Here is a 57,671-nt window from a genome sequence, read left to right as displayed (position 1 = left end):
AGCCGCCGGCTGCCGGCAGACCGCCGACGGCGCGCGCAACGACGACGCGCTGGCGTTGCTGGCCGACAGCGGCATCAGCCTGCCCTATGCGCAGGTCAATCCGCTGGCCCTGCTGGCGGCGACCTCGCCCCACCTTGCCTGTAGGGATGAGGGCCGCACCCTTGATCCGGCCGTCATGTCGCAGGGATTGGACCGACTGGCGCGCCAGGCGCAGTGGGTGTTTGTCGAGGGCGCGGGGGGATGGTACACCCCGCTTGGCGACACCCTGACCTTTGACCAATGGGTGGCGGCCGAGCGTCTGCCGGTGATCCTGGTGGTCGGGCTGAAGCTCGGATGCATTAACCATGCGCTGTTGACGGCGCTGGCGATACGCCAGTGCGGACTGCCCCTGGCGGGGTGGATCGCCAACGATCTCTCGCCAGCGCCGCACCGGCGGGCCGACTACCTGGCGACGCTGCGCCAGCGGCTCGATGCGCCGCTGTTGGGTGAAATACCCTGGCTGGCGGATCCGGGCACGGCTGCGCTTGCGGACTATATCGATCTTGGGCCATTGCTGGCGCGGCACGGCGCGCAGGGGGACGTTAGCGGTACGGACGGGAACGGGGAAGGCAGGAGATGACAAGCACCGCCGGGACGTTAATGGCGCTGAATGTCCCGGCCGTGGGGAAAAACCGCATGATAGCTTGCTGTGAAATGAGGCATAAACCGGCGTCTTATATTCGTCATTGATCTTTTATACGGCAAGATAGGTCTGGATAAGGCTTTCATCCAGCTGATCCAGCGTACCCTGCGCGACGTTACATCCGCCTTCCAGTAAACAAAACCGATCGCCGATGGCCGGCGTAAAGGGCAACTGCTGTTCCACCACCAGCAGCGTCAGGCCGAAATCGCGCTGCAGCCGCCGGATATTAACGCCTATCTCCTCCACGACCGACGGCTGGAAACCCCCGGTAGGCTCATCCAGGATCAGCAGTTCCGGTTCCAGCACCAGCGCGCGGGCAATGGCCAGCTGCTGTTGCCCGCTTTCCGTTAAATCCCCGGCGCGCTGATGGCGCATATTGTGCAGTCCCGGAAACAATTCGTACACCATCGGGGGAACCTGGCGGGTTTTATTGCGGCCCGCCAAGAGGGCGACGCGCAGGTTCTCATCCACGCTCAGCTGCGAAAAGACCTGGCGGCCCTGGGGCACATAACCGATCCCCAGCGCCGCGCGCCGCTCCACCGGATGCTGAAGTAAGTTCAGTTCCGCCTCTCCGGCCTGTTGCCAGGTTACGGTGCCGCTTGAGACCGGCAGATGACCCATGATACAGTTGATTAAAGTGGTCTTGCCGACGCCGTTGCGTCCCAAGACATAGGTACAGTGGCCGGCGGGCAGTTCCATGCTGATGTCCCGCAAGATCTGCTTTGACCCAAAAAACTGATTCACCGCGTGCAAACGTAACATAAGAATCCTTCCTCCCTCTTTTCACTGTTATTTCACATTCATGATGGACGGTATCCTGTCGCTTGCGACTCACGGCTATCCGCCAGGCTTTAGCTCTTGCCAAATTTAGCAAGCAACTATCAGGCCAATCTTGGCGCAGCCGCGCACGAGAGGGGGAGGGGGAGCATCGGGGCGGGGCGGGGGTACGCCGGCACAGCGAATCCGGGTAGGGCCCGTTGCAACCACGGCCTTTTGCCCGCTCACGGTGCCGGGAAAGTTTTCCATGGTGCAATTCAATAATCCGCGGCTAAACAAGCACTATACCGGTGCGTTAGCGGCTATTTTTGGCTAAAGACATTGACGCATTTGCTGGCAGGCATTAGTCCTTTTTGGCATAAGAAAAGTCTTATTGCAGATGAAAAATAGCTAAAAAAAGCCTCATTTGTCATTTGCCTGTCATCAATGTCGGCATTGCGGAACTCACGCCGCCAGCGGGGCGGTAAGACTTATCCACTATTCCTGTGGATAACCGTGTGCATTAGGTTTAGAAAAGCCCGGCTAGACGAGAGCGGGCGCGGCCTCGTGGAGATTTGCCTGTATTCTCCACGTTTTTTTTAAATGTTATAAATACAAACGCTTAATTAAAATCAAGCGAATTTATAGGAGGCGCATCACCGATGTGTCAAATTGCATCATTAGGTGCCTCTTTATTAATTTCATAACGATTTGTAATAAAATCACCCCTGGTACGATCCTGTCGGATCGAACCGTACCGGCCGATGGGTCAATACTCTTGCACCCTTGAGCGGATAGCGTATTATAATACTGGTTTTGTATCCAGTGCTATCGCGCTGGTAAAATCGCCGCTCTGTTTCCATACTCAAACATGTTCCTCAGCAGGTAGCCCACGAGATATGAGTAAAGCGTTTAAACTGCAGTCAAGTTTCAAGCCGTCCGGCGATCAGCCGGAGGCTATACGTCGTCTGGAGGAAGGCTTGCTGGACGGCCTGGCCCATCAAACGCTGCTGGGGGTAACCGGTTCAGGCAAAACCTTTACCGTGGCCAATGTGATTGCCGATCTGAACCGGCCCACCATGGTGCTGGCGCCCAACAAGACGCTGGCCGCCCAGCTGTATGGGGAAATGAAGGCGTTTTTCCCGGATAACGCGGTGGAATACTTTGTTTCCTATTACGACTATTACCAGCCGGAAGCCTACGTGCCCAGTTCGGATACCTTTATCGAGAAAGACGCCTCGGTGAACGAGCATATCGAGCAGATGCGCTTATCCGCCACCAAGGCCCTGCTGGAGCGGCGCGATGTGATTGTGGTGGCGTCGGTTTCCGCCATCTACGGCCTCGGCGATCCGGACGCCTATCTGAAGATGATGCTGCATCTGACGCGCGGCATGATTATCGATCAGCGCTCTATCCTGCGCCGTTTGTCGGAACTGCAATACACCCGCAACGATCAGGCGTTTCAGCGCGGCACGTTCCGCGTGCGCGGCGAAGTCATCGATATCTTCCCGGCGGAATCCGATGAAGTAGCGCTGCGGGTGGAGCTGTTTGACGACGAAGTCGAGCGCCTGTCGCTGTTTGATCCGCTGACCGGCCAGGTGGATCAGGTGGTTCCGCGCTACACCATCTATCCGAAGACCCACTATGTCACGCCGCGCGAACGCTTGCTGCAGGCGATGGAAGATATCAAGGTCGAACTGGCGGATCGCCGTAAGAACCTGCTGGAAAATAATAAGCTGCTCGAAGAGCAGCGCCTGTCGCAGCGCACGCAGTTTGATTTGGAAATGATGAACGAGCTGGGTTATTGCTCCGGGATTGAAAACTACTCACGCTTTCTTTCCGGACGCGGGCCGGGCGAGCCGCCGCCCACGCTGTTCGATTACCTGCCCGCCGACGGGCTTTTGATCGTTGATGAATCCCATGTCACGATACCGCAAATCGGCGGCATGTACCGCGGCGACCGCGCCCGTAAGGAAACCCTGGTGGAGTATGGCTTTCGGCTGCCCTCCGCCCTGGATAACCGGCCGATGAAATTTGAGGAATTCGCCGCGCTGGCGCCCCAGACCATTTATGTCTCGGCGACGCCGGGCAAATATGAACTGGAAATGTGCGGGGGCGACGTGGTCGATCAGCTGGTGCGGCCGACCGGCCTGCTCGATCCGCTGATCGAAGTGCGCCCTGTCACCACCCAGGTGGACGATCTGCTCTCCGAGATCCGTAAACGGGTCTTGATTAACGAGCGGGTACTGGTCACCACCCTGACGAAACGCATGGCGGAAGATTTAACCGAATATCTTGAGGAGCACGGCGAGCGCGTGCGTTATCTGCATTCGGATATCGAAACCGTGGAGCGCGTCGAGATTATCCGCGACTTACGCCTGGGCGAATTTGACGTGCTGGTGGGCATCAACCTGCTGCGCGAAGGGCTCGATATGCCGGAAGTCTCCCTGGTGGCCATCCTGGACGCCGACAAAGAGGGATTCCTGCGCTCCGAGCGCTCGCTTATCCAGACCATTGGCCGCGCCGCGCGCAACCTTAACGGCAAAGCGATCCTGTACGGCGATAAAATTACCCCGTCCATGGCCCGCGCCATTGATGAAACCGAGCGCAGGCGCGTCAAGCAGCACGCCTATAACCAGGAACACGGCATTATTCCCCAGGCGCTCAATAAATCGGTGGCGGATATTATGGAGTTGGGCCAGTCGCCGGCCCACGCCAAGCAGAAAAAACGCAAGGCAATGGAAGCGGCGGCCCATTACGGCGACATGACGCCCAAGGCGCTGGATAAAAAAATCACCGAGCTGGAAGCAAAAATGCAGGCGCACGCGCAAAATCTGGAGTTCGAGGAAGCGGCCAGCGTGCGCGACGAAATCCACGCGCTGCGCGAGCATTTTATCGCCATATCCTGATCGGCCGCGCCGGCTCAGCCCAGCGCCTGCAGGGCGTGGTCCAGCGCCGCGCGCAGCAGAAGACGGTCGTGATGATGGGGCACGTCCGCGGCGGCCAGGGGCTGGCGGATCAGGAGACGATCGCGGATGCCGCCGGTATCGGCGGACGGGCCCGTGACCAGGGCGGCGATGATCGGTTGCCGGCCGATGGCCTGCTCCATCATGGCCAGTTTCTGCTGCAGGCTCATGTTCGCCGCGGCCAGGCTCAGTTCCCGCCCCAGGTTATCGATAAAGACCATGGGCGCCTGGGTCCGGCGCAGCGCCTGGGCTAAATCGGGCAGCAGCAGCAGCGGCATCAGGCTGGTCAGAAAGCTGCCCGGACCTATCAGGATAAGATCCGCCGCCGCAATAGCCTGCAACGCCTCGCGGGTAGCGCTGACCTGCGGGGTAAGCCGCAGGCTGGCGGGGAGTTCGGCCAGCCTGTCCACCGCCATTTCGCCATGGATGGTTTCCCCCGCGCCGGTGATCGCCAGCAGGTCCACCGCCTGCTCCGACATGGGGATTAGCAGGGCGTCCACCTTGAGCATATTGCGGATCAGGTTGATGGCTTCCAGCGGGCGCACGCTCAGGTTATCCAGCGCTTTAAGCATCAGGTTGCCCAGGTTATGGCCGGCCAGTTCACCCTGGCCGTTAAAACGGTATTCAAACATAGCCGCCGCGATGCTGGGTTCTGAAATCAATTGATTGAGGCAATTGCGGGTGTCGCCCCAGGCGATGCCGCCCTCTGACTGGCGTATCCGCCCGGTGGAACCGCCATTGTCGGTGGTGGTGACAATGCCGGTCAGGCGCGACCCCAGCGGGGAAAGGGCGGACATCACCCTGCCGAGGCCATGTCCGCCGCCCAGTGCCACCACCCGATCGAGATCCGCCAGGGTGCGATTACGCATACCTCTCCTTGCAACCACGTGATAAAACCCCCGGCGCCCGCAGGCCAGGTACGCCGCACGCCATGGCCGGTGGTAAGCGCGCCGGCGCCGAGCGGGGTTCTTGTTATGCTAAACATAGCCGATGGCGCGGCAAAAGCGAAATGCCGGCGCCAGATACGGGTTGCGGCTCGCACTATCATGATATTGCCAGGGTAACGACGGAGAGAAAGTCGCATGATTTCAACGCTATATATTTGTTTATATAGCGAAATTTCTCCTTGCGGCCATAGCGTCCAGTAACAATTAGGGCTAGAATAATTTTCAACCAGGTTTTACCGCGCTGATGACGGCGTCGGGAAGGCCAACTCCTAGCCTTTACGCCTAAGTGGCTCCTGCGAGCGATATGGCGTTCAGGCCGTGGCGACAGCCACCAGGGTGCAGGATAGAAATGTCCGCATCTCCCGTATTTGGAAAGGTGTTTAACGGTGCCAGAACTTATCGATGCGTTTGCGCGCAAGTTTTACTATTTGCGCCTGTCCGTCACGGACGTCTGCAACTTTCGTTGTACCTATTGTTTGCCCGACGGCTACCGTCCCAACGGCAATACCAATAAAAGTTTCCTGTCGCTGGATGAAATCCGGCGCGTCACCCAGGCCTTCGCCGAACTGGGCACGGAAAAAGTGCGCCTGACCGGCGGCGAGCCGTCGCTGCGGCGAGATTTCCGCGATATCATCGCCGCCGTGCGTTCCCATCCGCAAATCCATACCCTGGCGGTTACCACTAATGGCTATCGGCTCGAGCGCGATATCGCCGGCTGGCGCGACGCCGGACTGACGGCGCTGAACGTTAGCGTCGACAGCCTGGACCCGCGCCAGTTCAGGCTTATCACCGGCCAGGACAAGTTCCGCCAGGTGATGGCCGGCATCGATGCCGCCTTTGCCGCCGGCTTCAGTAAGGTCAAGGTCAATACCGTGCTGATGCGCAACGTCAACGATATCCATCTTGACAGTTTTCTCGCCTGGATAAAAACCCGGCCCATCCAATTACGGTTTATTGAACTGATGGAAACCGGCGACGGCGGCGAGTTGTTCCGCACCCGCCATGTTTCCGGCGACACAATTCGCCGGCGGCTGGAGCCGATGGGCTGGGAACTTCAGCCGCGCGGACGCAGCGACGGCCCGGCGCTGGTGTTCCGCCATCCGGATTACGAGGGCGAGATCGGCCTTATCATGCCTTATGCCAAGGATTTCTGCGCCAGCTGCAACCGCCTGCGGGTATCCGCCGTCGGCGATCTCCATCTTTGCCTGTTCGGCGAGGACGGCATTCCGCTGCGCGACCTGCTGGGGGACGATCGGGGGCTAGACAGGCTCAAAGATCGTATTTCGGGCGGCCTGCGGCTGAAGAAGCAGACCCATTTCCTGCATGAGGGCAATACCGGCGGTACCCGCAATTTGTCATTTATCGGCGGTTAAGGAAGAGTATGTCATCATTTACCCATATTAACGCCAGCGGCGAAGCCCACATGGTGGATGTCTCCGCCAAGGCCGAGACGCTGCGCGAAGCCCGCGCCGAGGCGTTTGTCACCATGTCCGCGGAGACGCTGGCCATGATCGTCGATGGTCAGCATCATAAAGGCGATGTCTTCGCCACCGCGCGTATCGCCGGCATCCAGGCCGCCAAACGCACCTGGGAACTGATTCCGCTTTGCCATCCGCTGGCGCTCAGCAAGGTCGAGGTCCACCTGACGGCGGAAACCGCCCGCCACCGGGTGCGCATCGAAACCCTCTGTCGCCTGACCGGCAAGACCGGCGTGGAGATGGAAGCATTGACCGCCGCCTCGGTGGCGGCGCTGACTATTTACGATATGTGCAAAGCGGCGCAGAAGGATATGGTTATCGGGCCGGTCAGGCTGCTGGCGAAAAGCGGCGGCAAATCCGGCGTTTTCACGGCGGAGGCATTATGATAACCGTGCTGTTTTTCGCCCAGGTGCGGGAGCGGGTGGGGGTCGAAAGCCTGCGGCTTGATGATGACTACGGAAGCGTTGAGGCGCTGCGCCTGTCGCTTATGGCGCGCGGCGACCGTTGGGCGCAGGCCCTGGACGCCGACCAATTGCTGACGGCGGTAAACCAGGCGCTGGTCCCGCGTGAGCATCCGCTGGCCAGTGGCGATGAAGTGGCGTTCTTCCCGCCGGTGACCGGGGGCTGAGCCGCTATGGATGAGATGACAGACACACGTATCAGCGTCGGCCCGCAGTCCTTTGATATGGCGCGGGAATACGCCTGGCTGGCGGACTGCGCTGACGACGGCGCGGTGGTGACCTTTACCGGCAAGGTACGCAACCGCAACCTGGGCGACGAGGTCAGCACCCTGACCCTCGAACACTACCCCGGTATGACTGAAAAGGCCTTGGCGGAAATCGTGGCGGAGGCCCGGCAACGCTTTGCGCTGCGGCGCGTCACGGTCATCCACCGGGTCGGCGCGCTGGCCACCGGCGAGCAGATCGTGCTGGTCGGCGTCAGCGGCGCCCATCGCGGGGCGGCGTTCGCCGCCGCCGAATTTATCATGGATTACCTGAAAACCCGCGCGCCGTTCTGGAAACGTGAAACCACCGACCAGGGCAGCCGCTGGGTGGATGCGCGCGACAGCGATCGCCAGGCCGCTGACCGGTGGCAGGCCTCCTGAAGAGAACCTCGCACCGGTGATTTTGCGCCGGGCCTTTGATTCGGCCCCCGGTTTTTGTGGTATGCTGTTTTCAGGTGGGTCGCCTTCGCGGCCTGTGTTTTCCGTTTACGTTAAAGGTGACAGTCATGGACCGATTTCCCCGTTCCCAGGGTTCGATAGTTGAACGCGCTGATGCCGGCATCCAGCCTTTTATGGCCCAGGTTTATGGCTGGATGACGTGCGGATTATTATTAACCGCCTTTGTTTCCTGGTACGCCGCCCGCACGCCGGCGGTGCTGAACCTGGTGTTTTCCAGCCAGATCACCTTCTTTGGCCTGATTATCGCCCAGCTGGCGCTGGTGTTCGTGATCTCCGGCATGGTCAACCGCCTCAGCGGCACGGTGGCCACCGGGCTGTTTATGCTCTACTCCGCCCTGACCGGGCTGACGCTGGCGAGTATCTTTATCGTTTATACCGCCTCGTCCATCGCCGGCACCTTTGTGGTGGCGGGGGGCATGTTCGGCGTGATGTCTATCTATGGTTACACCACTAAGCGTGATTTAAGCGGTTTCGGCAGCATGCTGTTTATGGCGCTGATCGGCATCGTGCTGGCGTCGGTGGTCAATATCTGGCTGAAGAGCACCGCGCTGATGTGGGCGGTGACCTATATCGGCGTGCTGGTGTTTGTCGGTTTGACCGCCTACGACACCCAGAAGCTGAAAAACATGGGCGCCCAGCTTTCCATCGACGACAAGGATCAGTACCGTAAATATTCCATTGTCGGCGCGCTGACCCTGTATCTGGATTTCATCAACCTGTTCCTGATGCTGCTGCGTATTTTTGGCAACCGCCGGTAAGACTGGCCGACCGGGCGCCCCATGGCGCGCCAGGCACGGATCACCGATGCTGCATAAGGCATGTTAAAGGGAGAACATGCCAATGGGGTTGAATCGGGCGTGGTTTTCCCGCCCGACCGAGCGCCCCATGGCACGGCATGCCCGCCAACGCCGCGCTTAAAGCAGACGTGTTAAGGGAGAGCGTGCCAATGGGGTCGAATCGGGCGTGGTTTTCCCGCCCGACCGAGCGCCCCATGGCGCGGTATGCCCGCCAGCACCGCGCTTAAAGCAGACGTGTTAAAGGGAGAGCACCCCATGGCACGGCATGCCCGCCGCCACCGACTTAAAAACGATCCTGTTAAAGGAAGCCGAAAATGGATCTATCCCTGCAGCTTGCCAACTTTCACCGCCTCGATCTCATCGGTCCGCCCACCCCCCTTGAATTCCTCCCGCGCTTATCCGAGCACCTGGGACAGGAAATCTATGTTAAGCGTGATGACGTCACGCCCCTGGCCATGGGCGGCAATAAACTGCGCAAGCTGGAATTTCTCGCCGCCGACGCCCTGCGCCAGGGGGCCGATACGCTGTTGACCGCCGGGGCCATTCAATCCAACCACGTACGGCAAACGGCGGCGGTGGCGGCTAAGCTCGGCCTGCACTGCGTCGCGCTGCTGGAGAACCCGATCGGCACCCAGGCGGAAAATTATCTTACCAACGGCAACCGCCTGCTGCTGGATCTGTTCGACGTCGAGGTGATAATGTGCGACGCCCTGGACGAACCGGATCGGCAACTGGCCGACACCGCCGAACGCCTGGAAGCGCAAGGGTTCCGCCCCTATGTGGTGCCGGTGGGCGGCTCCAATGTACTGGGCGCGCTCGGCTATGTCGGCTGCGCGCTGGAAATAGCCCATCAGTGCGCCGGCCAGCTCGCCCCCGGTTATGTCGTCACCGCCTCGGGCAGCGGCGGCACCCATGCCGGACTGGCGCTGGGCCTGCAGGCGCTGATGCCGGAAACCCGGCTTATCGGCGTAACGGTTTCCAGGACCGACGCGCAGCAGCGTCCGAAAGTGGCCGCCTTGCAGCGGCAATTGGCCGACGCGCTGGAATTCACCGCGCCGCTGGCGCCCATCCATTTTTGGGATGACTATTTCGCGCCCGGATACGGGGCGCCGAACGATGAAGGGCTGGCGGCCGTCAAGCTGCTGGCCAGGCTGGAAGGGATGTTGCTCGACCCGGTTTATACCGGCAAAGCCATGGCCGGGCTTATCGACGCCATCGACCAAAAACGCATCGGCCCGGAGCCGGTGATATTTATCCATACCGGCGGCGCGCCGGCGCTGTTTGCCTATCATCCCGGCGTATAAATGCCGTTGCCGCGCCCGCGGCGGCGTTTGCCTGATGCGGCCGGCGCGCGCTCATGATAATCTGCGCCCTGGGTTTTAAACAGTCGCCCCGCGGGGATAGTGACACGCGCTGATACGATCGGGAGTCGTAATGAGTACTATTGAAGTCAAGCAGCTGGTCAAGACCTTCAACGGCCAACGGGTGCTGAACGGCATCGACCTGTCAGTGAATACCGGCGACGTGCTGGCCATTGTCGGCCCCAGCGGCTCCGGCAAGACCACCCTGCTGCGCAGCATCAATTTACTCGAGGAGCCGGACAGCGGCACCATCCAGGTCGGGTCGATCGTCATTGACGGCGCCAGGCCGCTCAGCGCGCAAAAACGGCAAATCCGCGCCTTGCGCCAGCAGGTGGGCTTTGTCTTCCAAAGCTTTAATCTGTTTCCCCACCGTACGGTGCTGGAGAACATTATCGAAGGACCGGTGGTCGTCAAGGGCGAGCCGCGCGCCGAGGCTATCGAACGCGCCCGGGAACTGCTGGCCAAGGTGGGTCTGAGCGGCAAGGAAGACGCTTATCCCAAGCGCCTCTCCGGCGGCCAGCAGCAGCGGGTGGCCATTGCGCGCGCGCTGGCCATGCGCCCCGAGGTGATCCTGTTTGACGAACCCACCTCGGCGCTGGATCCCGAACTGGTGGGCGAAGTGCTGAACACCATCCGCGCGCTGGCGGAAGAAAAACGCACCATGATTATCGTTACCCATGAAATGAGCTTTGCCCGCGATGTGGCCGACCGGGCGATATTCATGGACCACGGCGTTATCACCGAACAGGGGTCGGCCAAGGCGATTTTTACCCATCCCGAGCACGAGCGAACCAAACAATTCCTGGATAAGTTTATTAATGCCCATTAATGTTTAGAGCATTTTTCTCTGGTTTTTCAGCAACAAAAGCCATGCGGGACGCCGGCTGGGCGGGGTAGATTACAGTTATTTACCTGATACCCATCCCATTTTGCCGGTAATTTTGCTACAATCCGTTCAATAGTTTTTGTCCGTTCACCATGGTAAGGCTTTGCCTCCCATCTGATTATCCCCCTGAGCGCAGACTGGACAGGCGACGTCGGGGCGGATCTGGAGTTTTTCATTATTATGTCATTTGAATCACTTGGCCTAAGTGCCGAGATTTTGCGTGCGTTATCCGAGAAGGGCTATGACAAGCCGACTCCGGTACAATCCCAGGCTATCCCGTTTGTGCTGCAAGGCCGCGATATCATGGCCAGCGCACAGACCGGCACCGGTAAAACCGCCGCGTTTACCCTGCCTATTCTGCAACTGCTGACCCAGCAGAGCCCGGCGGTGAAAGGTCGCCGTCCGGTACGGGCGTTGATCCTGACCCCGACTCGCGAGCTGGCCGCGCAGATTGGCGAAAATGTCGTGGAATACAGCGCCCATCTTTCCATCCGTTCGCTGGTGGTTTTCGGCGGCGTGAGCATTAACCCGCAGATGATGAAGCTGCGCGGCGGCGTCGATGTGCTGGTCGCCACCCCCGGCCGTCTGCTGGATCTGGCGCAGCAGCGTGCCGTCGATCTGTCCAGCGTGGAAATTCTGGTGCTGGACGAAGCCGACCGTATGCTGGACATGGGCTTTATCCACGATATTCGCCGCGTCATGAAACTGCTGCCGGCGAAAAAACAGAGCCTGATGTTCTCGGCCACTTTCTCCGATGACATCAAGGTGCTGGCCAATACCCTGCTCAGCAATCCGGCCGCGGTTGCCGTCGCACGCGACAATATCACCGCCGACCAGATTGAACAGCGTGTCCACCTGGTGGACAAAAAGCGCAAACACGAGCTGCTGTCTTATATGATTGGCAAGCACGACTGGCGTCAGGTGCTGGTATTTACCAAGACCAAGCATGGCGCCAATAAACTGGCGGAAGCGCTGAATAAAGACGGCATCACTTCGGCGGCGATCCATGGCAATAAAAGCCAGGGCGCACGTACCCGCGCCCTGGCCGACTTCAAAGCCGGCCAGGTGCGCGTGCTGGTGGCCACCGATATCGCCGCGCGCGGCCTGGATATCGATCTGCTGCCCCATGTCGTCAACTATGAGCTGCCGCTGATTGCCGAAGACTATGTGCACCGCATCGGCCGTACCGGCCGCGCCGCCGCCACCGGCGAGGCGCTGTCGCTGGTCTGCGTTGATGAACTCGGCCTGCTGCGCGATATCGAACGCCTGCTGAAAAAACCGATCCAGCGCATCGCGGTGCCCGGCTATGAGCCGGATCCGACCATTAAGGCCGAGCCGCTGCAAACCGGCCGCGGCAGCCGTTCCGGCGGACCGTCCCGTGGCGGCGCTTCCCGCGGTGGCCCGTCGTCCGGTAACGGCGGCGGCGCCCGCGACAGCGGCAACAGCGCGCGCGAAGGCGGAGCCCGCGAGGGTCGTCCGCCCCAGCGCCGCCGTACAGGCGAAGGCGCCTCGCAGCCGGGACGTGGCGCCGCGCCGCGCCGCCCGGCCGGCGGTTCCTCCGCTTACGCGGGTTCAGGCGCACGCGACAGCCGCGGCAAGAAATAAGCCGCGCCCCCTGGCCTGAAGCCCTGGTTTGACCCAGGGTTGCAGGCGGATCCTGGCGCCGCTTACCCGCGTTGGGCATCCGGTCATGCGACCGGCGGTATCCGCCCCGTATTTACCCCTGACACCCGATCAGCAGACCGCCCGCGCAAGCGCGGCGGTTTTTTTATAGGCGCCATTTGCCGCCGGGCAGGGCGGTAAAAGCGTTGATTTTGCCACCCCTCATCACCTACTATGGCGCTTCTTTCCGGCCGGGTACTTTATGCGCGTATTATTGGCACCGATGGAAGGCGTTCTCGATTCGCTGGTGCGGGAACTGCTTTGCGAGGTTAACGATTACGATCTCTGCATCACCGAATTTTTGCGGGTGGTGGACAGCCTGCTGCCGGTCAAATCCTTTTATCGCCTCTGTCCGGAACTGCATCATGCCAGCCGGACGCCCGACGGTACCCCGGTGCGGGTTCAGCTGTTGGGTCAATATCCCGAATGGCTGGCGGAAAACGCCTGGCGCGCGGTGCAGCTCGGCTCGCTGGGCGTGGATCTCAACTGCGGCTGTCCCTCCAAGACCGTAAACGGCAGCGGCGGCGGGGCCTCGCTGCTGAAAGATCCCGAGCTTATCTACCGGGGCGCCAAGGCCATGCGCGCCGCCGTACCGGCCCATCTGCCGGTGACGGTAAAAATCCGCCTGGGGTGGGATACCCCGCACCGCAGCATGGAAATTGCCGACGCGGTCCAGCAGGCGGGCGCCACTGAACTGGTGGTCCACGGCCGGACCAAGGAAGACGGTTACAAAGCGGAATGCATCGACTGGCCGGCGATTGCGGCAATCCGCCGGCGTTTAACCATCCCGGTGATCGCCAACGGTGAAATCCGCGACGGGAAAAGCGCCAGCGACTGCCTGGCGGTAACCGGCTGCGACGCGGTGATGTTGGGGCGCGGCGCGCTAAGCCTGCCGAACCTGAGCCGGGTAATAAAATATCGTGAACCCAGGATGCCGTGGCCGGACGTGGTTGATCTGCTGCAAAAATATGTGCGCCAGGAAAAGCAGGGCGACACCGGCCTGTACCATGTGGCGCGCATCAAGCAATGGCTGGGTTTCCTGCGCCAGGAGTATGACGAGGCCGCCACGCTGTTTGGCGACATCAGGGTTTTAAAAACCTCCGCGGACATCGCCCGGGTGATTGGCCGCCAGACGCAAGCCGGGAGCCGCTGCGCGTAACCATGCCGCCGCCATAGGCATTTTTTCCCTTCAAAAAGCCAACGTTTTGCTATGGTTATACAGGGTGTTAATCGGGGTTAAACCGGCTTTGCCGCCGGCATGGCGCGCGGGTCCGTTTGGCGGCGCCAGGCCCACCGCGCAAGACCATAAACCTGATGGCCGTAACCCTCAAGGCCGCTATGGCCCATCGACACACTCTCCCTTTAACCTGTGGTGCATCAGGAGTATCTATGCTGCGTCGTCTGCTGTCCTTTCCCGGTATTACCGGTGTGGTTATCGCTCTTTTCGGCCTGGCGTTTATCGGGCTGGGAACCTGGCTGGCGACGCTTGGCGGCACGTTTTATTATCCGCTGGCTGGTGTGGCGCTCACCGCCTCGGGGATTATGATTGCCCGTCGGCAGGCGGCCGGCTGGTGGCTGTATCTGCTGGCCTTTATCGCCACCCTGGCCTGGGCGGTCTATGAAGTCGGCTTTGACGGCTGGCAATTGCTGCCCCGCCTGCTGGTGCCGGCGCTGCTCGGCTTGTGGTGCAGCATGCCGTTTATCACCCGGCCGGTATTCCCGTTGCGTTCCGACAGACGCCGGGCCACGGCGGCCGGGGTGATCTACCTGGCCGCTATCCTCGGCATTTTTGGGGCCGGCTTCCACGTCACCGAGACCCGGTTTGTCCATAACGCGGCGGTTGCGGCGCCATTGCCGCAAACGGCGACGTTCCCGGACGCGCAGCGTAACCAATGGCTCTATTACGGGCGCAATGCCGCCGGCGAGCGCTTTTCCCCCCTGGCGCAATTGACCCCCGCTAACGTCGGCCAATTGCAGCCCGCCTGGCGTTATGATACCGGCGATCTGCCGCGCGAGGGCGAGGATAAGGACGGCCGGGAATTTAATTTCGAGGTAACGCCGATTAAGATCCGCGATCGTCTGTATCTGTGTACCCCGCATCGTCGCGTTATCGCGCTGAACGCCACCACCGGCAAGCCCATCTGGAGCTATGACCCGCATACGGATACCGCCGCCAACGAATATCTCGCCTGCCGCGGCGTGGCGTATTATGCCGCGCCGGCCGATACGGGACAGGCCTGCGCCCGCCGCATAATCACCACCGCCGGCAATGCGCAAATGATGGCGCTGGACGCGGATACCGGCCGCCCTTGTGACGATTTCGGCGATCGCGGATTTGTCAGCCTGACCGACCAGATGGGCGATGTGCCGCCCGGCTTTCATTTTATTACCTCGCAGCCGCTGGTGGTGAAGGACCGGGTGGTGCTGGGAGGGTGGATTTACGACAACCAGGCGCGCGGCGAGCCGTCGGGCGTAGTGCGCGCCTATGATCCGGTAACGGGCAAACTGGCCTGGGCCTGGGATATGGGCCGGCCGGATCCCACCGCGCCGCTCAAGCCGGGCGAGACCTACACGCGCGGCACGCCGAACGGATGGGGCACCTATACCGCCGATACCGATCTCGGGCTGGTGTATATCCCGCTGGGCAACGCCACGCCTGATTACTACGGCGCCGCCCGCCGTCCGTTCGATAATAAATACTCGAGCGCGCTGGTCGCGCTGGATATCGAGACAGGCAAGGAGCGCTGGCATTTCCAGACCGTGCATCACGACGTCTGGGACTTTGATTTGCCCATCGGCCCTTCGCTGGTCGATTTGCCGTCGCCCGACGGCGTCGGCAGCGTGCATGCGCTGGTGCAAACCACCAAAATGGGCCAGCTGTTTTTGCTGGACCGCGCCACCGGCAAACCGCTGGCGCAGGTCATTGAAAAACCGGTGCCGACGCAGCCCTTGCTGCCGGGCGATACGCTGTCCCCCACCCAGCCGGACTCGGTGGGTATGCCGAACCTCTCGCCCGCCGATTTGAAAGAGCAGGATATGTGGGGCGCCACGCCGCTCGATCAGCTGTGGTGCCGCATCCAGTTTAAACGCGCCATCTATCATGGCCAGTACACGCCGCCCACGCTTGGCACCACTATCGCGTATCCCGCCTTTGACGGCGTGATGGACTGGTACGGCGCCTCCATCGACCCGGCGCGGCACCTGCTTATCGCCAATACCAGCTACATCCCCTTTACGGTGGAGACCATGCCCGCCGCCGAGGCGATCAACAAGGGGCTGATGAAACCCTGGGCGGGCTGGGGCAGCAAACAGCCCTATCCCAAACCCAAAGATTTTTCCGTCGGCCCGCAGTACGGCACCCCGTACGCGGCGGTGGTCAAACCCTGGCTGACCCCGCTCGGCGCTCCTTGCAGCGCGCCGCCCTGGGGGAAACTGGTGGCGATTGACCTGCAGACCCGGAAAATCGCCTGGGAGCGGCCGGTGGGCACCACGCGGGATATGAATATCTTTAATACCCATACCAATGCGCCGTTGCCGACCGGTATCTTCAGCATCGGCGGCAATATCATCACCGCCGGCGGCCTGGTCTTTATGGGCGCCACGGCCGATAACTATCTGCGCGCCTTTGACGAGGCTTCCGGCAAACAGCTTTGGCAGGCACGCCTGCCGGCGGGCGGCCAGGCGACGCCGATGACCTACCTGGGCGGGAACGGTCGCCAATATGTAGTGATTGCCGCCGGCGGCCATGGCGGCCTGCGTACCGAGCCGGGAGACGCCATCGTCGCTTATGCCCTGCCCAAGGATGCGGCGCGCTAGGCTATCCCGCGCCGGACCGATTTCTATCCGGACGCGGGACGCTAACGGCATGACGTCGGCCGCACCCTCCTTCGCACGGCCCTATCCGGCGTTAAAGGAACTATATTACCGGCGGTTCCTTGTCTTTTTCACCGGCAGGCTCTATTTTACGCTCATCCCCGCCGTGCCGGGTGCCCGGGGCCCTTGCCGCGGGCCAGCCGGTTATCGCCACGTTTACTAAGGTCCGGCCAGACACATGCGTTTTCTCCATCCCGTTAAGCACTATTTTACCGCGCGGCCCCGGCTGCTGATCGCCATCGCCGCCGGCGTGATCTGCTACTGGTGCCTGCCCGCGCAGTTTTCCACGCTGCTGCGCCTGATGATAAGCTGGAACGCCCTCGCCTGGCTGTATTTAGTATTCCTGTGGTGGGAGATGATGCGCGCCGGGCCGGAGGATATGCACGCCATCGCCTTGCGCCAGGACGAAAGCGCCAGCACGGTGCTGGCGTTGGTGACCTTGACCTGTATGGTCAGCGTACTGGTGATCCTGCTGGAGCTGAGCACGGTGAAACAGCTTTCCGGTTCGGTGAAAGCCTGGCATTTGATCCTGACCGGCGTGACGCTGGTGGTCTCCTGGGCGCTGCTGCCCACGGCGTTTGCCATGCACTATGCCCATCTGTTCTACCGCGATCGGGATGTTGCTGAAGTGCCGTTGCTGTTTCCCAAAGACCCGGAAAAACCGCTGTACTGGGATTTTCTCTATTTCTCGTTCACCATCGCCGTCGCCTCGCAGACCGCGGACATCGCCACCGGCACCACCGAGGCGCGCAAGGCAGCGCTGCTGCAATCGGTCATCTCTTTTATCTTCAACCTCGCCATCCTCGGCCTGTCGATAAACGTCGGCGCCGGCCTGCTGGGATAGCCTTGCGTCCATCTCCTGGCGCCTGCGGCGCCGCCCCGGCATCGTAGCGCGGTAGCTTCCGCGGCCGGGGATCTTGATTCCGTCATCTCATTGTCTTAAAACTGTCAAGCATGGCCCTTAGCATAGGGGCCACTTGCTGAAGCTGTGCAGAAGTCTATTTATGTTAAAACGCCTGTTTCCCTATTTGCTGCTCGCGCCCACCCTGATATTTTTAGCCGGCTTCACCTATTTTCCCCTGTTGCGCTCGCTGGTGGATAGCCTGTATGACTCGCGGCTTGCCACCGATAACCCGCCCTTTGTCGGCCTGGATAATTTTGTCCGCCTGTTCCAGGACCGGGTGTTCTGGCTCTCGGTCGGCAATAATCTGCTCTATATCCTGGTGACGGTGGTGCCCGGCGTGATCCTGGCGCTGTCGCTGGCGGTCTGGCTGGCGCGCAATACCCGGTTCAACCGGCTGCTGCGCGCGGCGTTTTTTTTCCCCACCATTATCCCGCTGGTCAGCGCCGCTACGCTTTGGACCTTTATCTTTATTCCCAACCTGGGCCTGCTGGACTATTACCTGGCTAAGGTTGCCGGCCCCATGGGCATTAATTACCTCGGCATGGGCAATAGCGCGCTGTTTGCCCTGGCGCTGGTCGGCATCTGGAAATTTGCCGGCTATTATATGCTGTTTTTCCTGGCCGCCCTGCAAGGCCTGCCCGCGTCGCCGCGCGAGGCGGCGCTGATGGAAGGGGCGTCGGAACGCCAGATATTCTGGTACATCCAGCTGCCGCTGCTCAGGCCGACGCTTAACTTTGTCATCATTATCGCCCTGGTGTATTCCATTACCCAAATCGATCATGTGGCCATCATGACCCAGGGCGGGCCCAATCACGCCAGCTCGGTGCTGTTGTATTACATCCAGGATCTGGCCAATAACAGCCATGATTTCGGCAAAGCCTCGGCCGCTACCTTTTTTACCGTGGTGGCGCTGTTTGTGATTTCCATCCTGAATCTGCGCACCCTGGAAAAAGGGGTGCACTATGAGCGCTAACCCGTCGTTTCCGCTGCGAACCTTATCCCTGCTGCTGGCGTGCGCCGCTTTCCTGTGGCTGTCGCCCCTGCTGTGGATGTTTTCCGCCGCCATCAGCCCGGACAGTTTTTCATCCGCGATGGCCTCGCTGGTGCCGCGCCGGCCGCTGACGCTGGCCACGCTTGCCGGGGCCTGGGACAGCGCCGACTGGCTGCGGCTGTATGCCAATACGCTGATTTTCGCGCTGGGGACCTTCCTGGTACAGCTGGTCACCATCACCACCGCCGGATATGTGTTCGCCTACCATGAATTCCGCGGTAAAACCCTGCTGTTTTACCTGCTGTTGATCCAGCTGATGATCATGCCGGTGATGCTGATGGTGCCCAATATGATGACCCTGCACCAGCTTGGCCTGCTCAACACCCTGACCGGCGCCATGATGCCGTACTTCGCGTCGGCCTTCGGCGTCTTCCTGATGCGCCAGGCCTTTCTGAATATTCCGCGCGAACTGGAGGATGCGGCCCTGATGGAAGGCAGCCGCTGGTGGCAGGTGGTGCTGTATGTGCTGCTGCCCATGACCCGTCCCGCGCTGATGGCGTTTGCCGCCGTGACCATTACCTATCATTGGAACGAATTTCTCTGGCCGCTGATGGTGCTTAACGATCCCGATAAGCAGGTGCTTACCGTGGGGCTGGCGTCCTTTGCCATGGGGGCGGAATCCGGCGGGCAGTGGGGCATGATCAGCGCCGGTTCGCTGATGGTCTGCCTGCCGCTGATGGTGGCGTTTATCTTATGCCAAAAGCACTTTCTCAGTGGTTTTGGTTTTTCCGGTATTAAATAAGGGGATAGCGATGTATCTCGCCCAATTGTCCGACATGCATTTCCGCAGCCGGGGCGCCCGGCTGTATGATTTTATCGATGTTAACGCCATGAACGCGGAAATCATCAACCGGGTCAACGCCCTCGCGGAACGTCCCGACGCGGTCATCATTACCGGCGATATGGTCAACTGCGGCGAACCCGCTGAATATCGCCTGGCGCGCCATATTCTCGGCCAGCTTGACTATCCGCTGTATCTGATCCCCGGCAACCATGACAATAAGGCCTTGTTTCTGGATGCCTTCAGCGGACTGTGCCCGCGGCTGGGCCACGATCCGGACAATATGGCCTATGAAGTCGATGAGTTCCCGGTGCGTCTGCTGTTTATCGATACATCGGTGGCCGGGGCGTCCTGGGGGCACCTGAGCGATTTTACCCTCGACTGGCTGGAAAAGAGCCTTTCCCGCGACGATAAGGAAAGCTACGTGTTTATGCACCACCCGCCGGTGGCGTTCGGCTCGGCGCAGATGGATCCCATCGCCTGCCGCAACGGCGAGGCGCTGCTGGCCCTGATAGAACGGTTTCCGCAGCTGACCCGGGTATTCTGCGGCCATGTCCACCGGATGATCGCCACCCAATTTCGCCAGGCGCTGATTTGTTCCGCGCCCGCCACCGTGCACCAGGTGCCCTATATGCATACCGACCCGCGTCCGCTTTACAGCCTGGAGCCGGGAGCCATGATGATGCATAACCTGGTGCCGGGCGTCGGCCTGGTGACCAGCTACCATTCCCTGGCCAATTACGCCGGTCCCTGGCTCTACGACTCGCGCATCAGTTGTCCGGGCGAGGGCTGCTGATGTCGGCCATTGTCGTCCAAGGCTTAGGAAAAAAATTTGGCGGGACCGATGTTCTGCGGGATATCGATCTGGAGATCAGGGACGGGGAGTTTCTGGTGCTGGTGGGACCGTCCGGCTGCGGCAAAAGCACGCTGCTGCGCCTGCTGGCCGGGCTGGATAGCGCCACCAGCGGGCAGATTCTGCTCGATGGCGTGGATATCAGCGCGCGTCCGCCCCGGGAGCGTAACTTTTCGCTGATCTTCCAGAATTACGCCCTGTTTCCCCATCTGACCGTCCGGGACAATATTCTGTTCGGCATGAAAATGCGCGGCGAGCCGAAGGCGCAGTTCCCGCAGCGGGTCGAGAAGGTCGCCGGGCTGCTGCAACTGCAGGCGTTGCTGGATCGCAAGCCGGCGCAGCTGTCGGGCGGCCAGCGCCAGCGGGTGGCCATGGCCCGGGCCATCGTGCGCGAGCCGGCGCTGTTCCTGATGGACGAGCCGTTGTCCAATCTTGACGCCAAGCTGCGCGGCGAAGTGCGCGACGGCATCATGGCGCTGCACCATACCCTGAAAACCAGCACCGTCTACGTGACCCACGACCAGATCGAGGCCATGACCATGGCCGACCGGATCGCGGTGCTCAACGACGGGCGACTGCAGCAGACGGGCACGCCCGAGGCGCTCTACCGGCGGCCGGCCAATATGTTCGTGGCCGGATTTATCGGTACGCCGGCGATGAACATCCTGCGCCTTCCTGTGCATGACCAGCAGGTCTGGCTGATGGGGCAATCGATTGCCCGGCTGCCGGACTATGGTGAAGACGCGGTGTTTTTCGGTATCCGGCCGGAGCATTTGACGGAACACCCGCAGGAACCGGGTGCGGCGCTGCGGGGCCGGGTGCTGCGGCGCGAACTGCACGGCGCGGAATACCTTATCACGCTGGATACCCCGGCGGGGCGGGTGCAGTACCGTCGGGAAAACCGCGGCGCGGTTGCCGCCGTAGGCCAGGACCTGAACCTCTCTTTTTCGTCCCGCGACAGCTATCTGTTCGCGGTGTCGAGCCAACGCAATTTATTACAGGAGCAGTAAATGAAAAGATATGGCTGGCTAGTGATGCTGACCGGCATGGCGTTAAGCCATGGAGCGCTGGCGAAAGACACCATTGATTTTATGTTCCCGGCGCCGGTGGACGGCAAGCTGACCACCGAGATGACCCGCGTCATCAGGGAATACAATCAGTCGCAGGATCAGGTGGAGGTACGCGGTATTTTTACCGGCAACTACGACACCACCAAAATGAAGGCCGAATCGGCGGCCAAGGCCGGTTCGCCGCCGGCGCTGGTGATTATGTCGGCCAATTTTACCGTCGATCTGGCGCTGAAAAATGAAATCCTGCCGATGGACGAATTGTTTAAATTTGCGCCGCAAAAGCAGTCGGCCACCGACTTCCTGCAAAAAAACTTCTTCCCGGCGGTACAACAAAACGCCCAGGTGATGGGCCAGACTTACGCCATTCCCTTCCACAACTCCACGCCGATTCTGTATTACAACAAGGACATGTTTGCCAAGGCTGGCATCAGCCATCCGCCGCGCGACTGGGAGGAACTGGTGGCGGATGCCAAAAAGCTGACCGATAAAAATACCGGGCAGTGGGGCATCATGATCCCTTCCACCAACGATGATTACGGCGGCTGGATGCTCTCGGCGCTGACCCACGCCAACGGCGGTAATTTTAATAATGCCGCCTATCCGGGCGAAGTGTATTACAACAGCGCCAGCACGCGCGGGGCGTTGCAGTTCTGGCAGAACCTGGTGTATCGCGATGAGGTGATGCCGGCGGGAGTATTGAATTCCAAACAGATAGGCGCCGCGTTTTTCTCCGGCAAGCTGGGCATGGCGCTGCTCAGCACCGGGGCGCTGGGGTATATGCGGGAAAACAGCCGCGATTTCACCCTGGAGGTCGCGATGCTGCCGGCCAAGGAGCGGCAGGCGGTAATTATCGGCGGCGCCAGCCTGGTCAGTTTCAAAGGTATCAGTGAAGCGCAGAAAGAGGCGGCCTACCGGTTTATGACCTACCTGGTCAGCCCGGAGGTCAACGGCGCCTGGAGCCGTTTTACCGGTTATTTCGCCCCGCGCATGGCGGCCTACGACACGCCGGAAATGAAAGCGTACCTGGCCCAGGACCCGCGCGCGGCGGTGGCGTTGCAGCAGCTGCAATACGCACATCCCTGGTATGCCACCTATGAGACCGTGGCGGTGCGCCAGGCCATCGAAAACCAGCTGGCATCGCTGGTGACCGACAAATCGCGCAAGGTGGACGACGCGGCGCGCGATGCCCAGCAGGAGGCGGACGGGCTGATGAAACCCTATGTGGATCAAACGGCGCTGAAACTGCCGTAAGCACTTTATATTTCAGCGCGCGCCGCTTACGGCATCCCGTTGCGGCCATGGGCCAGATAGCCCGGACGCTGGCTGAGCCGTTCATAATAAGCGTTGACGGCGGGCAGTTCCGGATGGGTGATGGGGGTGGAGAACCAGCGGTTCACCGACAGGCCGATGGGAATATCCGCCAGCGTAAAGGCGTCTCCCGCCACGTAAGCGCCGGTGGCGGCCAACTGCCGGTCGAGGATGGTCATCGTCCCCGACCAGGCGGCGATCGACCCGGCAATGCGCTGCGCGTCGTTATGCGTGGCGAAGCGTTTTACCAGGGCGGTGAAGGCGTAGCTCCAGGACGGGTTGAGTTCGGCGGCCTGCCAGTCGATCCACTGATCCACCCGCGCCCGGCTTTTCGGCGGCGCCGGATATAACGCCTCGCCCCGGTAGGCCCGGGCCAGATAGCGGATAATGGTATTGGACTCCCACAACACAAAATCCCCGTCCAGGATGACCGGCACCATGGCATTGGGATTTAACGCCAGAAAAGCCGGGTCATGGGGATCTTTAAATCCGCTCCCCCAGTCTTCCCGTTCAAAATCGATACCCAGTTCCACGCAGGTCCATAAGACCTTGCGCACGTTAATGGAAGTTGACTTGCCCAGAATTTTCAGCATAGATGTCCTTCTAGTCGCCACGGTGCCGGTGAGATCGATATGGCATAATGGCATTGTTTTTCGCCAGATTAAATAGCCCGCGCGCGCCATGCCTATCCCGTCGTCCGGCGGGTTGGCGCATTTCCCCGCCGTGCGCGGCGCCTGAACTTGCAGCATAAGAGGGTAATATGACCACGGCATTACTGATTATTGATATGCAAAACCATATTCTCCACGGGCTGGCCGATGCGGCTCGCCAGCCGCTGCTCGATCGGCGGTTAGGCGAGGTGGCGCAGCGGCTGGCGGCATTGCAGCTGCGGGCGCGCGCCGCCGGGGCGCCGGTTATCCTGGTGCAGCACGACGGCGACGGCGATCACCGGCTGGCGCGGGGCGGGGAAGGGTGGCGCATCCGTGCGGACCTGGGGCCTGCGCCCGGGGATATCGTGGTGCATAAGCGCAGCTGCGATTCCTTTTATGCCACCGATCTGGCCGATTGTTTGCAGCGCCTGGGCGTCACGCGCCTGGTGGCGGGGGGATGCATGACGCAGTTTTGCGTCGATACCACCGTACGCCGCGCGGTTTCCCTGGGGTATGACGTGGTCCTGGCCGGCGACGGCCATACCACCGCGGACAGCGGCGCCCTCGGCTTTGCACAGATCATCGCCCATCATAATGCCCTGCTGGATGGATTTAACGCCGGGCCGCATAGCGTAAGCGTACGCCCGGCCGGCGAAATTGAGTTTTAAGGCGGTAATCGTCCCGCGCCAGGCCTATTGATAACAGGTTACCGTCATGAGGAAAGAATGATGCAGCAGTCCTTGATTATCGTCATGCCGCTTTACCCCGGCGTTACCCAGCTGGATTTCACCGGCCCGCACCAGTTCTTTTCCCGTCTGCCGGATACCCGGGTGATTGCCGCCTCGACGGCCGGCCGGCCGGTAAGCGCCGACGGCCTGGTATTTTCCGGCCTGGCCGATCTGGCGGCTATCGCGCGGTGCGATATCCTCTGCGTGCCGGGCGGCGCCGGCAGTACCGAGATGATAGCGGACCCGGTGTTTATGGCCGATATCCGCCGGCTGGCCGGCGGCGCCCGCTATATCACCTCGGTGTGTACCGGGTCGCTGATCCTGGGCGCTGCGGGGCTGCTGGTGGGTAAACGCGCCGCCTGCCACTGGGCCTGGCGTGATCTGTTAACGCTGTTCGGCGCCATACCCGACGCGGGCCGCGTGGTGCAGGACGGTAATATCATCACCGGCGGCGGCGTAACCGCGGGCATGGATTTTGCGCTGGCGGTAATTAACCATGTCTTCGACCAGGCGACCGCCGAGGCTATCCAGCTGGGACTGGAATACGCGCCGGCGCCGCCGTTTAACGCCGGCCGGCCGGAAACCGCCCCCGGATCGGTGCGGGAACCGGTGGCGGCGCGTATCGCCGCCACTGTGGCGACGCGTCAACCCGTGGTTGCAGCAGCGGCCCGCGCCATGTTCGCCGCCCGGGACGGAAAATAACCGCCCGCAGGCGGCCACGCCGCGCGGCGGACAGGTCCGATCCGCCGTGCCGGCACGCAAGACGGCATCAAGGATGGTGGAGGGGTATGGCGAGCATAAGCCGCGCCCGCAGCCGCCGCGTGCCACGGATAAACAGATCGGTGTCATTCATGGCTCGCGCCAGCGTTAACGCGCCCTGGATACCGGCGACGGTGTCCTCGGCCAGTTCGCCCGCCGCCGGAACTGCGACGCCGGCCCGTTGCAACGCCTGTTGCAGCGCGCTTATCCAGTGGTGGAAATACACGCCGATAGCATGGCCAAATCGATCGCGCGTGCCGTCCAGGGCAAAGGCCCCCATCAGGCAGATGCGCTGTCCGGACAGGAAATACGCATCCACCGCCCGCCACATGCCGTCAAGCGCGTCCGGCGCGTTATCCCGCGCCAGCGGCTGGAAAATGTGGCGGTGAAACCACGCCTCGACCTGGGTGAGCACCGCCGCCGCCATGGCGTCTTTGCCGCCGGGAAAAAAGTGGTACAGGCTGCCTTTGCCCAGGCCGGTGCGTTCGGTGATACGGCTCAGGGACGCGCCCTCGAAGCCGCATTCACGGAAAACGTCGGCTATTTGCGCTACCAGCGCCGCGCTATCCGCGTTGTGGTCGGTCATCTAGAGGCCAAAGTCGGACAGACCGGGGTGATCATCCGGGCGCCGTCCCAGCGGCCAGTGAAACTTGCGGTCGCCGTCGGCGATGGGCAGATCGTTGATACAGGCAAAACGGCGGGCCATTAACCCCGCGGCATCGAACTCCCAGTTTTCGTTGCCATAGGAGCGAAACCAGTTGCCGCTGTCGTCATGCCATTCATAGGCAAAACGCACCGCAATGCGCGCGCCGGTAAACGCCCACAGTTCCTTGATCAGCCGATAATCCAGTTCCTTAGCCCATTTCCGGGTCAGGAACGCCACTACCTCGTCGCGGCCGGTGACGATTTCCGCGCGATTGCGCCATTGCGTATCAAGGGTATACACCTGCGATACGCGCTGCGGATCGCGGCTGTTCCAGCCGTCCTCCGCCATACGGACTTTAGCGGCGGCGGTGTCAGGGGTAAAGGGAGGGACCAGGTTTGCCATGATGGATGCCTTGTCAGGAGAACGGGAATCCTGACTGTACCAATCGGTACAGCGCCGGGCAAGCTATTTTTGTGGCGCGGGCAGGCAGCGGTCAGCGCTACTACCCCGCCCGGGGACGGCCGGCGGAGACGGTCAGTTTACCTGCCATTCCGGCGGCGTATGGGAAACCACATACGTGGCGATATCTTTCAGGTTATCCCAGGCTTCGCGCCAGGAGACCATTTCAACCGACAGCGTGATACCCAGCAGTCCGGTGACAAACCAGCAGGCCATGCTGATGCCGACGCCGCTGAAAATAAACGCCAGCGCATTGTGGCTGCTTTTACGGCAAAAGACATTTAACGTGCTGGCGAAAAACATCATCACCGCGCTGAGCAATTCCCAGCGCATCATCACGAAGCCTGCGGCAAGAGTACCCATGACAACCCACCCCCCATTTGTAAGATGGTGTAATTTTCTCCTGTTTGGTTGCATTGCGCTACAAAAATATGTGATCCAAGACACATTTTTAGGCCGATTTGTGCTTGCGCCTAAGATTGTGGCGATTTATTAGTCAATTGCACCGGCGCGTTTCCCGACTCCGCCGGACCAAAAACCGGGTAGTCGGGCAGCGTCATATTCTGATACGGCTCCCAGCCGCCGCCGAGCGCTTTATATAACGCCACCAGATCTGTGCCGGTCTGCACCCGCGCGCTGGCCGCCTGCTGCCGGGCCTGCGCCAGCTGCCGCTGGGCGTCCAGCACGTTGATAAAAGTGCTGATGCCCTGGCGATAGCTGGCGCTGGCGAGATCGAAGGCATTCTGCAACGAGGCGGCAGTTTGCTCCAGCCCCTCGACCCGCTGCCGATCGGTGCGGTAGCTGACCAGGGCATTTTCCACATCCTGCAGGGCGGTCAACACTGCCTGGCGATAGGCAAGCGCTTCATTGGCCTGCTGTACGCGCGACAGTTTCACGCTGGCCACCAGCCGGCCGCCCTGGAATATCGGCAGGGAAACCTGGGGACCAAAGCTGTAAAAATGGCTGCTCCAGTGGGTGAGGTAGTCCGCATCGGTATTGCGCATCCCGAACTGCCCGGTCAATGACAGATCGGGAAACAACTGCGCCACCGAAACCCCGATATTGGCGGTGGCCGCATGCAGGTTGGCTTCCGCCTGGCGGATATCCGGCCGCCGGCGCGCCAGCGTCGATGGCACGCCCACCGGCACCGCCGCGGGAACCGCCGGCAGGGGTTTGACGGGCGCCAGCTCGTGATCCAGGGTGCCGGGAGGCTGGCCCAGCAGCACCGCCAGGCCGTTCATGGCCTGGCGCTGCTGCGCTTCATACTGGGGCAGTTGCGCCCGCAGCGAACCAAGCTGGGCGTTGGCGTTTTCCACGTCATACTGCGGGGCCAGGCCGTGCTGCTGCTGGCTGCGCGTCAGTTCCGCCGATTGCTGGGCCACCGCAATTTGTGTTTCCAGGGTAGCGGCCACGCTCTGCGCGCCGCGCAACTGCAGGTAAGTCCGCGCCACCTCCGCCTCCAGCGAGACCAGCGCGTCGTTGCGTCCTTCGACCGCGGCCTGGGTTTGGGCGTTCGCCGCCTCCACCGAGCGACGTACCCGGCCCCACAGATCAATTTCCCAGCTGGCGTCGAAACTGCCCTGGTAAAGATTGACCGGCTTGAACAGGCTATCCAGCCCTGAGGCAATCTCCGGGCTGGTATTTTCATCGCTGAGGTTGACGCCGGAGGATTCAAGTTCACCCTTCAGGCCCAGCTGCTGCCGGGTAGCCTTGGCGCTGGCGTTTACCGCGGGCAAACCGGCTGCCCCCGCCTGCACGCTTTGTTCACGCGCGCCGGCGATGCGCAGCACCGCCTGTTGCAGCGAAAGGTTGCCGGCGATGGCGCGCGCGATCAGGCTGTCGAGCTGCGGATCGTTGGAACTGCGCCACCAGGACGGGTCCGGCGGCGACGCCAGCGTGACCGCGGCGCCGGATTTATCGGCGGCCGGCGCAAAGGCGGCGGGGGTGACGGGATGGGGCGGCTGATAGTCCGGTCCTACCGCGCAGGCGGCCAGGACGAACGGCGCCACGCCGAGGCTGAAACGCCGTATCAATGAGCGATGCCGCCGCCGGGCGGCCAGGAAACAAACCGGCATATCAATGTGCTCCCGCATTGCCTTCGCTCTTGACGGGCGAAAGCAACAGACAAAAAGGTATAAGGATAAACGCCACCACCGCGCACAGGGAAAAGACGTCGATATACGCCAGGATCCGTGATTGGGATATCATCTGCTGATACATCTGGCCGGTCGCCAGCTGCATCGGATCGCCTATCTGGTGGGAAAAATCGCGGATTGCCGCCGCGGTGCGGTTCAGCGTCTGTTGAAATTGTTCGTTAAGCGGCGACATATTATGCACCATGGCGGCGCTATGGGCCTGGGATCGCTCGGTGATGGCCGCGGTGGACAGCGAAATGCCCACCGACCCCGCCACGTTGCGGAACATGGTAAACAGCGCCGAGGCGTCTGCATTCAGCCGCGGTGCCAGCGTGACGAAGGCGACGGTGGTCAACGGCACAAACAGGAAACCCAGCCCGATGGACTGCGCGCTGCGCATCATCACCAGGGTATTGAAGTCTACGTTGGGCACCAGATGGCGCGAATAGATAAACGACAGCGCCAGCAGCAGGAAGCCAAAGGCCACCAGCCAGCGGGTTTGCACGATAGGCATCAGCTTTAATACCAGCGGGATCGACAGGACAATCAGAATAGCCCCCGGCGACAGCACCAGCCCGGACAGGGTGGCGGTATAACCCAGTTCCTGTTGCGCCAGTTGCGGCATCACCACCGAGCTGCCGTAGAGGATCATGGCCATGCCGGCCATCAGCAGGCAGGCCACGGCGAAATTACGATCCTTCAGGCAGCGCAAATCCACCACCGGCTTTTTGGCATACAACAGCCAATAGACGGCGCCGACGATGCCGATGACGGTAAGCAGCGCGAACAGCCGGATAAAACCGGAGGTGAACCAGTCGTCGTCCTCGCCGCGGTCCAGCATTACCTGCAGGCAGCCCAGGCCCAATGCAATCAGGCCGATGCCGGTAAAGTCGATGCTGAGTTTTTTACCTTTCACCTTACGCTCCCAGGGGGGATCCTCCAGCAACTGGTAAATGGCCAGCAGGGTCAGCACGCCCACCGGGATATTGATCAGGAACACCCAACGCCAGCTGTAGTTATCGGTGATCCAGCCGCCGAGCGTCGGACCGACCACCGGCGCCACGATGATGGCGATAGACGACAGGCCGAACGCCTTGCCGCGATCTTCCGGCTTGAAATAATCCAGCAGTACCGATTGCTGGATCGGCTGCAGCCCGCCGCCGAAAAATCCCTGCAATACGCGAAACAGGATCATTTGCCACAGCTCGGTGGCGATACCGCACAGAAACGAGCACAGGGTAAACATGGCAATGCACAACAGGAAATACTGTTTACGGCCGAACACCCGGCTGAGGAAAGCCGAAATAGGCAATACGATGCCGTTGGCCACCAGATAGGAGGTCAGCACCCAGGTGGATTCATCGTAACTGGACGACAGCGTGCCGGCGACGTGGGGCAGGGCCACGTTGACAATGGTGGTGTCGAGGATTTCCATAAACACCGCCAGCGTCACCACCATCGCCACCAGCCAGGGATTGCTGGCCGGCTGCCAGTTGCGTTCACCGCTCATTCCAGCAATACCTTCGGCGCCACCGACAGGCCCAGGGGCAGGGGGGTATTGGCGTCCAGTCCGCTGTCGATAACGATTTTCACCGGCACGCGCTGAACGATCTTGACGAAGTTGCCGGTGGCGTTTTCCGCCGGGAACGCCGAGAAGCGGGAGCCGGTGCCCTGCTGCACGCTGTCCACATGGCCCTGCAGCTTCATATCGGGAAAGGCGTCGACGGTAATCTCCACCTTATTGCCGGGGCGCATGCGTTCGAGCTGCGACTCTTTGAAGTTCGCCATTACCCAAATGTCGGGCGAGACCACTGAAAACAAGGCGCTGCCCGCCTGCACCAGCATGCCGGGCTGGACATTACGCCGGGTCACATAGCCGTCGAACGGCGCGCGGACATCGGTATAGGCAAGGTTCAGATCGGCGGTTTCCAACTGGGCCTTCGCCTGGCGTACCTGCTGCTGCCGGGCTTCAACCGTGGCCTCGGCCTGGTTGATCTGCAGGGCGACCTGCGCGGCCACCTCGACCTGGGCGCGGGCGCTGGCGGCATCCGCGCGCGCGGCGCGCACCTGGGCGCTGGCGGTATCGATATTTTGCTGGGTGGTGGCGCGGGGATCCACGCCGCGCTGGCGGCGGAATTCCGCTTCGGCATTTTGCAGATTGGCGTCGGCCCGCGCCTGTTGGGCCTGGGCCAGTTGCGCCGGGTACTGCACCCTGGACAGCGCCAATTGCGCCTCGGCCTGGTGAAGCTGCGCCTCGGCCAGCCCCAACTGGGCCAGGGCCTGATCGTGCTGGGCACGATAATCCCGCGCATCGATTTGCAGCAGCAGGTCGCCTTTATGCACCCGCTGGTTATCCCTGACCGCCAGGTTAACCACGTAACCGCCGACTTTCGGCGCCACGGTCACCGCGTCGCTTTCGGTAAACGCATCATCGGTGGTTTCCTGGTTGCGGGTCGTCAGCCAAAAATAGAGGCCGACCACAATCAGGATCAGCACCACCACCCCAAGGATAATCAACGGTTTTTTACCGGGGCGCTTGCGCTGCGTTTCTTGCGCGCCGTCGCCGTCATCCCCGTGTGCCTCGTTGTCGCCGCCGGCGCTATCCCGTCCTGTGTCGTTATTCCTGCGGGTGTTCTGGTCGGCCCGATCCTGACTTTTTGGCGGCAGGTCGCCGCTGTCTTGTGATTGCCGGCCCGCCTGGCCGGCGTTTCCCTGTTGGTCATCGCCTTGGCCGGCGGCGCGCCTGGGCAATGCGTTATTGGATTCGCTATTGTTATTGCTGTCCATAGGCCTCATCAAAATATCGGCAGCGGAGTGCTGCGCCGGTGTTAAACAAGGGGTTAAGGGGGTAGTGAAACGAATTATAGCAAAGGGAAAAAAAGTCGCGGTTTTCCTGTGCTTGCCGTGGGGGCGTCAACAGGTGATTTATAACCTTATAAAAAACAATTAATTATCCTATTTGGTTTAAAAAGAAAGCCCGCGCGCGGGCAAAAAATGGGAAAAGCGTTAAAATTTATGTCAGGGCGTCAGGGTGCCGCTGGCGAAGAGCTATATGCCGGCCATGACGCGCTGCGATTCTCATGTCGCCGCCGTGGCAAAGGCAGGCGTAAACCGGGGTGTTTTAGGATTTTACTCATCCTGAAAATAAACACGATTAAAAAATATCATTTCTACGACGTTTAGAGTCAATAATGCTTTTCTGGTCTGTTTTATATCATAAATTAATTGCATTCAGAGCCTGAACGGCACATATTAATTTCCGGATTTAAGCCAAATAACCCTGCGTCAGTGCGCCATATAAACGCGGGTTGGCGATGGTTTTATTTTTTTTCTGGCGGCTGTTTTATCCTGAAACGGCGCTGTGCTTTACTTTTATGGCATTAATAAAAGCGCCCAGTCAATCTTTTAAGCTGATTTAAACAGGGTTTGTTACGCTATTTTTTCTGCCATGCTTCCGGGTAACAAGGATTATTTACGTTAACAGGAAGTTCACCGTCCGGGTATTGACGAACTGCTCCGTCTGTCAATTGTTACCGTGGCAAACCGTTAATGACACCCCCTGCGGGATACCGTTAATCATGACCAAGACCGCCATGCCCGCTATTGCCGCCGCCTTCCCCCTGCGTGATGATGACCCCGCGGGCGCGTTGCTGGCCCTGCCCGGGCGCAGCCGGGTGCGCCGGGTGATTATCCTCACCTATCCCGGCTGCTTTCTCGGCGAAATGGTCAAGCTGCTGGAAATGCTGGCGGGCTTAAACGATTTTGCCGTACGGCACGGCGGACAAAAAATACACTTCGTTACGCAGATCTACTCGGCGGTCGGCGGACGTATATCTTCGCCGGCCAGCCGGTTAATCCACGCGGAAACGCTGACGGTGCGCGGGCCGGTTCCGCTCAGTCCCGATCTGCTGATCATCGCCCACGGTACCCGGGCGGCCGCGGCCGCGCCCAATGAATTGTTATCCCGCTGGCTGCAGGCGGCTTGTCCCGGCGCCGGACAGATCGTCGCGCTTGGATCCGGCGTGCTGCGCCTGGCGGCGGCCGGGCTGCTGGACCATCGCCAGGCGACCACCCATTCCGCGCTGGCGCCGTATCTTGCCGAGCATTATCCGCTGGTCAATGTCAATATGCCGGCGGCGCTGCAAATTGACGGCAATATCCTGACCACCAGCGAACATATCAATTTGCGTGAACTGGCGTTGCTGCTGCTGAAAGGGCCGTTGCCGTTGGCTCGTCCCACCCAGGACGGCGAACGAATGCTGCGACTCGGCGATAATACCCCGGTCACGGCGCAGATATTCACCCGTCATGACACGATAGCCCATCGGGTGACGCTCTGGTGGCTGAAGCATATTGACGAGGATTTAAGCATGGAGCGATCGGCGCGGTTCATGACCATGAGCGAGCGCAGTTTTCGCCGCCATTTCACGCTCGAGGTGGGCTATTCGCCGTATCTTTTTTTGCTGCTGCTCCGGTTGGAATTAGCGCGTCAGGCACTGCTCGACAGCGCTTTGCCCATCGACAAGATCGCCCGGCGCGGCGGATTGCACGATGGCCAGCAACTGGCGCGCATGTTCCGCAAGTTTTTTAACGTCAGCCCGCACCAATACCGCACGCAGCCCGGCACGCTTACGCCCACGCTTGATTACCCCTTGTATGCGGCCCTGTTTGACGGCCGCGCCATTCCCTCCTGGCTGCGGGAATTACAGGAAAACGCCGTTGTTGAGTAACCGCATTGGTTAATACCGGCAAAATCAAAATATAAACTGTAATTCATTCTATATAAGCTAGCGTATAATAATGGTCAATCCAGCCGCTATTATTCCATTCGGCCATTATCCCGCGCAATGGTTAATATTTTCCGCAGACAAAATGATTATTAATGGTTTTGGCCGTTAAAGCAGGTGTTCCGTCCGGATTTGCGATGGTTAACATTACCGCGCCTTCTTTTTAACGGTTAAAATAACCGCGAGAAATGGCCGGTTTAACGCGCCAAATCCATTCATATCGCCTATCGCTTCTTTCAAGGAAATATCATGTCCAGCCAACGTCTTTTTAAAGTCGGTGCTTTGTCTCTGTTGTGCCTCGGCGCCACCGTGGCGTCTTCCGCTTTCGCGGCCGGTACGGCCACCACCAATATCGCGGTTACCGCCGAGGTGCAGTCAGCCTGTACTATCGCCACTACCGCCATGGCATTCCCGGCCTATACCGGTACCGACGCGGTAGATACCACCGCCACCTTATCGCTGACCTGTTCTAACGCGGCGCCGTATACGGTTGCGCTGGGCGCGGGCACCGGCACCGACGCCACCACCGCGGTGCGCGTCATGACCGGTTCAGTGGCCGGCTCGACGCTGAACTACGGCTTATACCAGAATATCGAACATACCACCAACTGGGGTGAAGCCACCGGCGACGATACCGTCGCGGGCGTCGGCACCGGCGGTGAGCAGAATATTACCGTGTACGGTGAAATCGCCGCCAACCAGCTCACCTCGGCGGTCGGTGACTATACCGATACAGTCGCCGTAACCGTTACCTATTAATACAAGATCAGCCACTATGCCCCGTAACAATCATTTTATCCGGGCGCTTATGCTGGCAAGCCTGTGGGCCATCGTGCCCCAGGTTTCTGCGCAGGCATTGGCTATCGTTCCCATCCGTCAGGATCTGTCGTCCGCGCACCGATCCGCCAGTTTTACCCTGACCAATAATGCCGATACCCCAAGCGTTATCCAGATCCGGGGATACAGCTGGGTGCAAAAGGGTAATAACGACAGCTTCGTCAGCACCAACAAACTGTCGGTAAGCCCGCCGTTCGCCACTATTCCCGCCGGAAAATCACAAACCGTCAGGCTGCTGCTGCGCGAGCCGGCAAGCAAAGGCGAGGAATCCTATCGTATTATTTTTGATCAGATCCCCGATCGCGCCAACGCGAAAGTGCAACTGGCGATACGCTTTACCGTGCCGGTATTTTCCCTGAGCGCGGAGCCGGCGGCGGCGGATGTGCAGTGGCGGATTGAGCGCCAGGGCGACGGCATGATGCTGGTGGCGAATAACCTGGGCCTTAAACACAGTATGCTCTATAACGTGAGCGCCACCACCGTCGGCGGCGAACGCTTGAAGCTGACCGGCCCCGGCATGCCCTATATCCTGGCGGGCAATCAACAGCACTGGCTTATCAGCGATCCCAAACATGTCTTGACCACCGGGACCCGGATACATGTGCAAAACCCCGGTCCCCAGGATAAATCGGATCAATGGGTCAATGTCGGCCCGACGCATTGACAGCCGCCGGGCGGCGTCGCCAGCCAGGCCGCATGCTGGCCCTGGCGCTGCTATGGCCGATATTGGTGTGGGGCGCTGAAACGGCGCCCGCGGCAGATGCCGGCCAAAGCCTGTTGCTCAATGTCGTGGTTAACGGGCGCATCCACGATAATATCCAGGAAGTCGCCGGCAAGCCGGGCGCCCTGCTGCTGACCCGCGCGCAGATTACCGCCTCCGGGCTGAAACTCACCGGCGCCTATACCGACACCGGCGGCGGCCTGATTGCGCTAAACAGCATCCAGGGCTGGACCTGGCGGCTGGATGAAAACGCCCAGATGCTGTTTTTACAGGTGCCGTCCGGCGACCAGATTGCCCAGCAGTTTTCGTCGGATAGCCTTTCCCCGGACGACAGCGCGCCCCACAGCGATCGGGGCGCGGTGCTGAACTACGATGGGCAGGTGACCGAGTATCATGGCGAAGAGAGCCATAGCCTGCTGGGCGATCTGCGGCTGTTCGGCGATAGCGGCGTGCTGGCCAACAGCGCCATTCAAACCCATAGTCCTTATCTCGATCGCACGGTTCGGCTGGAAAGCACCTACAGCTATTCCGATGTCGCCACCCTGCGTACCTGGAACGCCGGCGATTATATCAGCGGCGGCCTGGACTGGACCCGTCCCGTGCGCATGGGCGGCATGCAGATGACCACCAATTTCGGCCTGCGCCCCGATCTCGTGACGTTCCCCCGTCCGGGCATCAGCGGCGAGGTGGCGGTCCCGTCGTCGGTGGATATCTACGTCAACGGCCTGCATCAGATGACCCGCCAGGTGGATGCCGGGCCGTTTGACATCACCTCGCTGCCGGTAACCACCGGCGGCGGCGACGTCTCCATGGTGGTGAAGGACGCCAACGGCCGGCAGACCACGCAAACCCTGCCTTTTTACGCCAGCAACGCCATGCTGAGACAGGGACTGGAGTCCTTGTCGGTGGAAGCCGGCACGGTGCGGCGTGAGTATGCCAGCCGGTCCGCCGATTATACCGGCGGCGCGGCCTCGGTGAGCTACCGGCGGGGTGTATGGCCGGCGGTGACGCTGGAGACCCATCTGGAAGCCACGCAAAAACTGGTGATGGGCGGCGGCGGCGCCAATTTGCTGATCGGCGATGCGGGGGTATTGTCCGGTTCCCTGGCCGCCAGTCGTTATGGCGAAAAACAGGGGCAGCAGTACGGCATCGGTTTTTCCCATATGATGCACAGCTTCAGCTACGGCTTTAGCGCGCTCAGGGCGAATGCCGGCTTTTATGATATCGCCGCGGCCTATGGCGACAATACCGCCGGCACCACCCTGCGCGCCAGCCTTGGTTTCCCGGTCTATCCCGGCAACGGTTCGTTCGGCCTGGTCTATGCGCGCAAATTAGTTAATTACTACAACAGTTATAATTATGAGTCCCAACGGATAAGCACCTCGACCCTCTCGGCCACGTATTCGGCCCCGCTGCCGGTGTTGGCGGCGTTTGGCTATATCACGCTATTACATGATTTTGATTACGATAAGGGCAATAGCCTGTTTGCCGGCATCTCCATCCCTTTCGGCGCGCGGGCGAATATCAGTACCAGCGTAAGCGTCGGCCAGGGCGACAGCACGCAAACCTTGCAGGCGCAGCAATCAGCGGTACGGCACGGCGATATTGGCTGGAACCTGGCTGAGCAGCACGGCGCGGTGTCGCGGCAAAATGCCGGGCTGGAATATAAAGCCGACTGGGGGCTTATCGGCGCCGACGCCGAGCAGGGCAATGACGGCCACGCGGTCCGGGCTTCCGCCCGCGGCTCCCTGGCGGCCATCGGCGGTCATGTTTTTGCCGCCAATACCATTCAGGACAGCTTCGCGCTGGTGGATACCGACGGCTTACCCGGCATAACCGTCCTGCAGGAAAACCGCCCGGTGGGCAAGACCGACGGCCATGGACTGATGTTTATCGAGGATATCCGCGCCTACGAAAGCAACCGCCTGTCCGTCGACCCCAATGATGTGCCGATGGATGTCGCCCTCACCAATGACGTGCTGATGGTCAGGCCGGGCGATCGCGCCGGCGTGATCGCCCGCTTTCCCATCCGCCGCAGCCGCGGCGCCACCCTGCTGCTGGTGGACACGCAGCGGCATCCCCTGCCGCTCGGCAGCGTGGCGACCCTGGTGGACAGCGGCGCCCAGGCCATGGTCGGCTACGACGGCCAGACGTTTTTCGAGAATCTGGCGGAACACAACCGGCTTAAGGTCGAAACGTCGGGCAGGCCCGATTGTACCCTGAGCTTTGATTATCATCCCCAGGCCAATGTGCTGCCGCAAATCGGCCCCCTGACCTGTAATACGGGAGCCTGAATATGTTTTTAACACGCGTAAGGGGTGCCTGGTTCGTTATGCTTTGCGCCCTGTTCTCCGGTCCGGCGCTGGCCTACGATTGTTCCATCGCCGCCACGCCGCTGAGTTTCGGCGCGCTGGCGGGGGTCGACGGCGCCACGCGGCAGACCACCGCCACCCTGACCGTGGTCTGCCGTACCGGCGCGGCGGCGGCCAACGTCAGTTACCGGATTTTGCTTGACGGGCCGGCGGGGGAGGGGCAACGGCAAATGTCGGCCGGCGGTCATAACGCCGGTTATCAGCTCTATACCTCCGATAATTACCAGCAGGTGTGGGGAAACGGCGGCGGCGGGGCCATTACCGACGGCTACAGCCTGGCGGCCAACGCCACGGTAACCCGTACCTACACCGTTTACGCCAGGATGAGGGCCGGCCGCGACGATCGGCCGGGAAGCTATATCGCCACTACCCTTGTGCAACTGCTATATTAAACGCCAGGGGCGGCACGGTGTCGCCCGCGCCGGGCCGAGGTTGTCCGGCGGGAAAAAGGATATCCACGTTCATGGCTTTCGCACAACGACAGCTTGGTTATGCCCTGGTGCTGGGCTCGCTGGCCGCGCTCGGCCCCTTATGTACCGATTTTTACCTGCCCGCCCTGCCGCAATTGGCAGGCTCGCTTGCCACTAATACCGCCTCCGCGCAGCTGAGCCTCACCGCCGGCCTGCTGGGCCTGGGGGCCGGGCAGCTTATTTTCGGCCCGCTCAGCGATAAGCTGGGGCGCATGAGACCGCTGCTGTTTTCCCTGATAATGCTGCTGCTGGCCTCCATCGCCTGCGCGCTGGCGCAAAATATAGGCCAGCTGCTGGCCGCCCGGCTGGTACAGGGGCTGGCCGGCGCGGGCGGCGCGGTACTGTCGCGCGCGGTGGCGCGGGATTTGTACAGCGGCATTGCGCTGACCCGGTTTTTTGCCCTGCTGATGCTGGTTAACGGGCTGGCGCCCATCGGCGCTCCGGTTCTGGGCGGCGCGCTGCTGGCCTGGCTGGACTGGCGCGGATTGTTTATCGTGCTGGCGGTGATGGCGTCGGCGCTGCTGGCGCTGAGCGCCTGGCGGCTGGAAGAAACCCTGCCCGCCGCCAGGCGCAGCCAGGCGCCGCTGCTCAGCGTTTTCGGCGGCCTGGGACGCCTGCTGCGACAGCGGCAGTTTATGGGGCTGTGCCTGACGCAGGGGTTCAGCATGGCGGGCATGTTCGCCTATATCGGCGCCTCGCCCTTTGTTTTGCAGCAGCTCTATGGCCTGAGCCCGCAGGACTTCAGCTTTTGTTTTGCCGTCAACGGCCTGGGTCTGATTGCCGCCTCGCAGATCGCCGCGCGCACCAGCGCCAGGATCGGCGAATACCGGGTGTTGACCTGGGGGCTGGGCGTGGCGGGGACGGCCTCCACCGCTTTACTCTTGTGCGGCCTGTTCGGTTTGCCGCTGTCCTTTATCCTGGCGGCCCTGTTTTTTTCGGTTATGATCAACGGCCTGATCGGAACGCTGGCCTCCTCACTGGCGATGCAAACCCAGGGCCAGAATGCCGGCAGCGCCTCCGCCATGATTGGCGTGGCGATGTTCGCCCTCGGGGCGGTAAGCGTCCCCATTACCGGCATCGGCGGCACGTCGGCGGTGACCATGGGGATAACCATCTGGGGCTGCCATATCATTGCCGGCGCGCTTTTCCTGCTACTGGTCAATAGAAAAGCCCCGCGTCTGCGGCCCGAATAAACATATTGCCTGTAAAAGGTAATTAACTCCGTTTACCGGAAAAAAGCCGGGCAATTGCCGCTATTCCCCGCCGATCGCCCGCTAAGCAAAATTGGCGGGCGATATCGCTGAATATTGCCTGTTTGTTATTCATTAATAGGTCATTAATTGATTAATTATGGTGAAATAATATCTTCTGCGATGTTGCGCAATGCTGAAAGTTGTCAATCAAGGCGCCGCCTTTTTTGGTGACAAAAAAATACAGGCGTTAAGCGATTTTCGTTTGGGGAGAATCGGATATACTATGTCGTCATCAACTGCGGTCCCGCAGTATCTTTCAGGTAATGGCTAATGTTATCTTTTTTTCGTGTCGCTTGTTTTGGCGTGTCTCTTTTAACGCTTACAAATGTGATGATTAACGATGCACAGGCCGCCGTCGACGCACAGGCGGCGCCCCTGGTTTCGCCGCTGGTAATTGCCTCCGGCAGCGCGATTGTTTTTGATATGACGGATAATCACCTGCTTTATTCTTCCAATGCGGATAAAGTGGTGCCTATTGCCTCGCTGTCGAAGCTGATGACCGCCATTGTGGTATTGGACGCGCAGCAGCCCATGGATGAAATAATTTCCGTGGATATCCATGAAACGCCGGAATTAAGGGGGGTGTTTTCAAGGGTGCGCGTAGGCAGCGAAATTAGCCGGCGCAATATGCTGCTGCTGGCGCTGATGTCTTCGGAAAATCGGGCCGCCGCCAGCCTGGCGCATCATTATCCCGGCGGTTATTCGGCGTTTATCGCCGCGATGAATGCCAAGGCGCGCTCATTGGGCATGATGAATACCCATTATGTCGAGCCTACCGGTTTGTCATTCAATAACGTGTCGACGGCGCGCGATTTGTCAAAATTGCTTATCGCCAGCCAGCAATACCCGATGCTTACCGAACTCAGCACGACGCACGAGACCATGGCGACGTTCAGCAATCCGTCCTATACCCTGCCGTTTCGTAATACCAATCATCTCGTTTATCGTCCGGACTGGACCATACAGTTAACCAAAACCGGCTTTACCAATCCGGCGGGGCATTGCCTGGTGATGCGCACCGTGATCAATCATCGCCCGGTGGGACTGGTGGTATTGGACGCCTTCGGTAAATATACCCATTTTGCCGATGCCAGCCGTATCCGCAATTGGCTGGAAACCGGCCAGGCCACGGCGCTGCCGTCGCAGGTCTATCCGAAAGCTCCGGCGCTGCGCTCCACCCGCTCGGCCTATAAACCCGCGGCCCATCGCGCCCTGGCCAATAATAAACAGCCAGGCAATAAAGCGCTGAAACGCCATGCGACGGGGCAAACGGCGAAAAAGGCCGGCAACGCCAACGCTCTCCAGACGGCTGCCGTCCAAAAGGCCAGGCGCGGACAAACGGCCGCCGCCGGTAAAGCCAAACCCGGCCAGACGGCGTATAAAAAAACCAAAGCCGCCAAGCCCGGCCAGACGGCATTTAAGAAGTCCAAAACCCATCCGTCCGGACAAACGGCGAAAAATGGCGCCGGCGATCGGGACAAACAGGTCGATTAAGGTGCCAACCGCGGCCGGCGCTACTCCGCCCGGCCGCGCAGATCCGCAATAATCTCTCCCTGGTTCGCCGACTCTTCCTCATGCGAGGCCTCGCGCCACTTCTCGGCCAGCGCATCCTGATACCATTGCGCCAGCGTGGGCAGCGCCAGCATGGTGCGGCACCATGCCTGCGCGGCGGCCGACAGCGGCAGGTCATAGGTCTGCACCCGGAATACCACCGGGGCAAAAAACGCATCCGCGGCGCTAAATTCGCGGCCCGCCAAATACGGCCCGCCGAAACGGGAAAGCCCCTGTTGCCACAACGCATCCAGGCGCGTCAGATCGGCGCGCAGGGCGTCGGGAATCGCCCGCAAACGCACCCGCACGCCGCAGTTCATCGGGCACAGGCTGCGCAGCGTGCCGAACCCGGCATGCATTTCCGCCGCCGCGCAGCGCGCCCAGGCCCGGGCCTGGCGTTCTTCCGGCCAGATGCCCGCATGGGTATCCGCCAGGTATTCGGCGATGGCCAGCGAGTCCCATACCGCCATGGCGCCGTCATACAGCACCGGCACCCGCCCGGAGGGCGAAAAATGCGCGAAAAGATGATGATTGTCGCCCGACTGGAAAGGATGCAGCGCCTCGTCAAACGGAATATCCAGCGTCTTCATCAAGAGCCAGGGACGCAGCGACCAGGACGAATAATTTTTATTGGCAATATGCAATTGATACACGATGTCACGCTCCGTTGCTGTCGTGGGGTGGTAAGCCGCTGCCCAATACGCGCATCCCGCCGGCCTGCCGGGCCGCTACCTGGCGGCGGCCCGGCAGGGGGTCAGGGTAATGCGAAAACGCGGCGTTGGCTGACCGGGCAGCAGGCCGGTGTCGACCGTGCCCTCCGCGCGCGCGCCCATGCGCTGGTAAAAGCCGGCGGCAAGGGGATGGCAATCAATGAGCAACCGTTCGGCGCCGGCCCGGTGGGCGGCGTTGATGGACCAGCCGAACAGCATTTTGCCGATGCCGGTATTGGCGTTGTCCGGCGCCACGAACAGCCGTTCGAGCAGGGCGATTTCATCCTGGAGCAGCAACTGGGCGGCGCCAAGCAAGGCATTGCCGGCCTCGGCGACGCAAATCAGCGAGTTTTCCATATCCGCCGGGCGAAAAGTCAGCTTATCGCGGCAGGATTGCCGCAACGCGTCGTCATAGCCCAATAAGGCCGTCGACTGCACGCAGAGCTCGGTGAGTCGGCTCAACTCATCGATACGGGCCGCTCTGAGCCGGAACATCAACGGTTTTCCGTCCGACAGCGGTAAATCCGCAGGATAAGGTCGGTGGCGCGCCGGGCATCTATGCCCGCGGCCAACGGCGTATCGCCCCGCGTAACCGCCCGTTCGAAATCCTCGAGCACCGCTTCGTGGCGGGAGGTGTCGGTCACCGCCGGGTTGCTGGCGCCGTCATCGGGCGCCGGTTCCGCCTGCTCCGCCGGATTGTCGAGGCCGGCGATGTGCCAGGCGCTGATCCGGTCGTTCAGCAGGGTAAAGGTGCCTTTTTCACAGCTGACCTCCAGGCGCGGAGGGTATCCCGGCGGGGCGCAGGTGGAGGCGACGATGGTGCCGATCATGCCGTCGGCATGGCGCAACACCACGGCGCCGTGATCTTCGGCCTCCATCTGGTGCGCGAAGGTGTCCAGCTCTCCCTGCACCCGTTCCGGCATGCCGAAAAACCAGATGTAGTTATCGATATTATGGCTGGCCTGCTGGATAAAGACCCCGCCGCCGTCAACGGCGTAGGTGCCGCGGTATGCCGCGCTGTCGTAATACGCCTGATCGCGCCAGAAGCGGCAGCTCAGGTCGGCGGAATAGATTCGGCCGAACGCCTGCTGCTCAAGCAGGCGTTTAATGGCCCGGTTGTCCGGATTGGTGCGGCGCTGGTAGCTCACGGCCAACACCACCTGGTGCCGCGCGGCAACCCTTATCATATCGTCCATGGCGGCCTGGGTGATATCCAGCGGTTTTTCCACCAGCACATGCTTGCCCAGCTGCGCGGCCTCGATGGCGCTTTGATGATGCAGTGCGTTGGGCGTGGTGACGATAACGGCGTCAAACGGCCGATCGACTTGCGCCAGCGCCGGCCAGCAAGGTAATGCGCCAACGGTAGCGCCCGCCGCTTTGCTGCGGGATATATACCCCACAGCTTCGCTTGCCGGCAATGCGTCCAGCGCCTTGAGATAGGTGCGGCTGATGTTACCTGTACCCACGATGACATATTTCATAACAGAGTCGATGCCTTGTTGAAAAATGAAGAACCGATCGTCCCTGAATATCACGATTGCCGCTGAAGCGCGGCCGGCCTTGCCATCGGGCATCGGACGGCGCCGCATAACGGATTGTCAACGCCTGTATAGACCGATCATGACTTGTAACACTGCCAAGCAGTATTGCAAAGGTCATCGCGCTTGCCAAGCCCCCCGTGAAGGCGGCGCACGCCTGGGGGCGGAAAGCGTCGCCGTCAGGGCTGCTTTTGCTCCGCGCCGGGCTCGCGCCAAAGCTTTAGCCTGGAGGTCTTGCCGATGCCGGGATTAAAGGTATTGGTGGGATCGATCTGCCGGTAGAACGCCGCCAGCTGCGGCTTGGCCTGGTAAAGATGGCCAACGTTGTGTTCGGCCGGATATTCGGCGCCGCGTTGATTAAGCAACGCCAGCATCCGTGCTTTCAACGCATGGCTGTCGACCCCCTTACGCACAATATAATCCTGATGAAAGACGTGGCACATGAAATGACCGTAATAAAGCTTGGCCACCAGTTGCCGGTCAATGTCCGGCGGCAGGGTTTCGAACCACTGGGTTTCATTGCGCGGCAGGGCAATATCCAGGGCCAGGATATCCTCCACCTCATCGCTGTGTACCGCATGATAGCGCACCGCGGCCCCGGCGGCGGCGAAACGGTGCAGGAAAGCCTTGCCGCCCTCGTCGTCGGTGCAGATAAAATAATCCCCCGGCTCCACGGCAAAAAAGTTTTTCAGGTAGGCCTCGGCCTCGTTAATGCCGTCGCCGGACATTTTCAGCAGCAGATGATGCTCATAACGCTCGCGGAACGCCGTCATGCGCGGCGGCAAATGCTGCGGCCACAGGCGGCTTGCCAACTGCAGGAAACGATCGCTGAGCTGCGGCGGCAGCCAGGCCTGGGCGTTCAGAGTGGCGTCGATACGGCCTTTTAGCTGGAACAGCCACGGCATCCGGTCGGTGCCGAGCCGGTTAATCATGATAAAGGTGTCTTTGCCGTAGGTGGCGCTGATATCGTAACAATCGCGATGCATATACTCGCCCGCCACCGGCAGGTTGGCGAAGCCGGACAGGACGTCGCGGCGCAGCCGGGCCAGGACCTGCGGGTCGTTGGTGCCGATGTAGAAGACCTGCTGGCGTTCCTCGGCGGGAAACGTATCCAGGCGCACGGCGAACACCGCCACCTTACCGGCGCTGCCCGACGCCTCGAACAGCCGGCGCTGGTCGGCGTTAAATCGCGACGGGGTGGCGGCATCCACCTGGCGCACCCGTTCGGCGTAATCATGATCGGAGCAGGCATGCCCGGCCGGTTGAACGTCCGCCGCCGAATATTGCCGGTTCTCCAGCCGGGTGAGGATCTGCTCCGGCGTGGTGCCTAAATCGATGCCTAAATGGTTGACCAGCCGCAATTGGCCGTCTTCATCTCGCTGCGCGAACAGCGCCATTTCGGTATAGGCCGGGCCGCGCTTGACCAGCGATCCGCCGGAATTATTGCAAATGCCGCCGATGACCGACGCGCCGAGACATGAGGAGCCGATAACCGAATGCGGTTCCCGCTTCAGGGGCTTCAACGCCTTTTCCAGCGTATAAAGCGTACTGCCCGCCAGGGCCACTGCCTGCCGGCCCTCGTCGATCAGCTGTACGCCATCCAGGCGCCGGGTGCTGACCACCACCACCTCGCGATCGTAATCGGAGCCGTTGGGCGTGGAGCCTTCGGTCAGGCCGGTATTGGCCGCCTGCATGATAATCACTTTGTCGGCGGCCACGCAGGCTTCCAGCACCCGCCACAGCGAGAGCAGCGAGTCGGGCAGCACCACCGCCAGGGCCGGGCCGCTGCCGGAGCGGAATCCCTTGCAATAACGCTGGGTCTGGCGGCTATCGGTCAGGACATGACGCTTACCGACGATGGCGGTAAGCTGTTCTAAAAACGCATGCGATAGATAAGGCGAAGTGTGCGGCATAACGATATCCTTTTCTCTGCGAAGCAAACTGATTTTATACCCACGGACGGGATACGGACTCATGTAAACTGGCGCATATGGATAATGAATATACGCCCGGAGCGGCGTCAATGTGAACATAATGAGAAAGGCGCTTTGCCGGCAGCCGGTCCGGCCGCCGCGGCGTCGCCGGACGCATCCCGGGCGCGCGGCCGATTAACGATATTCTTATCCAGAAACAAACGCTTTCAATAATTTAACCTTACCCACTCGCGTTCGTGATGGTCTACACTGAGCACTGCGATGCCTTATGGCATATTAACCAGAATATCCGTAGCGGGCGCCGGGCCCGGTACGCTTTCGCGAGTATGAGAACAACGATATGAAATGGCTGTGTTCACTGAGCCTGCTTGCAGCATTATCGCTTCACCCCGCCCTGGCGGACGATACCCAGCTTCCTTCTCCCGATTTGCCCCGCGACGCTTATGTTAACGCGCTGCTGCAAAAAATGACCCTGCAGGAAAAAATCGGCCAGCTGCGACTTATCAGCGTCGGGCCGGAAAATCCGAAGGAAGCCATCCGGGAGATGATCAAAAACGGCCAGGTGGGCGCTATTTTTAATACGGTGACCCGCCAGGATATCCGCCAGATGCAGGATCAGGCCATGCAATTGCCCCGGCTGAAAATCCCGCTTTTCTTCGCCTATGATATCGTCCACGGCCAGCGCACTATTTTCCCCATCAGCCTGGGGCTCGCCTCCAGCTGGAACCTTGATGCGGTAGCCACCAGCGGACGCATCGCCGCCTATGAGGGCAGCGAAGACGGACTTAACATGACCTGGGCGCCCATGGTGGACGTCACGCGCGATCCGCGCTGGGGCCGGGTCTCCGAAGGGTTGGGCGAAGATACGTTCCTGACCGCGGAAATCGGCCGCACCCTGGTGCAGTCCATCCAGGGTAAGAATCCGGGCGATCGCCACGCGCTGATGACGTCGGTAAAACATTTTGCCCTGTATGGCGCGGTGGAGGGGGGACGTGATTACAATACGGTCGATATGAGCCCGCAACGCATGTTCCAGGATTATATGCCGCCTTATAAAGCGGCCCTTGACGCGGGCAGCGGCGGGGTGATGGTGGCGCTGAATACCGTAAACGGCGTTCCGGCCACCGCCGATGCCTGGCTGTTAAAGGATATTCTGCGCAAGCAATGGCATTTTACCGGCATCACCATCAGCGATCACGGCGCCATCAAGGAATTGATCAAACACGGCGTGGCCAGTTCGCCCATCGAGGCGGTAAAAATTGCGCTTAACGCCGGCATCAACATGAGCATGAGCGACGAATATTTTATCCGCTATCTGCCGCAGCTGGTGAAAAGCGGCGGGGTCAGCGAGCAGGAAATTGACGAAGCGGTACGCCACGTGCTCAATGTCAAATACGATATGGGCCTGTTCCGCGACGCTTACAGCCATTTGGGCCCCGTGGGCAGCGATCCGCAGGACACCAACGCCGAAAGCCGCCTGCACCGCGACGCGGCGCGCCAGGTGGCGCGCCAGTGCCTGGTATTGCTGAAAAACCGCCTGCATACCCTGCCGCTGAAAAAACAGGGCGTTATCGCCGTGGTGGGGCCGTTGGCGGACAGCCAGCGGGATATCATGGGCAGTTGGTCCGCCGCCGGGCGGCCCGAGCAATCCGTCTCCCTGTTGCGCGGAATACGCAACGCCGTGGGGGACAAGGCCACCGTGGTGTATGCCCGGGGCGCCAATATTACCGATCATAAGGATATGCTCGCTTACCTGAATTCCTACGATCAGGCGGTGAAGAACGACCCGCGCGCGCCGCAGGCGATGATCGACGAAGCGGTCAAGGCTGCCCGCAAAGCGGATGTTGTCATCGCGGCGGTAGGGGAATCCCAGGGCATGGCCCACGAGGCGTCCAGCCGTACCAATATCACCATTCCAGACAGCCAGCGCGCGCTTATCGACGCGCTTAAGGCCACCGGCAAGCCGCTGGTGCTGGTGCTGATGAACGGCCGGCCGCTGGCGCTGGTGCGTGAGAACCAGCAGGCGGACGCCATGCTGGAAACCTGGTTCAGCGGCACCGAGGGCGGCAACGCCATCGCCGATGTGCTGTTTGGCGATTACAACCCGTCCGGTAAACTGCCGATGTCCTTCCCACGTTCGGTGGGGCAGATCCCAACCTATTATAATCACCTGCCCACCGGGCGGCCCTATCTGGCGGACAAACCGGATAAATACACCTCGCATTATTATGACGAGGCCAACGGCCCGCTTTATCCGTTCGGTTTCGGCCTGAGCTACACCACCTTCGACGTATCGGCGCCGGCGCTGTCAAGCACTACGCTTGGGCGCGACGGCAGTATCACCGTCAGCGTCACCCTGACCAATACCGGCCATCGCGACGGCGATACCGTGGCCCAGCTCTACGTACACGACATCGCGGCATCGTTAAGCCGTCCGGTGAAGGAATTAAAAGGCTTCCAGAAAGTGTTCCTCAAGGCCGGGGAAGCAAAAACGGTGACGTTCAGGCTGGATGCCGCCGCGCTGAAATTCTATGATCAGCAGATGCGGTTTGCCGCCGAGCCGGGCGAATTCGAGGTGATGGTGGGGCTGGATTCCGCCCGGGTCAAAACCGCGAGGTTTACCCTGCAGTAATCATCCTACCGTGAGCCTCAAGGGCCTGTCGCTGCGGACATGCTTTTTTGCAAAATATGCCGCTGCGTAACGTTTATTCCCCGCCGTTGCGCAGATTTTTACCATCATTGCCGCTAAAATAGGCGTCTGCAGGGGCTTAATGAGACACTATCATGGCGTTTACCGAAGTCGTCCTCGTCGATGAGCGCGATCAGTGCGTGGGCAGGATGGAAAAACTCCAGGCGCATCGCGAGGGGCTGCTGCATCGGGCGATCACGGTATATCTCTTTAATCCACGCGGTGAGCTGCTGCTTCAGCAGCGCGCCGCCGGCAAATACCACTGCGGCGGTTTATGGAGCAATACCTGCTGCGGCCATCCCATGCCCCACGAGGATACCCAGACCGCGGCCCGGCGCCGCCTGCATGAGGAAATGGGCCTGCGCTGCGCCCTGACGCCGGTGTTTAAGCTGCAATACCGCCTGCCGCTGGCCAATGGGCTGATAGAACATGAATTCGATCATGTTTTTTTCGGCGTCAGCGCGCAGGCGCCGACGCTTAATCCCGAAGAAGCCATGGCCTGTCGTTACCAGGCATTGCCGGCGGTGCTGGCGGATATCAAGGCGCGTCCGGCGCGGTACACGCCCTGGTTCAGGCTGACGCTGGCCGCCATTCCAGGCCATATAACCGAATTTATGCGCCTAAAGCGCGCCGGTTAAGGTTATTCTGCCCGCGATCTCCCCGCGAGCCTTAATGTTGTCTCCATACTTTCGGTTCTATTCTTATGCTTTCTTTTTTAATGAATAAATTCTAATTTGAACTATTCTTCCAAGAACATAATATCCGTTCAACCGCTGCGGATAATTTACCAATACCTCTGAGGGGAATGAAAATCATGGTCAATTTTTTTCATCACGGACGAGCGCTGTGTCTTGCCGCAGCCATGCTGGGTATGACCGCCGGCGCTCAGGCGGCCGATTCGCCGGTGCGGGTGGGATCGAAGATCGATACCGAAGGTTCGCTGCTCGGCAATATCATTGTCCAGGTTCTGGAGTCCCACGGCGTCAAGACCATCAATAAATCCCAACTGGGCACCACCCAGGTATTACGCGGGGCCATCACCGCCGGCGAAATAGATATCTACCCCGAATATACCGGCAACGGCGCGTTTTTCTTCAGCGATGAAAAAGATCCCGCCTGGAAAGACGCCAACGCGGGTTACCAGAAAGTCAAAAAACTCGATTATGACAAGAATCATATTGTCTGGCTGGAACCGGCGCCGGCGAATAATACCTGGACCATCGCCATCCGCGAGGACCTGGCCAAAAGTAAAAATATCAATTCACTGGCCGATTTGGGCGGTTATCTGAAAGCCGGCGGCAAATTCAAGCTGGCCGCCTCGGCGGAATTTATCGAACGCCCCGACGCCTTGCCCGCCTTTGAAAAAACCTATGGCTTTAAACTGCAGCAGGATCAGCTGCTGTCGCTGGCCGGCGGCGATACCGCCGTGACGCTGAAGGCCGCCGCCGAACAGACGTCCGGCGTCAACGCCGCCATGGCCTACGGTACCGACGGGCCGGTGGCCGCGCTCGGGTTGCATACCCTGGCCGATCCGCAGGGCGTACAGCCTATTTACGCGCCGGCGCCCATCATCCGCGAGGCGGTGCTCAAACAGCATCCTGATATCGCGGCCTGGCTGAAACCGGTATTCGCCTCGCTGGATACCCAGACGCTGCAAAAGCTCAATGCCGGCATCGCGGTGGAAGGACAGAATGCCAGCAAAGTGGCGGCGGATTATCTTAAACAAAAAGGGTTTGTCAAATCCTAACCCTCCCGGCGCCGGGGAGAGCCGCCCTGCGTGGTTAAAAACCGCGTCCTGCTGACCCTGTCGCTATTGGCGATTGCGGCGGGCGTTTGGCTGCCTTTTGTCAACTATGCGCCGAACCGCCTGATGTCAGGCCAGGGCATCGGGCTGGCCGCCCTGCTGGGCGGTGGGTGGTTACTGCTGCTGGCGCCGGTTGCCGCGCTGGTGGCGCTGTGTTTTGTCGCGCCCTCGCGCCGCGCGCAGCTGGCGGTTATGCTGCTGGCGGAGGTATTGCTGTGGTGCCTGGTGGCGCTGGCCGGCGACACGGCCACGCAACTGGCCGGGCGGGGCGGGCATCTGGCGCGCACCTCGTTCGGCAGCGGTTTCTGGCTGCTGCTCGCGCTGTGCCTGCTGATCGCCGCCGACGCCATCGGCCGCGCGACCGCCAGTCATACGCTGCGCGTCGTGGCCAATGCGCAAATCTGGCTGCCGCCGGTGGCGCTGATCTGGACCGGGCGGCTGGATCAACTGTCGTTATTTATCGAATATGCCAACCGGCGGGAGATTTTCCAGCAGGCGCTGGGCGAACATCTGACCCTGCTGTTCGGCACCCTGGTGCCGGCTATCGTTATCGGCATTCCGCTGGGGCTGCTTTGTCATCGCTCGGCGCGCTGGCGCCCGGCGCTGTTTTCCACCCTCAACATTATCCAGACGATACCGGCCATCGCCCTGTTCGGCCTGCTGATTGCGCCGCTCAGCGGCCTGGCCGCCGCCTGGCCGTGGCTGCGCGACGCGGGGGTAGGCGGTATCGGCCTGGCGCCGGCGCTGATTGCCCTGGTGCTGTACGCGCTGCTGCCGCTGGTGCGTAGCGTGAACGCCGGGCTGACGCAGGTACCCGCCGAGGTGATTGAAACCGCGCTGGGCATGGGCATGACCCGCGGGCAGATATTCCGCCGTATTCAGGTGCCGCTGGCGCTGCCGGTGATCCTCTCGGGCATCCGCATTATCGCCGTGCAGACCGTCGGCATGGGCATGATCGCCGCCCTGATCGGCGCCGGCGGTTTCGGCGCGCTCATGTTCCAGGGCCTGCTCAGCAGCGCGCTGGAGCTGGTCTTGCTTGGGGTGATCCCGGCTATCGCGCTGGCGGTGCTGGTGGACACGTTGTTTAAACTGATCATCTCTTTTCTTGAGACGGTACACCAATGATTCAATTTCAACATGTCAGTAAAATTTTTCACGGCAAACCGGCGGTGGAAGACCTGAACCTGAACATTGCCGAAAGCGAGTTTACCGTGCTGATTGGTACTTCCGGCTCAGGTAAGTCCACCACGCTTAAAATGATTAACCGTTTAATTGAACATGACCAGGGCAAGATTTTGTTCGCCGGCGATGAGATCCACAGTTTTAAACCGCAGGAACTGCGCCGGCGCATGGGTTACGCCATCCAGTCCATCGGCCTGTTCCCGCATTGGACGGTGGAGCAGAATATCGCCACCGTGCCGCAGCTGCTGAAGTGGCCGAAGGCTAAAATACGCGATCGCGTCACCGAATTGTTGGAACTGCTGCATCTGGACGCGGCGCAGTTCCGCGGCCGTTATCCCCACCAGCTTTCAGGCGGGCAGCAGCAGCGGGTGGGCGTGGCGCGCGCCCTGGCCGCCGATCCGGAGGTGCTGCTGATGGATGAGCCTTTCGGCGCGCTCGATCCGGTTACCCGCGCCGCGCTGCAGGCGGAAATTGCCCGTATTCACCAATTGTCCGGCCGCACGGTGGTGCTGGTGACGCATGATATCGACGAGGCATTGGCGCTGGCGGACCGCATTGTCTTGCTTGACCAGGGGCAGGTGATCCAGCAGGGTACGCCGCGTCATTTACTCACCCAGCCGGCCAATGTCTTTGTCAGGGATTTTTTCGGCCGCAGCGATATCGGCATTAAATTACTGGCGCTGGGCGCGGCGGGGAGCCATGCGCGCAAAGGCGAGCGCTTGCCCGGCAAACCGATAGCGGCCGCCATGACTCTGCGCGAGGCCCTGTCGGAGTTTGTCTCCCGCCAGACCGAACTGCTGCCGGTGGTGGATGAGCAGGGCGCATCGCTGGGCGTGCTCCATTTCCGCGATTTGGTCAAACCCGGGAAGGAGGAATAGCATGCTGCGCCGGGTAATTACCGATCCGCTGTTATGGTGCGCGCTGCTGCTGCTGGCGCTGATGTTCGGCATGACCAGGCTGGACTGGCTGTTCTCGCAGTTGTTTCCGGCGCTGGATCGTCCGGTCTATCTGCAGGACAGCTTTGCTTCGCTGGCCTGGGCCCATGTCCAACTGGTATTGCTATCAAGCCTTATCGCCGTGGCGATTGGCGTCGGCGCCGGTATCGGCGTGACGCGGGCGGCCGGCCGGGAGTTTCGCTCGCTGGTGGAAACCATCGTGGCGGTCGGCCAGACCTTTCCGCCGGTGGCGGTGCTGGCCGTCGCCGTGCCGGTGATGGGCTTTAGCGAACAACCGGCGATTATCGCGCTGGTGCTCTACGGCCTGTTGCCCATTGTGCAGGGAACCATCACCGGCATTGAAACGGTGCCGGCATCCATTCTGGAAACCGCCACCGGCGCCGGCATGAGCCGCTGGCAAATATTGCGCCGGGTGGAGCTGCCGCTGGCCGCGCCGGTTATCATCACCGGCATCCGCACCTCGGTGATTATTAATATCGGCACCGCCGCCATTGCCTCCACCGTGGGCGCCAAAACGCTCGGTTCGCCGATAATCATCGGCCTGAGCGGCTTTAATACCGCCTATATTCTACAGGGCGCGATGCTGGTGGCCCTGCTGGCGGTCATCAGCGATATGCTGTTCGAACGCTGGCTGCGCTGTTTTCACCCTACCTGATGGCCGCAGGGACGTCCTCAGCTATGGACGATGACGATATAACCGGCCAGCATGACGCCGCCGATGGCGCCGAGGGCGCACAATGAGATCAGGCCGAACACGCCCGCTTTGATAAGATTCATACCCTTCCTTAAGGTCGCGATTCACTTCATTATAAGTGCTGCGCGCAGCGATACAAGCGCGATGGGGCGGCGCAGGTTACACCCCAGGCGTGGCTTATGCGCCTCAACCCGCCCGCGGCCCCTGGCCGTCTGGGCTGGATCCCGGTTCCAATACCGGTTGATAACTGCAGATATATACAGCATAAGGCTGACGCCGGAGCCGGTCTGTGGGACAATAACCCCATCCCGTATTGAGAAGATAAAGGCTCATGCCGCTGTCCGTCGCTACCAAAGCGCAAATCCATGATTGGTATAAAGCGCTGCAAAAACATATCCCGGATTTTATATCCCGCACGCCGCAGCGCCAGATGATTGCCGAAGTGGCGAAAGCGCTGTCCGGGGATATCGAACGCCATTTAGTGATTGAGGCGCCCACCGGCGTGGGGAAAACGCTGTCTTATCTCATCCCCGGCATCGCCATCAGCCGCGCCGAGGATAAGCCCCTGGTGGTCAGCACCGCCAACGTGGCGCTGCAGGACCAGATTTTCAGTAAAGACCTGCCGCTTTTGAAAAAGCTGATCCCGGATTTGAAATTTACCGCCGCCTTCGGCCGCAGGCGCTATGTCTGTCCGCGCAACCTGGCGGCCATGGCGGCGGACAACGTATTCCAGGGCGACCTGAAGCTGTTTCTCGATGACGGCCTGGTCCCCGCCGACGGTAAAGAGCGCACGTTATGCGGCAAAATGCAGCAGGACTTGGCCCGCTTCGCCTGGGATGGCCTGCGCGATCATTACCCCAAGTCGGTGAGCGACGGGCTGTGGGGTAAACTTAGTACCGATAAAGCGAACTGTCTCGGACGTAATTGCCATTATTTCCGCGACTGTCCGTTTTTTATTGCCCGCAAGGAAATTGAAAGCGCCGATGTCGTGGTGGCCAACCATGCGCTGGTGATGGCGGCGCTCGACAGCGAATCGGTACTGCCCAATCCCAAGCATATGCTGCTGGTGCTCGACGAGGGGCATCATTTGCCCGACGTGGCGCGGGACGCGCTGGAAATGAGCGGCGAAATCACCGCCGGATTTATCGCTCATCAGCTGGAGCTGTTTATGCGCCAGACCGAACAGACCCTGGCGCAGTTCAAGCCGGCCAAGCCGCCCCTGCTCAGCGGCGGTGAACGCCTGAAGAACCACTGCGCTGAAATCCAGGAACTGGTGGCGCTGTTCGAACGGCAGGCGGTCTCCGTGCTGCCCCGGGACAGCGTGGCGGGGGAGTTTCGTTTTGCCATGGGGCAACTGCCCATCGCCATGAGCGAGCTGGCCGCGCGGCTGTTCAAGCTTACCGACGCGCTGCGCATGCTGACCGAGTTCCTGCTGAATGATTTGAGCGAGAAAACGGGCAAGCAGGATATTGTGCGCCTGCACCAGGCGCTGCTTCATACCAGCCGCACCCTGGGTTATTGGGAATCGGCCAGCAGGTTATGGAAGCTGGCGGCGCAGGATAAGGCATCCAATGCGCCGATCTCCAAATGGCTGACCCGTGAAATGTCCGATGGAGGCGCGCATATCTTCCTGCACTGCGTCGGCATCCGCGTCAGCGATCAGCTGGAAAAGCTGCTCTGGTCGAAGATACCCCATGCGGTGGTGACCTCCGCCACCCTGCGATCGCTTAATAGTTTTGCCCGGCTGCAGGAGCTTTCGGGGTTGCAGGAACGGGCGGGGGATCGTTTTGTTACCCTCGGGTCGCCGTTTGATCATCGCCATCAGGGCAAACTGGTGATCCCGCAGATGCACAACGAACCGGTGATGGCGCGGGAGGGCGAACATCTGGCCGAAATGGCGGCCTTTTTCCGCGCTGAGCTTGCCGCCGGCGCGCATCGCGGCATGCTGGTCCTGTTTGCCAGCCATCGCGCGATGCAGCTTTTCCTGACCCATGTCGTCGATCTGCGGCTGCAACTGCTGGTACAGGGCGACCAGCCGCGCTATCGCTTAATTGAAGAACACCGCCGGCGCGTGGATCAGGGCAAGACCAGCGTACTGCTTGGCCTGCAGTCCTTTGCCGAGGGGCTCGACCTGAAGGGCGAACTGCTGACCCAGGTGCATATCCACAAAATCGCCTTCCCGCCCATCGACAGCCCGGTGATCCTGACCGAAGGGGAGTGGCTGAAAACCCAGAAACGGCATCCGTTCGAGGTGCAAAGCCTGCCCAGCGCCTCGTTTAACCTTATCCAGCAGGTGGGGAGGCTTATCCGCAGCCATGAATGCACCGGTGAAATCGTTATCTATGACCGGCGTCTTATCACCAAATCCTACGGCGCGCGGCTGCTGGCGGCGCTGCCGGTCTTTCCCATCGAGCAGCCGCCGATGCCGATGCCGGCCGATGCTAAGCCCGGGACTGTCACGGCCAAGGGCTGAGAAACCGGCGGGCGGCTGGATGAGCCGCCTGTTCAGGCACGGCTTTCATTGTCCAGCTTTTGCGCTATGGCATGTTCCGCGGCCAGGGTAACCCGCGCCACCAGCCCCGGACAGTTAAACAGCCTTTCGTACACCCGGTCGGCAACAGGGCGAATAAGGTCAGGGCAATCCATCTGATGGTTATTCATATACAGCCTTACCACCGCGACGGTGGACGTTGCGGAGCCGTTCTCAATGCGGGTGATATGGGCATATTGGCGCCAAATTCCCGTTTTGGTCATGGCCTGCTGGATAATATCCCGGTTAAACGTCGGGGTAAGATTCAACGGCTTATTTTCCTTAAGCCGGGCGTCCATGACCTGATCGATGGTTTTATTTATCTGCGCCGGAAGATAAAGTGCAAATTCATTTGATTTCCATTCTAGTTTATCTTTTTGTTCTTTCAATAAACCGGATTTCATTTCTTTCACTATGCCTTCCGCGGTTTGGCTAATAAAGGTTTCGCGATCGACCGGTCGGTCGTGTAATAATTCCAGCGGCAGATGCCTTTTCAACTGAAGCTGGTCGTAAGCGGCGTCCCTGTTTTTTTGCGCGGCGCTAAGATCATAACGTTTACTGTTACAACCGACGAAGGCCGGTATAAAAGATTTAACCCCTCGGCCTGGCGAGGAACCGCCGCCGTTCCTTGACTCTGACGCGGCTACGCTATCGTCGTCTTCCGCTAGCGCATTATAGCTTTCCTCGCTATCCATGCTGGATTTAGCTGCAGCCCTTGCCGAATAGCTCCTGATATTAACCAGTTTTTTGATCACGGACGTTAATACATGGGTCCTGAGTGTAACCTGGCCCTCACTCCATGATGTGATTTTCGTAAAGAAGGAGGAATTCATACCCGTTATATGCATAATGTTTTCCTGATAATAAATAACAAAATAGAAAGGTAAAAAAAGTCATTTTTTTATATCACGCATCAATGTTGCATTCGATGTTTTTACTACCCATTGAGCGTTATCTACAAGTCCGGTTATAAAAGAGAGCCATTTTGGCCTTTTTAATTAAACTTCAGTAAAGAATATTAAATTTTTAGCGGCAAGGCGTGCCGCGCGAGCGACGGGCCCAGACCGGACATAGGACAGGTTATGCGCGGCATGGTCGCGGCGACGCTGAACCCGGTTATCCCTATCCCGGCGCTGTATTTGCTAGGAATAAGTTGAAGCACTTTATTAGCGCGTTAATGAAAGGTATTGTGGATTGAGACATCCGCGTGATCGCGGCGGATGGCAGAGGTTGAACTTTACATGCGTATTGGAAACGGTCGGTTATGGATTATAGCAAGGTCATAAAAGAAGTCGGACGGGGAAAAAATCATGCCCGCGATCTGGAGAGATCCACCGCTGTTGCACTCTATCGCGCCATCCTGGCCGGAGAGGTGCCGGAGCTGGAGCTCGGCGGGCTATTAATTGCCTTTCGTATCAAAGGCGAGGCCGAAGAAGAGATGCTGGGCTTTTATGAGGCGATGCAGGAGCGGGTGATGGCGCTGCAGGCGCCGGCGGATATGCCGCCGCCGGTGGTTATTCCCAGCTATAACGGCGCGCGCAAACAGGCCAACCTGACGCCATTGCTGGCGATGGCGCTCGCGCGCCTCGGCTTTCCGGTCGTGGTGCACGGCGTTACCGACGATCCGGGCCGGGTGACCAGCGCGGAAATTTTCCGCGCCCTGGGCATAGCCTGGCACGATAACCCCCTGGCGGCGCAAAGCGCGCTGGTCATGGCGCGTGCGCCGGTATTTATCCCGGTGGGCCATCTGTGCCCGGCGCTGGACGCCCAGTTAACGCTGCGCTGGCGCATGGGGGTACGCAACAGCGCCCATACGCTGGCCAAACTGGCGACGCCGTTCCATCATCATCTGCACTGGCGCCTGTGCAGCGTATCGCATCCGGAATATATCACCCGTATCGCCGCCTTTTTCAACGCCATCAACAGCAGCGCCCTGCTGATGAACGGCACCGAGGGCGAAACCTACGCCAATCCGCAGCGTCTGGCGAAAATCTATGCCCTGCACCAAGGGCGGCAGCAGGTCATACTGGACCCGCTGGCCCATCCGCTGCCGCCGCTGGAAAATCTGCCGCGCGCGCGCGACGCGCTGACCACCGCGCGCTGGACCGAAGCCTGCCTGCGGGGCGAATTCGCCTTGCCGGAGGCTATCCGGCTGCAGTTGGCCGCCATATTGCTTGCCACAGGGCAAGCTCCCGCGCTTGACCAGGCGCTGGCGACTGTCGATCGCGCGATACCCCACGACTGACGGCGTACCCTGAACCAGAGCGGCATGGGCAAGCGCCTTTTGCCCTGACTGAGAAATGAAGCAATACCTGTTATCAGGAGATGTTATGCAACAGGCAGTAGCGTATTTTAACGCGCTGAACCGCGATTACCTGGCGGTTCATCAGACCAAGGAAGACCTTTTCTGGCAGCATTATATGGCCATCGGCGGCGAGGACGTCGCGGATCGTTTCGCCGCTGCGGAACAAGCGTATAAGCGGTTTATCGCGGCGCCGGCGCGCCCGGCGGAAATTCGCCGTCATATCGCCGCGCTGGAACTGCTGCCGCCAGGCCGGGAACGTGACGACACCCTGCACGGACTGCGCGGCTGGTTGCGTTTTTTTGACTGCAACGTGATTGAGGATGCCCGGGCGCAGACCCTAATGGATGACCTTATCGCCGCGGAAAACGACCTCTACGCCCGGCGCAAAACCCTGGCGCTGACCCATATCAACGATAAGGGCGAACGGGTGGCGGCCTCGTTGGGCGAACTGATGACCAATCAGGCCAATAACGCCGATGAATCAGCGCGCCAGAGCTCGCAGCAGGCGCTGCGCGAGCTGGAGCAATGGCTGTTGCATAACGGTTTTCCGGCGCTGGTGCGCCTGCGTAACCGCTTTGCCCGCCAGATGGGCTATCGCAATTACTTTGACTATAAGGTCAATAAAACCGAGCGGATGACGCCGGAACAGCTGTTCGCCATTCTGGATCGGTTTGAACGGGAGACGCGGGAGGGTAATTTACGCAGCCTGCGGCAATTGGCGGCGGTAAAAGGCGAGAACGCGCTGCAACCCTGGAATATCCGCTACCGCACAGCCGGCGACGTGACCCGCCAGCTGGATCCCTACCTGCCGTTTGCCGAGTCCCTGGGCCGCTGGGTGGACAGCTTTAAACGGCTGCATATCGGCTTTAACGGCGCGCGGTTGCAGCTCGATCTGCTGGTGCGCAAGGATAAGTACGAAAACGGTTTTATGCATGCCCCCGTGCCGCCGTTCCGGCGCCAGGGCGAGTGGGTCCCGGCGCGCATCAATTTTACCAGCCTGGCCAAACCGGACCAGATCGGCAGCGGCATCAGCGGTATCAATACGCTGTTTCACGAGGGCGGGCACGCGGCGCATTTTGCCAATATCCGCCAGAACGCCCCGTGTTTTTCCCAGGAGTTTCCGCCCACCTCTATGGCCTACGCTGAAACGCAGTCCATGTTTTGCGACAGCCTGCTGGACGACGCCGACTGGCTGAAACGCTATGCCCTTAACGGCAACGGCGAGCCGCCGCCGGACGCGCTGATCCAGGCCGCCATCGCCGCGCGCCAGCCTATGCGCGCCTTTAACGAGCGCCATATCCTGCTGGTGCCTTATTTTGAATGGGCGCTGTATCAATGGGACGATGACCAGCTGACGCCCGACGCCATTACGCGGCTGGCGCGGGAAACAGAACAACGCATCC

Annotated in this window: 49 protein-coding genes, 2 pseudogenes and 1 riboswitch (2 of these 52 running past the window's edge); of the genes and pseudogenes, 36 read left to right on the top strand and 15 right to left on the bottom strand. The window is 60.5% G+C overall.

Features of this window, described 5'->3' with window-relative positions; translation table 11 throughout:
• On the top strand, positions 1–619 hold the 3' portion of the coding sequence (gene bioD, locus ACL2XN_RS10145; protein ID WP_413730738.1) for a dethiobiotin synthase. The gene continues 119 nt to the left of window position 1, outside the view; 619 of the gene's 738 nt are visible here — the last part of the coding sequence; its start codon lies beyond the left edge, outside the window; its stop codon occupies positions 617–619.
• 114 nt (positions 620–733) lie between these two features.
• On the opposite strand, the gene ACL2XN_RS10140 is transcribed toward bioD, so the two are convergent.
• Positions 734–1,444, bottom strand: coding sequence for an ATP-binding cassette domain-containing protein (locus tag ACL2XN_RS10140; RefSeq protein WP_410016004.1), 711 nt, complete (start codon positions 1,442–1,444; stop codon positions 734–736).
• An 893-nt stretch (positions 1,445–2,337) separates the two neighbouring features.
• On the opposite strand from ACL2XN_RS10140, the gene uvrB reads away from it, so the two are divergent.
• Positions 2,338–4,347 carry an excinuclease ABC subunit UvrB gene (gene uvrB / locus ACL2XN_RS10135; RefSeq protein WP_410016003.1) on the top strand — a complete coding sequence of 670 codons (2,010 nt, stop codon included), beginning with the start codon at positions 2,338–2,340 and terminating at the stop codon, positions 4,345–4,347.
• A 14-nt stretch (positions 4,348–4,361) separates the two neighbouring features.
• Here the strand turns inward: uvrB and yvcK are convergent, their stop codons facing one another.
• The gene (gene yvcK, locus ACL2XN_RS10130) at positions 4,362–5,273 is read right to left on the bottom strand and encodes a uridine diphosphate-N-acetylglucosamine-binding protein YvcK (RefSeq protein WP_413727034.1); all 912 of its coding nucleotides are present in this window, start codon (positions 5,271–5,273) and stop codon (positions 4,362–4,364) included.
• A gap of 332 nt (positions 5,274–5,605) precedes the next feature.
• Positions 5,606–5,746, top strand: a riboswitch (molybdenum cofactor riboswitch).
• Here yvcK and moaA point away from each other — a divergent pair.
• From moaA to ACL2XN_RS10050, 16 genes are all read left to right on the top strand, one after another.
• Positions 5,738–6,724: a GTP 3',8-cyclase MoaA gene (gene moaA, locus ACL2XN_RS10125; protein ID WP_410016001.1), complete on the top strand. Its 987-nt coding sequence runs from the start codon at positions 5,738–5,740 to the stop codon at positions 6,722–6,724. It overlaps the preceding riboswitch by 9 nt.
• 8 nt (positions 6,725–6,732) lie before the next feature.
• Positions 6,733–7,215, top strand: coding sequence for a cyclic pyranopterin monophosphate synthase MoaC (gene moaC / locus ACL2XN_RS10120; protein WP_410016000.1), 483 nt, complete (start codon positions 6,733–6,735; stop codon positions 7,213–7,215).
• Entirely contained in the window at positions 7,212–7,457 is a 246-nt protein-coding gene (gene moaD, locus ACL2XN_RS10115; RefSeq protein ID WP_413730737.1) for a molybdopterin synthase sulfur carrier subunit, read from the top strand. The genes moaC and moaD overlap by 4 nt, the downstream gene beginning before the upstream one ends.
• A 15-nt stretch (positions 7,458–7,472) precedes the next feature.
• Positions 7,473–7,934, top strand: coding sequence for a molybdopterin synthase catalytic subunit MoaE (gene moaE / locus ACL2XN_RS10110; protein ID WP_410016597.1), 462 nt, complete (start codon positions 7,473–7,475; stop codon positions 7,932–7,934).
• Positions 7,935–8,059: 125 nt separating this feature from the next.
• A complete protein-coding gene (locus ACL2XN_RS10105; RefSeq protein ID WP_413722337.1) occupies positions 8,060–8,770 on the top strand; it encodes a Bax inhibitor-1 family protein in 711 nt (236 codons plus the stop codon).
• Positions 8,771–9,123: 353 nt separating this feature from the next.
• On the top strand, positions 9,124–10,113 hold the full coding sequence (locus ACL2XN_RS10100) for a D-cysteine desulfhydrase (protein ID WP_413730736.1): 990 nt from the start codon (positions 9,124–9,126) through the stop codon (positions 10,111–10,113).
• Positions 10,114–10,243: 130 nt separating this feature from the next.
• Complete coding sequence (gene tcyN / locus ACL2XN_RS10095; RefSeq protein ID WP_413722338.1) at positions 10,244–10,999, top strand: L-cystine ABC transporter ATP-binding protein TcyN; 756 nt, start codon at positions 10,244–10,246, stop codon at positions 10,997–10,999.
• 237 nt (positions 11,000–11,236) lie between these two features.
• Complete coding sequence (rhlE, locus tag ACL2XN_RS10090; protein ID WP_413722339.1) at positions 11,237–12,661, top strand: ATP-dependent RNA helicase RhlE; 1,425 nt, start codon at positions 11,237–11,239, stop codon at positions 12,659–12,661.
• 259 nt (positions 12,662–12,920) lie between these two features.
• Entirely contained in the window at positions 12,921–13,877 is a 957-nt protein-coding gene (gene dusC / locus ACL2XN_RS10085; protein ID WP_413722340.1) for a tRNA dihydrouridine(16) synthase DusC, read from the top strand.
• Between the two features lie 230 nt (positions 13,878–14,107).
• Positions 14,108–16,534, top strand: a complete 2,427-nt coding sequence (locus tag ACL2XN_RS10080; protein ID WP_413722341.1) for a membrane-bound PQQ-dependent dehydrogenase, glucose/quinate/shikimate family — start codon at positions 14,108–14,110, stop codon at positions 16,532–16,534.
• A gap of 235 nt (positions 16,535–16,769) precedes the next feature.
• On the top strand, positions 16,770–17,435 hold the full coding sequence (locus tag ACL2XN_RS10075) for a DUF1345 domain-containing protein (RefSeq protein ID WP_413722342.1): 666 nt from the start codon (positions 16,770–16,772) through the stop codon (positions 17,433–17,435).
• Positions 17,436–17,595: 160 nt separating this feature from the next.
• Positions 17,596–18,468: a carbohydrate ABC transporter permease gene (locus ACL2XN_RS10070; protein ID WP_413722343.1), complete on the top strand. Its 873-nt coding sequence runs from the start codon at positions 17,596–17,598 to the stop codon at positions 18,466–18,468.
• Positions 18,458–19,288: a carbohydrate ABC transporter permease gene (locus ACL2XN_RS10065; protein ID WP_410015991.1), complete on the top strand. Its 831-nt coding sequence runs from the start codon at positions 18,458–18,460 to the stop codon at positions 19,286–19,288. The genes ACL2XN_RS10070 and ACL2XN_RS10065 overlap by 11 nt, the downstream gene beginning before the upstream one ends.
• 10 nt (positions 19,289–19,298) lie before the next feature.
• Positions 19,299–20,123: a phosphodiesterase gene (locus tag ACL2XN_RS10060; RefSeq protein WP_413727029.1), complete on the top strand. Its 825-nt coding sequence runs from the start codon at positions 19,299–19,301 to the stop codon at positions 20,121–20,123.
• On the top strand, positions 20,123–21,190 hold the full coding sequence (locus ACL2XN_RS10055) for an ABC transporter ATP-binding protein (RefSeq protein WP_413727028.1): 1,068 nt from the start codon (positions 20,123–20,125) through the stop codon (positions 21,188–21,190). Before ACL2XN_RS10060 ends, ACL2XN_RS10055 begins: the two co-directional genes overlap by 1 nt.
• Positions 21,191–22,501 carry an ABC transporter substrate-binding protein gene (locus ACL2XN_RS10050; protein ID WP_413730735.1) on the top strand — a complete coding sequence of 437 codons (1,311 nt, stop codon included), beginning with the start codon at positions 21,191–21,193 and terminating at the stop codon, positions 22,499–22,501.
• Between the two features lie 26 nt (positions 22,502–22,527).
• On the opposite strand, the gene ACL2XN_RS10045 is transcribed toward ACL2XN_RS10050, so the two are convergent.
• Positions 22,528–23,151, bottom strand: coding sequence for a glutathione S-transferase family protein (locus ACL2XN_RS10045; RefSeq protein WP_410015987.1), 624 nt, complete (start codon positions 23,149–23,151; stop codon positions 22,528–22,530).
• 167 nt (positions 23,152–23,318) lie between these two features.
• On the opposite strand from ACL2XN_RS10045, the gene ACL2XN_RS10040 reads away from it, so the two are divergent.
• Both ACL2XN_RS10040 and ACL2XN_RS10035 read left to right on the top strand, forming a co-directional pair.
• Positions 23,319–23,876: an isochorismatase family protein gene (locus ACL2XN_RS10040; RefSeq protein ID WP_413727027.1), complete on the top strand. Its 558-nt coding sequence runs from the start codon at positions 23,319–23,321 to the stop codon at positions 23,874–23,876.
• Between the two features lie 60 nt (positions 23,877–23,936).
• Entirely contained in the window at positions 23,937–24,638 is a 702-nt protein-coding gene (locus ACL2XN_RS10035; RefSeq protein WP_413730967.1) for a DJ-1/PfpI family protein, read from the top strand.
• Between the two features lie 67 nt (positions 24,639–24,705).
• Here ACL2XN_RS10035 and ACL2XN_RS10030 read toward each other — a convergent pair whose 3' ends face one another.
• The 6 genes from ACL2XN_RS10030 to ACL2XN_RS10005 all read right to left on the bottom strand — a co-directional run bounded on the left by ACL2XN_RS10030 (position 24,706) and on the right by ACL2XN_RS10005 (position 30,722).
• Positions 24,706–25,281, bottom strand: a complete 576-nt coding sequence (locus ACL2XN_RS10030; protein WP_413730733.1) for a TetR/AcrR family transcriptional regulator — start codon at positions 25,279–25,281, stop codon at positions 24,706–24,708.
• A complete protein-coding gene (locus ACL2XN_RS10025) occupies positions 25,282–25,743 on the bottom strand; it encodes a DUF1348 family protein (protein ID WP_410015984.1) in 462 nt (153 codons plus the stop codon). It abuts the gene before it with no gap.
• 132 nt (positions 25,744–25,875) lie between these two features.
• Positions 25,876–26,163, bottom strand: coding sequence for a YjcB family protein (locus ACL2XN_RS10020; RefSeq protein ID WP_410015983.1), 288 nt, complete (start codon positions 26,161–26,163; stop codon positions 25,876–25,878).
• A gap of 110 nt (positions 26,164–26,273) precedes the next feature.
• Positions 26,274–27,875: an efflux transporter outer membrane subunit gene (locus ACL2XN_RS10015; RefSeq protein ID WP_413730731.1), complete on the bottom strand. Its 1,602-nt coding sequence runs from the start codon at positions 27,873–27,875 to the stop codon at positions 26,274–26,276.
• Position 27,876: 1 nt separating this feature from the next.
• Positions 27,877–29,445, bottom strand: coding sequence for a DHA2 family efflux MFS transporter permease subunit (locus ACL2XN_RS10010; protein WP_410015981.1), 1,569 nt, complete (start codon positions 29,443–29,445; stop codon positions 27,877–27,879).
• Positions 29,442–30,722 (bottom strand): efflux RND transporter periplasmic adaptor subunit, encoded by a 1,281-nt coding sequence (locus ACL2XN_RS10005; protein ID WP_413730730.1) that lies wholly within the window; start codon positions 30,720–30,722, stop codon positions 29,442–29,444. The genes ACL2XN_RS10010 and ACL2XN_RS10005 overlap by 4 nt, the downstream gene beginning before the upstream one ends.
• Positions 30,723–31,513: 791 nt before the next feature.
• Between ACL2XN_RS10005 and ACL2XN_RS10000 the strand changes: the two genes are divergently transcribed.
• The 7 genes and pseudogenes from ACL2XN_RS10000 to pbpG form a co-directional block, all read left to right on the top strand.
• A complete protein-coding gene (locus ACL2XN_RS10000) occupies positions 31,514–32,665 on the top strand; it encodes a helix-turn-helix domain-containing protein (RefSeq protein ID WP_410015979.1) in 1,152 nt (383 codons plus the stop codon).
• Positions 32,666–32,971: 306 nt separating this feature from the next.
• Complete coding sequence (locus tag ACL2XN_RS09995) at positions 32,972–33,481, top strand: spore coat U domain-containing protein (protein ID WP_410015978.1); 510 nt, start codon at positions 32,972–32,974, stop codon at positions 33,479–33,481.
• Positions 33,482–33,497: 16 nt separating this feature from the next.
• Entirely contained in the window at positions 33,498–34,223 is a 726-nt protein-coding gene (locus ACL2XN_RS09990) for a molecular chaperone (protein WP_410015977.1), read from the top strand.
• Positions 34,196–36,574 carry a fimbria/pilus outer membrane usher protein gene (locus ACL2XN_RS09985; protein WP_413730728.1) on the top strand — a complete coding sequence of 793 codons (2,379 nt, stop codon included), beginning with the start codon at positions 34,196–34,198 and terminating at the stop codon, positions 36,572–36,574. Before ACL2XN_RS09990 ends, ACL2XN_RS09985 begins: the two co-directional genes overlap by 28 nt.
• A gap of 2 nt (positions 36,575–36,576) precedes the next feature.
• Positions 36,577–37,044: a spore coat protein U domain-containing protein gene (locus tag ACL2XN_RS09980; RefSeq protein WP_410015975.1), complete on the top strand. Its 468-nt coding sequence runs from the start codon at positions 36,577–36,579 to the stop codon at positions 37,042–37,044.
• 71 nt (positions 37,045–37,115) lie between these two features.
• Entirely contained in the window at positions 37,116–38,315 is a 1,200-nt protein-coding gene (locus ACL2XN_RS09975) for a multidrug effflux MFS transporter (RefSeq protein WP_413730727.1), read from the top strand.
• A 390-nt stretch (positions 38,316–38,705) separates the two neighbouring features.
• A pseudogene (gene pbpG / locus ACL2XN_RS09970) lies at positions 38,706–39,518 on the top strand (D-alanyl-D-alanine endopeptidase); the annotation flags it as partial.
• Between the two features lie 371 nt (positions 39,519–39,889).
• Here pbpG and ACL2XN_RS09965 read toward each other — a convergent pair.
• The 4 genes from ACL2XN_RS09965 to dld all read right to left on the bottom strand — a co-directional run bounded on the left by ACL2XN_RS09965 (position 39,890) and on the right by dld (position 44,087).
• Positions 39,890–40,579, bottom strand: coding sequence for a glutathione S-transferase family protein (locus tag ACL2XN_RS09965; RefSeq protein WP_413722350.1), 690 nt, complete (start codon positions 40,577–40,579; stop codon positions 39,890–39,892).
• 75 nt (positions 40,580–40,654) lie between these two features.
• Positions 40,655–41,131 (bottom strand): GNAT family N-acetyltransferase, encoded by a 477-nt coding sequence (locus ACL2XN_RS09960; protein WP_413722351.1) that lies wholly within the window; start codon positions 41,129–41,131, stop codon positions 40,655–40,657.
• Positions 41,131–42,117, bottom strand: coding sequence for a Gfo/Idh/MocA family protein (locus ACL2XN_RS09955; protein ID WP_410015971.1), 987 nt, complete (start codon positions 42,115–42,117; stop codon positions 41,131–41,133). Before ACL2XN_RS09955 ends, ACL2XN_RS09960 begins: the two co-directional genes overlap by 1 nt.
• A gap of 236 nt (positions 42,118–42,353) precedes the next feature.
• Positions 42,354–44,087 carry a D-lactate dehydrogenase gene (gene dld / locus ACL2XN_RS09950; RefSeq protein WP_413722353.1) on the bottom strand — a complete coding sequence of 578 codons (1,734 nt, stop codon included), beginning with the start codon at positions 44,085–44,087 and terminating at the stop codon, positions 42,354–42,356.
• Between the two features lie 361 nt (positions 44,088–44,448).
• Between dld and bglX the strand changes: the two genes are divergently transcribed.
• The 6 genes from bglX to ACL2XN_RS09920 all read left to right on the top strand — a co-directional run bounded on the left by bglX (position 44,449) and on the right by ACL2XN_RS09920 (position 51,394).
• Positions 44,449–46,740 (top strand): beta-glucosidase BglX, encoded by a 2,292-nt coding sequence (gene bglX, locus ACL2XN_RS09945; protein ID WP_413730726.1) that lies wholly within the window; start codon positions 44,449–44,451, stop codon positions 46,738–46,740.
• 152 nt (positions 46,741–46,892) lie between these two features.
• On the top strand, positions 46,893–47,435 hold the full coding sequence (gene idi / locus ACL2XN_RS09940) for an isopentenyl-diphosphate Delta-isomerase (protein WP_413722354.1): 543 nt from the start codon (positions 46,893–46,895) through the stop codon (positions 47,433–47,435).
• A gap of 176 nt (positions 47,436–47,611) precedes the next feature.
• On the top strand, positions 47,612–48,544 hold the full coding sequence (locus tag ACL2XN_RS09935; RefSeq protein ID WP_413722355.1) for an ABC transporter substrate-binding protein: 933 nt from the start codon (positions 47,612–47,614) through the stop codon (positions 48,542–48,544).
• A 30-nt stretch (positions 48,545–48,574) separates the two neighbouring features.
• Positions 48,575–49,726 carry an ABC transporter permease gene (locus ACL2XN_RS09930; protein WP_410015966.1) on the top strand — a complete coding sequence of 384 codons (1,152 nt, stop codon included), beginning with the start codon at positions 48,575–48,577 and terminating at the stop codon, positions 49,724–49,726.
• Positions 49,723–50,661, top strand: coding sequence for an ABC transporter ATP-binding protein (locus ACL2XN_RS09925; RefSeq protein ID WP_410015965.1), 939 nt, complete (start codon positions 49,723–49,725; stop codon positions 50,659–50,661). The genes ACL2XN_RS09930 and ACL2XN_RS09925 overlap by 4 nt, the downstream gene beginning before the upstream one ends.
• Before the next feature lies 1 nt (position 50,662).
• Positions 50,663–51,394, top strand: a complete 732-nt coding sequence (locus ACL2XN_RS09920) for an ABC transporter permease (protein WP_410015964.1) — start codon at positions 50,663–50,665, stop codon at positions 51,392–51,394.
• Between the two features lie 17 nt (positions 51,395–51,411).
• On the opposite strand, the gene ACL2XN_RS09915 is transcribed toward ACL2XN_RS09920, so the two are convergent.
• On the bottom strand, positions 51,412–51,516 hold the full coding sequence (locus tag ACL2XN_RS09915; protein ID WP_410015963.1) for a hypothetical protein: 105 nt from the start codon (positions 51,514–51,516) through the stop codon (positions 51,412–51,414).
• 248 nt (positions 51,517–51,764) lie between these two features.
• Here ACL2XN_RS09915 and dinG point away from each other — a divergent pair.
• Positions 51,765–53,861 (top strand): annotated as a pseudogene (gene dinG, locus ACL2XN_RS09910) (ATP-dependent DNA helicase DinG); the annotation flags it as partial.
• Between the two features lie 77 nt (positions 53,862–53,938).
• Here dinG and ACL2XN_RS09905 read toward each other — a convergent pair.
• Positions 53,939–54,376, bottom strand: coding sequence for a hypothetical protein (locus ACL2XN_RS09905; protein WP_413723589.1), 438 nt, complete (start codon positions 54,374–54,376; stop codon positions 53,939–53,941).
• 851 nt (positions 54,377–55,227) lie between these two features.
• Between ACL2XN_RS09905 and ybiB the strand changes: the two genes are divergently transcribed.
• Both ybiB and ACL2XN_RS09895 read left to right on the top strand, forming a co-directional pair.
• Positions 55,228–56,208 carry a DNA-binding protein YbiB gene (gene ybiB, locus ACL2XN_RS09900; protein WP_413722357.1) on the top strand — a complete coding sequence of 327 codons (981 nt, stop codon included), beginning with the start codon at positions 55,228–55,230 and terminating at the stop codon, positions 56,206–56,208.
• A gap of 85 nt (positions 56,209–56,293) precedes the next feature.
• Positions 56,294–57,671 carry the 5' portion of a M3 family metallopeptidase gene (locus tag ACL2XN_RS09895; RefSeq protein WP_410015960.1) on the top strand. Its footprint extends 476 nt past the window's final position, so 1,378 of the gene's 1,854 nt are visible here — the first part of the coding sequence; its start codon is at positions 56,294–56,296; the stop codon falls past the right edge of the window.

Source organism: Sodalis sp. RH22, assembly GCF_047324165.1.
Lineage (GTDB): Bacteria > Pseudomonadota > Gammaproteobacteria > Enterobacterales > Enterobacteriaceae > Acerihabitans.
This window is presented reverse-complemented; position numbering and strand designations above follow the sequence as displayed.

Excerpts from the sequence above, each read along its gene's own strand:
- ACL2XN_RS10055 (WP_413727028.1), top strand. The coding sequence starts at position 20,123 with ATGTCGGCCATTGTCGTCCAAGGCTTAGGAAAAAAATTTGGCGGGACC.
- bglX (WP_413730726.1), top strand. The coding sequence starts at position 44,449 with ATGAAATGGCTGTGTTCACTGAGCCTGCTTGCAGCATTATCGCTTCAC.
- ACL2XN_RS10005 (WP_413730730.1), bottom strand. The coding sequence starts at position 30,722 with ATGGACAGCAATAACAATAGCGAATCCAATAACGCATTGCCCAGGCGC.
- ACL2XN_RS09960 (WP_413722351.1), bottom strand. The coding sequence starts at position 41,131 with ATGTTCCGGCTCAGAGCGGCCCGTATCGATGAGTTGAGCCGACTCACC.
- ACL2XN_RS09985 (WP_413730728.1), top strand. The coding sequence starts at position 34,196 with ATGGGTCAATGTCGGCCCGACGCATTGACAGCCGCCGGGCGGCGTCGC.
- ACL2XN_RS10070 (WP_413722343.1), top strand. The coding sequence starts at position 17,596 with ATGTTAAAACGCCTGTTTCCCTATTTGCTGCTCGCGCCCACCCTGATA.
- ACL2XN_RS10140 (WP_410016004.1), bottom strand. The coding sequence starts at position 1,444 with ATGTTACGTTTGCACGCGGTGAATCAGTTTTTTGGGTCAAAGCAGATC.
- ACL2XN_RS10045 (WP_410015987.1), bottom strand. The coding sequence starts at position 23,151 with ATGCTGAAAATTCTGGGCAAGTCAACTTCCATTAACGTGCGCAAGGTC.
- ACL2XN_RS09920 (WP_410015964.1), top strand. The coding sequence starts at position 50,663 with ATGCTGCGCCGGGTAATTACCGATCCGCTGTTATGGTGCGCGCTGCTG.
- ACL2XN_RS10075 (WP_413722342.1), top strand. The coding sequence starts at position 16,770 with ATGCGTTTTCTCCATCCCGTTAAGCACTATTTTACCGCGCGGCCCCGG.
- ACL2XN_RS10040 (WP_413727027.1), top strand. The coding sequence starts at position 23,319 with ATGACCACGGCATTACTGATTATTGATATGCAAAACCATATTCTCCAC.
- ACL2XN_RS09955 (WP_410015971.1), bottom strand. The coding sequence starts at position 42,117 with ATGAAATATGTCATCGTGGGTACAGGTAACATCAGCCGCACCTATCTC.
- yvcK (WP_413727034.1), bottom strand. The coding sequence starts at position 5,273 with ATGCGTAATCGCACCCTGGCGGATCTCGATCGGGTGGTGGCACTGGGC.
- moaE (WP_410016597.1), top strand. The coding sequence starts at position 7,473 with ATGACAGACACACGTATCAGCGTCGGCCCGCAGTCCTTTGATATGGCG.
- ACL2XN_RS10080 (WP_413722341.1), top strand. The coding sequence starts at position 14,108 with ATGCTGCGTCGTCTGCTGTCCTTTCCCGGTATTACCGGTGTGGTTATC.
- dusC (WP_413722340.1), top strand. The coding sequence starts at position 12,921 with ATGCGCGTATTATTGGCACCGATGGAAGGCGTTCTCGATTCGCTGGTG.
- moaD (WP_413730737.1), top strand. The coding sequence starts at position 7,212 with ATGATAACCGTGCTGTTTTTCGCCCAGGTGCGGGAGCGGGTGGGGGTC.
- dld (WP_413722353.1), bottom strand. The coding sequence starts at position 44,087 with ATGCCGCACACTTCGCCTTATCTATCGCATGCGTTTTTAGAACAGCTT.
- ACL2XN_RS09980 (WP_410015975.1), top strand. The coding sequence starts at position 36,577 with ATGTTTTTAACACGCGTAAGGGGTGCCTGGTTCGTTATGCTTTGCGCC.
- ACL2XN_RS10030 (WP_413730733.1), bottom strand. The coding sequence starts at position 25,281 with ATGACCGACCACAACGCGGATAGCGCGGCGCTGGTAGCGCAAATAGCC.
- idi (WP_413722354.1), top strand. The coding sequence starts at position 46,893 with ATGGCGTTTACCGAAGTCGTCCTCGTCGATGAGCGCGATCAGTGCGTG.
- ACL2XN_RS10105 (WP_413722337.1), top strand. The coding sequence starts at position 8,060 with ATGGACCGATTTCCCCGTTCCCAGGGTTCGATAGTTGAACGCGCTGAT.
- ACL2XN_RS10035 (WP_413730967.1), top strand. The coding sequence starts at position 23,937 with ATGCAGCAGTCCTTGATTATCGTCATGCCGCTTTACCCCGGCGTTACC.
- ybiB (WP_413722357.1), top strand. The coding sequence starts at position 55,228 with ATGGATTATAGCAAGGTCATAAAAGAAGTCGGACGGGGAAAAAATCAT.
- rhlE (WP_413722339.1), top strand. The coding sequence starts at position 11,237 with ATGTCATTTGAATCACTTGGCCTAAGTGCCGAGATTTTGCGTGCGTTA.
- ACL2XN_RS10050 (WP_413730735.1), top strand. The coding sequence starts at position 21,191 with ATGAAAAGATATGGCTGGCTAGTGATGCTGACCGGCATGGCGTTAAGC.
- ACL2XN_RS10000 (WP_410015979.1), top strand. The coding sequence starts at position 31,514 with ATGACCAAGACCGCCATGCCCGCTATTGCCGCCGCCTTCCCCCTGCGT.
- ACL2XN_RS09935 (WP_413722355.1), top strand. The coding sequence starts at position 47,612 with ATGGTCAATTTTTTTCATCACGGACGAGCGCTGTGTCTTGCCGCAGCC.
- ACL2XN_RS10065 (WP_410015991.1), top strand. The coding sequence starts at position 18,458 with ATGAGCGCTAACCCGTCGTTTCCGCTGCGAACCTTATCCCTGCTGCTG.
- ACL2XN_RS09915 (WP_410015963.1), bottom strand. The coding sequence starts at position 51,516 with ATGAATCTTATCAAAGCGGGCGTGTTCGGCCTGATCTCATTGTGCGCC.
- ACL2XN_RS10020 (WP_410015983.1), bottom strand. The coding sequence starts at position 26,163 with ATGGGTACTCTTGCCGCAGGCTTCGTGATGATGCGCTGGGAATTGCTC.
- ACL2XN_RS10015 (WP_413730731.1), bottom strand. The coding sequence starts at position 27,875 with ATGCCGGTTTGTTTCCTGGCCGCCCGGCGGCGGCATCGCTCATTGATA.
- moaC (WP_410016000.1), top strand. The coding sequence starts at position 6,733 with ATGTCATCATTTACCCATATTAACGCCAGCGGCGAAGCCCACATGGTG.
- ACL2XN_RS09990 (WP_410015977.1), top strand. The coding sequence starts at position 33,498 with ATGCCCCGTAACAATCATTTTATCCGGGCGCTTATGCTGGCAAGCCTG.
- ACL2XN_RS10010 (WP_410015981.1), bottom strand. The coding sequence starts at position 29,445 with ATGAGCGGTGAACGCAACTGGCAGCCGGCCAGCAATCCCTGGCTGGTG.
- ACL2XN_RS10100 (WP_413730736.1), top strand. The coding sequence starts at position 9,124 with ATGGATCTATCCCTGCAGCTTGCCAACTTTCACCGCCTCGATCTCATC.
- ACL2XN_RS09995 (WP_410015978.1), top strand. The coding sequence starts at position 32,972 with ATGTCCAGCCAACGTCTTTTTAAAGTCGGTGCTTTGTCTCTGTTGTGC.
- ACL2XN_RS10025 (WP_410015984.1), bottom strand. The coding sequence starts at position 25,743 with ATGGCAAACCTGGTCCCTCCCTTTACCCCTGACACCGCCGCCGCTAAA.
- ACL2XN_RS10060 (WP_413727029.1), top strand. The coding sequence starts at position 19,299 with ATGTATCTCGCCCAATTGTCCGACATGCATTTCCGCAGCCGGGGCGCC.
- ACL2XN_RS09975 (WP_413730727.1), top strand. The coding sequence starts at position 37,116 with ATGGCTTTCGCACAACGACAGCTTGGTTATGCCCTGGTGCTGGGCTCG.
- ACL2XN_RS09925 (WP_410015965.1), top strand. The coding sequence starts at position 49,723 with ATGATTCAATTTCAACATGTCAGTAAAATTTTTCACGGCAAACCGGCG.
- uvrB (WP_410016003.1), top strand. The coding sequence starts at position 2,338 with ATGAGTAAAGCGTTTAAACTGCAGTCAAGTTTCAAGCCGTCCGGCGAT.
- tcyN (WP_413722338.1), top strand. The coding sequence starts at position 10,244 with ATGAGTACTATTGAAGTCAAGCAGCTGGTCAAGACCTTCAACGGCCAA.